Here is a 56,639-nt window from a genome sequence, read left to right on the forward strand (position 1 = left end):
GCACCACCGTCGTCGTCGCCCCGCCCCGGCCGACCGCCCGGCCCGTGACCTGGGCCCGCGAGGACCCGCCCGGCGGCGGCCCCCTCGCCGCGCTCGACGCCGGCCTCCGGCGCACCACGGCCGAACACGTTCTGCTGCTCTCCGCGGACCTGCCGTTCCTTCAGGAGCGGACCGTCGACCGGCTGCTGGACACCCTGCGGCACAGCGGCGCTGACGGGGTTCTGCTGACCGACCCCGACGGCCGTGACCAGCCGCTCGTCGCCGCGTACAGCGCGTCGCGGCTGCGCTCGACGCTCGCCGTCCTCGCCGGCCGCCACAGCTCTCTCACCGGTCTCCCGCTGCGGCGCCTCGTCGCCGAGCTCACTCTCACCCGAATCTCCGACCCCGTCGCATCCTTCGACTGCGACACCTGGGGCGACATCGCCACCGCCAGGGCACGTATCAGGGAGCATGGGCACGTGTTGGATGAATGGATTTCCGCCGTCAAGGACGAACTGGGGATCGACCTCGATGTCGACACCCGCGGCCTGCTCGACCTCGCCCGCGACGCCGCCCACGGGGTGGCCAGGCCCGCGGCGCCGCTGACCACCTTCCTCGTCGGCTACGCCGCCGCGCGGGCCGGTGGCGGCCCCGAGGCGGTCGCCGAGGCCTCCCGCAGAGCCGCGGCCCTCGCCACCCGCTGGGCGGCGGAGACCGCCTCCGACGGCCAGGGGGACGTCGCCCCCGACGCCACCCCCGACACCCGCCCGGACGCCGGATGACCCCGCACGGCGCCCGCGCCGGTGAGGAGGACCTCGACGTCGAGGAGGTGCTCGCCCTCGTGAGGAACAGCAACGGCAACCAGCCGTCCGAACCCGCCGGACGAGGCGAGGCGGACAGCACCCGCCCACCCCACAGGCCGGATCCCCGCCACCACGCCACCGCATGGCCGCAGGCCCGGGCCATCGCGGAGCGCACCGCCCGGAGCACCGCCCGGGCCGCCCGCCGCGCCCCCGTCTCCGCGCCGCTCGAAGCCGCCCTCGGCCTCACCCTGGCCACCCCTCTCGACGCCCTCACCGACCTCCCCTCCTTCGACACCTCAGCGATGGACGGCTGGGCGGTCGCCGGCCCCGCCCCCTGGGACGTGCGGGACGAGGGCGTCCTGGCCGGACACTCCACACCGGCGCCGCTGACCGACGGCGGGGCCGTCCGGATCGCCACCGGCGCCCGCATCCCCCCGGACACCACCGCCGTCCTGCGCAGCGAGCACGGCCGCACCGACGCCACGGGCCGCCTGTACGCGACAAGGGACATCGCCCCCGGCCAGGACATCCGCCCGCGCGGCCAGGAATGCCGCAGCGGTGACCAGTTGCTCCCGGTCGGCACGCTCGTCACGCCGGCCGTCCTGGGGCTCGCCGCGGCCGCCGGATACGACACGGTCGAAGCCGTCCCGCGCCCCCGGGCCGAGGTGCTGGTCCTCGGGGACGAGTTGCTCAGTGAGGGACTGCCGCACGACGGCCTGATCCGGGACGCACTCGGCCCGATGCTGCCGCCCTGGCTGCGGGCGCTCGGCGCCGAGGTCATCGCCGTACGACGCGTCCGCGACGACGCCGGCGTCCTGCGCCGGGCGATCACCTCGTCAGACGCCGATGTCATCGTCACGACCGGCGGCACCGCCGCGGGCCCCGTCGACCACGTGCACCCCACCCTGAGCCGTATCGGCGCCGAGCTCCTCGTGGACGGCGTCCAGGTGCGCCCCGGCCACCCCATGCTGCTGGCGCGCACCACCGAGACCCAGCACCTCGTCGGTCTGCCGGGCAACCCGCTCGCCGCCGTCTCCGCGCTGCTGACCCTCGCCGAGCCGCTGCTGCGGACCCTCGCGGCACGCCCGGCCCCGGAGCCGTACACCTGGCCGCTCAGGGACGCCGTACAGGGGCACCCGCACGACACCCGGCTCGTCCCCGTGGTCCTGCGGGGCGACGAGGCCATCCCGCTGCACTACAACGGCCCGGCCATGCTGCGCGGCATCGCGGCGGCCGACGCGCTGGCCGTCGTGCCGCCGGGCGGTACCCGCCCGGGTCAGGAGGCGGAACTGCTCGACCTGCCCTGGGCGTCCGCAGGAATCGGGGTGTGTTTCACGTGAAACTTCCGGGCCAGGACGCGATCGCCCGCCCCGCGGTCTCGATCGCCAGGCCGGACGTCTGCGTGCTCATGCTTCGGGGCCTTCCATGCATGTGGGTCACGCATGGGGGCCGGACCACCACGCGGGCGCGGTGGTCCCCCGGGACGGAGCGGACTCGGTCCGGGGACCCGGGGGTACGGTCCCTTCATGCATGCGATCACGATTCCCGAACCCGGTGGGCCCGAGGCGCTGGTCTGGGACGAGGTCCCGGATCCCGAGCCCGGCGAGGGTGAGGTCCTGGTCGAGGTGGCGGCCGGTGCCGTCAACCGGGCCGACCTCCTGCAACGGCAGGGCTTCTACGACCCGCCGCCCGGCACCTCCCCCTACCCCGGCCTGGAGTGCTCCGGGCGGATCGCCCAGGTCGGCCCCAAGGTCTCCGGCTGGAGTGTCGGCGACGAGGTGTGCGCGCTGCTCTCCGGCGGCGGTTACGCCGAGAAGGTGGCCGTCCCGGCCGGGCAGCTGCTGCCCGTGCCGAAGGGCGTCGAGCTGAGGCAGGCCGCGGCGCTGCCCGAGGTGGCCTGCACCGTCTGGTCGAACGTGTTCATGATCGCCCACCTGCGCCCCGGCGAGACCCTGCTGGTGCACGGCGGCTCCAGTGGCATCGGCACCATGGCCATCCAGCTCGGCAAGGCGGTGGGGGCCCGGGTGGCCGTCACCGCGGGCACCAAGGAGAAGCTGGACCGGTGCGCCGAACTGGGCGCCGACATCCTGATCAACTACCGCGAGCAGGACTTCGTCGAGGAGGTCAGGAAGGCCACCGACGGCGCCGGTGCCGACGTCATCCTCGACAACATGGGCGCCAAGTATCTGGAGCGCAACGTCAGGGCCCTCGCCGTCAACGGCCGGCTGGCGATCATCGGCATGCAGGGCGGTGTCAAGGGCGAGCTGAACATCGGCGCCCTGCTCGCCAAGCGCGCCGCCATCAGCGCGACGTCCCTGCGGGGGCGTCCGCCGGCGGAGAAGGCGGCCATCGTCGCGGCGGTGCGCGAGCACGTCTGGCCGCTGTTCGCCGGTGGCCGTCTGCGCCCCGTCGTCGACCGCGAGCTCCCCATGCCGGACGCGGCCGCCGCCCACCGGGTGGTGGAGGAGAGCAGCCACGTCGGCAAGGTGCTGCTGATCGCCCCGGGGGAGGCCTGAGAAGCCGGGGCCGCCCCGGGCACCAGATCCGGGGCCCGTCCTAGACCCGCCGCAACCGCAGCGCGAAGAACGCGAGCCCCAGGCCGAGGCCGATCAGGACCAGGCCGCTGCCCAGCGGCAGGATCCGCAGCACCGGGCCGACGGGACGGTCGGCACGCGCGGGGGTGTCCCGGACGGGCTCCTCGGGCGCGGAGGGCACGGGGGCGGCTTCCTCGGGTTCCTCGGTGACAGCGGTGGCGTCACCGGTGTCCGGCTCGGCCTCCTCCGGCAGCCCCGGCAGCCCCGGCCGCCCCGGCCGCTCCCGCCCCTCACCGGCCCGGGTCCCCGCGCGCGAGGGCTTGCCGGGGGCGGACGGGGTCGCGAGGGCGAAGTCCCGGGCTGCGTCATCGCCGGCCAGGGCGTCGTGGGCACGGACGCCATACGCGGGGACGGGCCCCGGGGCTTCGACCGCCCGGACAGACGGGACGGCTCCGGACGAGACGCCGGCCCCGTACGGTGAGACGACCGCACCCGCCCCCAGGGCGGCCACCAGTCCCGCCGCCCGCAGTGCGCGCTGCCATGGAGTCACGTGGGTGACCCCCTCCCGCCGTGCCCGTCAGGGCAAGATCGGCAAGTTCGGTCATGTCACGGCAATCAGCCTCACACCGGTGACCGCGTACGGCATTTCGGGTACGGCCGTTGGGTGGACCGCTGAGGGTTCAGCCGTTCGGGAGGAACCCGGCGCCCGGCCAACTCGTCTTCTCCAACACGGTGGATCAGCCTCCCGTAGGGGCACCACAGAAATGACGTGCAGGCGTGCGAGAGAATGGCGGCATGGAGATGCCGAGAAACGAACGGTCGCCCGAGAACCCGCAGATCCTGGTCGTGGGCCAGGACGGCATGGCACTCGGCGGCGGCGGTGGAGACGACGACTCCCGCGAGACCCCGGTCACGGAACAGGTGGAGCAGCCCGCCAAGGTCATGCGGATCGGCAGCATGATCAAGCAGCTTCTCGAGGAAGTGCGGGTGGCTCCCCTGGACGAGGCCAGCCGGGCCCGGCTCAAGGAGATCCACGCCAGCTCGGTGAAGGAGCTGGAGGACGGTCTGGCGCCCGAGCTGGTCGAGGAGCTGGAGCGGCTCTCCCTGCCGTTCACGGACGAGGTGACGCCCAGTGACGCGGAGCTGCGCATCGCGCAGGCCCAGCTGGTCGGCTGGCTGGAGGGGCTCTTCCACGGGATCCAGACGACACTGTTCGCCCAGCAGATGGCGGCCCGCGCCCAGCTGGAGCAGATGCGCCGCGCCCTGCCGCCGGGCGTCGGCCACGACGGCCACGAGGACCACCAGCCGGGCATCCGCTCCGGCGGTCCCTACCTGTAACGCGCCCGCACAGGCACGAACCGGAGCGAGGGGCCCGGCGGCCGAAGCCGCCGGTCCTCCCGATCGCACCGGTGGTCAGGACGGCGGGTTGCCCGTGGAGACGCTGAGCTCGATCTCGGGCATGTCCTCCGGATCGACGTCGGCGCTCTTGGACGGGGACTGCTGAATGACGGTGCCCTCGCCGTAGGTGTTCTCGTCCAGGTCGATGATCTTCGACTCCCAGCCGGCCGCCTCCAGGCACGCCTTGACCGAGGTGATGTCCTTGAACCTGAAGTCCGGGATCCGGATCTTCTCGGGGTCGCTGTACGACTCCCGCGGCTCCGTGCACTCATCGGTTTCGATCACCCGAGACGTGTCAGGGCCGCGGTAACCGGGCTTCTCGGCAGCCGCCGAGGCCGTCGGACCCGGGCCGCTGCCCCCGCCACCCTGGTCGTCCTCGCCCCCACCGCCGGTCACCAGCAGGGCCGTGATCAGTCCGCCGACCACGACGACGGACACGACGACCGAGCCGATGGCCAGCCCTTTGCCGCCCTTGCCGCTCCCGGAGGGGGCGGGCGCGCCCTGGGGCGTGAGGGTGTACGGCGGCGGAGTCGACGGGCCGGTCTGCGGGGCGTACGCGGCCGGGGACGGCGTCGGATAGCCGCCCTGCTGCGGATAGCCGTACGCCGGGGCCGGCGCGGCCGGGCCGTACGGGTTGGGCTGCGGGGCCGGCTGGTACGGCGTCAGGACCTGGCCCGCGGGCGGCGGGGCCGCCTGGTCGACCGACGGGAACACGGCCGAGGCGACGCCCGCGCCGCTCGGGGTCCGCGCGCCCGGGACGATGCTCGGCGGCGTGGCGTGGAAGGAGGCCGCCACCCGCAGGCACTCTTCGCGCATCGCCTCGGCGCTCGGGAAGCGCTCGTTCGGATTCTTCTTCAGGGCACGGGCGATCAGCGCGTCCACGGCCGGGGGCAGCGCGCGGTTGACCGAGGACGCGGCCGGCGGCTCCTCCTGGACGTGCGCGTACGCGATGGCCAGCGGCGAGTCCGCCTCGAACGGCAGCCTCCCGGTGACCAGTTGGAACAGCATGATGCCGACCGAGTACAGGTCGGAGCGGGCGTCCACACCGCGTCCGAGGGCTTGTTCCGGCGAGAGGTACTGCGGGGTGCCGACGACCATGCCGGTCTGCGTCATCGACGTCACACCGGACTGCATGGCGCGGGCGATGCCGAAGTCCATGACCTTGACCACGCCGCGCTTGGTCATCATCACGTTGCCCGGCTTGATGTCCCGGTGGACCAGCCCCATTTCGTGGCTGATCTCCAGCGCGGCCAGTACGTCCGCGGTGATCCTCAGTGCCTTGTCGGCGGGCATCGCGCCCTGCTGCCGCACGTCCTCGTCGAGGACCGAGCCGAGCGGGCTGCCCTCGACGTACTCCATGACGATGTAGGGGACCGGCACGCCGTCGACGCTGTCCTCGCCGGTGTCGAAGACCGCGACGATGTTGGTGTGCGTGAGCTTGGCCACGGCCTGGGCCTCACGGCGGAACCGTTCACGGAAGGCTTGTTCCCGACCGAGATCGGTGTGAAGTGTCTTGATCGCGACCTGCCGGTCGAGCACGCTGTCGTACGCGAGGTGCACCGAGGCCATGCCCCCCTGGCCGAGGAGATCACGCAGCTGGTAGCGGTTGCCCGCGAGCGCGCGCCCCGCGTACCGGCCCTGTGCGCCGTCCTGGCTCATGACCCGTTTCCCCCGTAGCCCTTGATGGCGCCGCCGACTTGTGCCGATCCGTCGTTGATCCAAACCGCCATTCCCGGCCAAGTCTGCCCCAGGGCAGTGACACGTCAAGCGCGGTGCCCGTTCCGTGACCGTACGCGAAAGAAGCGCTGCGGAAGCGTTACAGGGGAGGTGCGGCCGGTGCACAGAATTTGCACGAGAGTACGGAGTAAAGGTTTCATGGCGCGTCCGTCCCGTGCCGGTCCTGGCATCCCGTCTCGGACCGGAGGCTTGCGCGGAGGCTGTAGCGTGGCCGACGGAGACCGTAACAACACCGCGCGCACCGCGGGCAGAAACGACGGCGAGGACTGATGGCACAGCAGCAGCGCGCTCAGGGCCCGTCCGACCCCGAGGCGAGTGGCGGCGGGATGTCGGAGGCGCCGGAGTCCTGGGGTAACGGCGGGCTGGTCGGGGACGGCCGGTACCGGCTGACCGGGAGACTCGGCCGGGGCGGCATGGCCGAGGTGTTCGCCGCCGAGGACGTCCGTCTCGGGCGCACCGTCGCCGTCAAGCTGCTCCGTTCCGACCTCGCCGAGGACCCGGTGTCCAAGGCGCGCTTCACGCGTGAGGCGCAGTCGGTCGCCGGCCTCAACCACCACGCGATCGTCGCCGTTTACGACTCCGGCGAGGACTTCGTCGGCGGCCAGTCCGTGCCCTACATCGTCATGGAGCTGGTCGAGGGCCGCACCATCCGCGACCTGCTGCTCAACGCGGAGGCGCCGGGCCCCGAGCAGGCGCTGATCATCGTCTCCGGTGTCCTTGAGGCGCTGGCCTATTCGCACCAGCACGGCATCGTGCACCGCGACATCAAGCCCGCCAACGTCATCATCACGCACAACGGCGCGGTGAAGGTGATGGACTTCGGCATCGCCCGCGCCCTGCACGGCGCGTCCACCACGATGACGCAGACCGGCATGGTCATGGGCACCCCGCAGTACCTGTCCCCCGAGCAGGCGCTCGGCAAGGCCGTCGACCACCGCTCCGACCTGTACGCGACGGGCTGCCTGCTCTACGAACTCCTCGCGCTGCGGCCCCCCTTCACCGGTGAGACGCCGCTGTCGGTGGTCTACCAGCACGTCCAGGACATCCCGACGCCCCCGTCCGAGGTCTCCGACGCCTGCCCGCCGGAGCTGGACGGCCTGGTCATGCGCTCCCTCGCCAAGGAGCCCGACGACCGTTTCCAGACGGCCGAGGAGATGCGCGGGCTGGTCCAGTACGGGCTCCAGATGCTCTACGACCAGGGCGGCCACACCGGCACCTGGAACACCGGCCCGGTCACCACGCCCGACGGCCGGCGGACCCCGTCGGGCGGCTTCGCCCAGACGGCAGTGATGGGCTCCGCAGGGGACGCCTCCGGCACCGCGCAGATCCCCTCGCCGATCCTGCCGTCCGGCTACGGCGGCGGGGACGAGGGCGGCTTCGAGGGCCATGGCAACAAGGGCAGTGGCCGCGGCAAGCTGTGGATCCTCGCCGTCCTCGCGGTGATCGCCGTCGCCGCGGGTGTCGCCCTGGCGCTGCAGAACACGGGCGGCGGCAAGGACACTCCGGAGAAGAAGCCGTCGCCGACCGCCTCGAAGACGGCCGAGAAGGAGAAGCCCAGCGAGACGCCGAGCAGCGAGGAGACCAGCGGGCCCACCGACACGTCCACGGACGACGGCGGGGGCACCGGCACGGGCGGCGGCAGCGGGCAGTGGCCGCCGACGTACTCCCCGTCCTACTCGCCGTCGCAGAGCGCGCCCGAGACGCCCCCGGACCAGCCGACGGACCAGCCGACCTCCGCCGCGCCGACCGGTGAGCCGACCGGTGAGGAGCCCACGGACCCGGAGACGCCGCCGGACGACACGGGCGGCACCGACGCGGGCGGCGCGACCGGCGTCGTCGGCGGCGCGGGCGACGGCGAAGGCTGACCCGGCGGCAGCGGGAAACGGACGATCCACGCGCGCGTGGGGCCCGGAAAACGGGCTCCACGCGCGCGTGCGTTTCGGCGCGCCGGAAAGTGGACTCTTCCCGTGACCTGGGTCACCGGGTTAACGTGCGGTTGCTCCGGCCTCCTGCAAGGCTGTGACCAGGGCCCTTCCCAGCCTTCCCGATTTACTTGGAAATCCAAGCAAAATCGCAGGTCAGGTGGGGTTTCACAGACATGTGGCGCACTGGGTAACGTGCTTTTTGCAGGGCGCTCGCCGGGGCACCTGTCACGCCTGTTCCCGGCCGAGTGACACCCACCCCGTGTCCCGGTGGCCGAGAACAGGTGAGCCGCACTGGCCTGCCGGCAACCCCGGGGGCCGGACCGACGGAGGAGCACACGTGACCGTGGAGAGCACTGCCGCTCGCACACCGCGACGCAGCGCCGGAAGCAAGGCCGGCACCACCGGCACCAAGCGCACCACCCGCACCACCGCCAAGAAGGACGCCGGCACGCAGAAGGGCACCGAGCCCCAGCTCGTGCAGCTGCTGACGCCCGAAGGCAAGCGCGTCAAGAACGCCGAGTACGACAAGTACGTCGCCGGTGTCACCCCGGAAGAGCTCCGCGGCCTCTACCGCGACATGGTTCTCACCCGCCGCTTCGACGCCGAGGCCACCTCCCTGCAGCGCCAGGGCGAGCTGGGACTGTGGGCCTCCCTGCTCGGTCAGGAGGCCGCCCAGATCGGCTCCGGGCGGGCCCTGCGCGACGACGACTACGTCTTCCCCACCTACCGCGAGCACGGCGTCGCCTGGTGCCGCGGGGTGGACCCGACCAACCTGCTCGGCATGTTCCGCGGCGTGAACAACGGCGGCTGGGACCCCAATGGCAACAACTTCCACCTGTACACGATCGTCATCGGCTCCCAGACCCTGCACGCCACCGGCTACGCCATGGGCGTCGCCAAGGACGGCACGGACAGCGCGGTGATCGCCTACTTCGGCGACGGCGCCTCAAGCCAGGGCGACGTGGCCGAGTCGTTCACCTTCTCCGCGGTCTACAACGCCCCGGTCGTGTTCTTCTGCCAGAACAACCAGTGGGCCATCTCCGAGCCCACCGAGAAGCAGTCCCGCGTCCCCATCTACCAGCGTGCCCAGGGCTTCGGCTTCCCGGGCGTCCGGGTCGACGGCAACGACGTGCTCGGCTGCCTCGCGGTCACCCGCTGGGCCCTGGAGCGGGCCCGCGCCGGCGAGGGCCCGACCCTCGTCGAGGCGTTCACCTACCGCATGGGTGCCCACACCACCTCCGACGATCCCACCCGCTACCGGGGCGACGAGGAGCGCCAGGCCTGGGAGGCCAAGGACCCGATCCTGCGCCTGCGCCGCTATCTGGAGGACTCAAACCACGCGGACGAGGGATTCTTCGCGGAACTGGAGGACGAGTCCGAGGCGTTGGGCAAACGAGTGCGCGAGGCGGTCCGTGCCATGCCGGACCCGGACCACTTCGCCATCTTCGAGAACGTCTACGCGGACGGACACGCGCTGGTCGACGAGGAGCGCGCCCAGTTCGCCGCGTACCAGGCGTCGTTCGCCGACGAGGGGGGCAACTGAAATGGCTGAGAAGCTGGCTTTGGCCAAGGCGATCAACGAGTCGCTGCGCCGCGCCCTGGAGTCCGACGACAAGGTCCTGATCATGGGCGAGGACGTCGGCAAGCTCGGCGGTGTCTTCCGCGTGACGGACGGCCTGCAGAAGGACTTCGGGGAGAGCCGCGTCATCGACACGCCGCTCGCCGAGTCGGGCATCGTCGGCACGGCGATCGGGCTGGCCCTGCGCGGCTACCGCCCGGTGGTGGAGATCCAGTTCGACGGCTTCGTCTTCCCGGCCTACGACCAGATCGTCACGCAGCTCGCGAAGATGCACGCCCGCTCGCTGGGCAAGGTCAAGATGCCGGTCGTCGTCCGCATCCCGTACGGCGGTGGCATCGGGGCGGTGGAGCACCACTCGGAGTCCCCCGAGTCCCTGTTCGCGCACGTGGCGGGCCTGAAGATCGTCAGCCCGTCGAACGCGTCGGACGCGTACTGGATGATGCAGCAGGCCATCCAGAGCGACGACCCGGTGATCTTCTTCGAGCCCAAGCGCCGCTACTGGGACAAGGCCGAGGTCAACACGGAGGCGATCCCGGGCCCGCTGCACAAGGCGGCCGTGGTGCGCCCCGGCACGGACCTGACCCTCGCCGCCTACGGCCCGATGGTCAAGCTCTGCCAGGAGGTCGCGGACGCGGCCGCCGAGGAGGGCAAGAGCCTGGAGGTCCTGGACCTGCGCTCGGTCTCCCCGATCGACTTCGACTCGATCCAGGCGTCGGTGGAGAAGACGCGCCGCCTGGTCGTCGTGCACGAGGCCCCGGTGTTCTTCGGCTCCGGCGCGGAGATCGCCGCCAGGATCACGGAGCGCTGCTTCTACCACCTGGAGGCCCCGGTACTCCGGGTCGGCGGCTACCACGCGCCGTATCCGCCGGCCCGCCTGGAGGAGGAGTACCTGCCGAACCTGGACCGGGTACTGGATGCCGTCGACCGCTCGCTGGCGTACTGAGGAGAGGGTCGTGACGACGATGACGGAAGCGTCCGTGCGCGAGTTCAAGATGCCCGACGTGGGCGAGGGACTCACCGAGGCGGAGATCCTCAAGTGGTACGTCCAGCCCGGTGACAAGGTCACCGACGGCCAGGCGGTGTGCGAGGTCGAGACGGCGAAGGCGGCCGTCGAGCTGCCCATCCCGTACGACGGAGTGGTCCGGGAGCTGCACTTCCCGGAGGGCTCCACGGTCGACGTGGGCACGGCGATCATCGCGGTGGAGGTGGGCGGAGGGGCCGGACCCGCGCCCGCCGCCGAGCAGCGGCCCGAGACCCCGAAGGCCGCCGAGGAGCCCAAGCCCGAGGGCTCCGGCCGCCAGCCGGTCCTGGTGGGGTACGGCGTGGCGGCCTCGTCCACCCGCCGTCGCCCCCGCAAGGGCCCGGAGGTCCCGGTCCAGCAGGCCTCGACACCGCTCCAGACGGAGCTGAACGGCCACGCGCCGACGGCCCCGGCCGCACCGGCCCCTGCCCCGGCCGCGCCCGCCGCGGCAGGCGCGGACCGCCCGCTGGCCAAGCCCCCCGTCCGCAAGCTGGCCAAGGACCTGGGCGTCGATCTGACGGTGGTCGTCCCGAGCGGCCCGGACGGCATCATCACGCGGGAGGACGTGCACGCGGCGGTGGCCGCCGCCGCGCCGAAGGCCGCGGAGCAGCCGGTGGAGCCCGCGCCCGCCTCCGCCGCCCCCGCACCGGCGTCGTACGACACGGCGCGCGAGACCCGGGTCCCGGTCAAGGGTGTCCGCAAGGCGACGGCGGCGGCGATGGTCGGCTCGGCGTTCACCGCGCCGCATGTCACGGAGTTCGTGACGGTCGACGTGACGCGCACGCTGAAGCTGGTCGAGGAGCTGAAGGAGGACAAGGAGTTCGCGAACCTGCGCGTGAACCCGCTCCTGCTGATCGCCAAGGCGCTGCTCGTCGCGATCAGGCGCAACCCGGAGATCAACGCGTCCTGGGACGAGGCGGCCCAGGAGATCGTGGTCAAGCACTACGTGAACCTCGGCATCGCGGCGGCGACCCCGCGCGGCCTGATCGTCCCGAACATCAAGGACGCGCACGCCAAGACGCTGCCGCAGCTGGCCGAGTCGCTGGGCGAGCTGGTGTCGACGGCGCGGGAGGGCAAGACGTCCCCGGCGGCCATGCAGGGCGGCACGGTGACGATCACCAACGTCGGCGTCTTCGGCGTCGACACGGGCACCCCGATCCTCAACCCGGGTGAGTCCGCGATCCTCGCGGTCGGCGCGATCAAGCCGCAGCCATGGGTCCACAAGGGCAAGGTGAAGCCCCGTCAGGTCACCACCCTGGCCCTCTCCTTCGACCACCGCCTGGTCGACGGCGAACTGGGCTCGAAGGTCCTGGCCGACGTGGCGGCGATCCTGGAACAGCCGAAGCGGCTGATCACCTGGGCGTGAGGTGACGGCGACGGCCCCCTGCCCCACCCGTATGCTGTTGGCGAATTCGTGCAGCGAGCGGTAAGTGTCCGCTCAGTCTCAGCGACACGCCGTACACCCAGCGTGTCGCTGAGACTCAAACGACAGCCGTGGTCCCGACCGGATTTGCCAACAGCATCCGACCGGGGCGGGGCCGTCGGCGTCTGCCCTGGGGGTGAACCAGCGGTTTCCTCCTTCCCCCGGTGGGGCTTGGCGTCACACCGTAGGTTGACCCCATGATCAAGGGGGCGAAGACCACGACGGAAGCCGTGGCACCGGCGGGCGCGGGCGGGACGAAGGACGGCGTGGGGCGGTCCTCGCTGCTCATGGCGCTGGGCACGATGGTGTCCCGGGCGACCGGGCTGATACGGCAGGTGTTACAAGGTGCGGCGCTCGGCACGGGGCTGCTCGCGAGTACGTACAACACGGCGAACACGGTGCCGACGAGTCTGTACACGCTGCTGATCGGCGGCGCGCTCAACGCCGTGCTGGTGCCGCAGCTGGTGCGGGCCCGGGTTACGCAGCCCGACGGCGGGCGGGACTACGAGCAGCGGCTGGTGACCCTCGTCGTCACCGTTCTGGCCATCGGCGCCGCCCTGGCCGTGTGGGCCGCTCCGGGGATCGTCGGGCTGTACATGCGGGACACTCCGGAGAGCCACGAGGCGTTCGAGCTGACCGTCGTCTTCGCCCGGTTCCTGCTACCGCAGATCTTTTTCTACGGCCTCTTCGGCATGCTGGGTCAAGTCCTCAACGCGCGGGAGAAGTTCGGCGCGATGATGTGGACGCCGGTGCTCAACAACGTCGTGCTCATCGGCATGTTCGGGCTGTATCTGGGACTCATGACCGTGCCCGAGCGGGTGGAGGACATCACCGCGGCACAGGTGCGGCTGCTCGGGATCGGCACCACGGCCGGGATCGCCGTTCAGGCCCTGGCGCTCCTCCCCTTTGTACGGGCAGCGGGCTTCCGGTTCCGGCCACGGTTCGACTGGCGTGGGGCCGGGCTGGGGGCGGGCGTCCACGCGGCCAAGTGGACGCTGCTGTTCGTGCTGGCCAACCAGGTCGCCCTGACGGTCGTCACGAACTACGCCAACGCCGCCGACCAGGAACTGCCGGAGGCCGGAGCGGGCTACACCGCGTACACCTATGCGCAGACCATCTGGATGCTGCCGCAGTCCGTCGTCACCGTCTCCCTGGTGACGGCCCTGCTTCCCCGTATGAGCAAGGCCGCGGCCGAGGGCCGGGTCGCGGACCTGCGCGCGGACCTGTCCCGCGCCCTGCGCGTCACTGGCGTCGTCATCGTGCCCGCCGGATTCCTCTTCCTCGCCCTCGGCCCGCAGATCTCCGCCCTGCTGTTCGCTCATGGGGCCGCCGATGCCGCCTCCGCCCAGCCGCTCGGTCAGATGCTGCAGGCCTTCGGGCTCGGGCTGATCCCGTTCTCCGCCCAGTACCTGTTGCTGCGTGGGTTCTACGCCTTCGAGGACACCAGGACACCGTTCTTCATGGCCGTGTGGATCGGGGCGGTGAACATCGCCTTGGCCACCGCCTGCCATCTACTCCTGCCTGCCCGCTGGGCCGTGACCGGCATGGCCGGCGCCTACACCTTGTCGTACGCCGTCGGACTCGTCATGACCGCACGGCTGCTGCGCCGGAAGACCGGCGGCCGGCTCGACGACGGAGCCCTGCGCCGTACCTACGCCAAGCTGCTGTGCGCCGCCGGCGTCGCCGCCGCGGTGGGCTGGACGGTCGCGCGCGCCTGCGCCGCCGTCATGGGTGACGGCATTGGGCCCACCGCGCTCACCACGGTCGGGGCGACGTTGGCGCTCGCCCTCACGTATCTCGCCCTCGCCCGGCTGCTGAAGGTCGGTGAGTTGCGGCGGGCGCGGCGTTGAACGTCCGTTCGCCGAGAGTCGCAGGTGGGCGAGGCCGACGAGAGCAGTCCCGCGGACACAGGCGAAGGGGGGCTCGCCGCCGGCTGCGGCGAGCCCCCCTTTCGTTGTGCTGTCCTGCGTTCCTACCTGGCGAAGCCGTAGTTGAGCAGCTTCGTCGCGTCCGCCTTGCGCGTGGGCCCGTCGGTCGAGGCGAGAACCGTGCCGATGACCGTCTTGCCGTTCCGCGTGGCGGCGAAGACCAGGCAGTACCCGGCCTCCGGGCCGGAACCGGTCTTCACGCCGATCGCGCCGCTGTAGCTGCCGAGCAGCGGGTTGGTGTTCTCCCACGGGGCCATCGTCCGCGTGCCGCCGGACTTCGTGGTCGTCGTCGCCGTGTACTTCTTCGTCTTGACGACCGTGCGGAACGTGGAGTTCTTCATGGCCGCGCTGGCGAGCTTGGTCAGGTCGCGCGGCGTGGAGTAGTTGCTGCCCTTGCCGATGCCGTCGAACGAGTCGAAGTGGGTGTTCTTCAGGCCCAGTTCCTTGGCGGTGGTGTTCATCTTGCCGATGAACGACTCCACGCGCTTGGCCCGCGTCGAGCCCGCGCCGAACTTGTCGGCGAGGGCGTACGCCGCGTCGCAGCCGGACGGCAGCATCAGCCCGTACAGCAGCTGGCGGACGGTGACCTTGTCGCCGACGATCAGCTTGGCGTTGGACGCCCAGTTGTTCTCGACGATGTAGTCGCTGTACGCCTTCTGGACCGTGACCTTGCTGTCCAGGTTGAGGTTCGACTGCTTCAGCACCACCAGAGCGGTCATGATCTTGGTGGTCGAGCCGGTCGAGCGGCGCGTGTCGGCCGCCTTGGTGTAAAGCGACGTGCCGGTCGCGTTGTTCATCGCATAGCCGCCCTTGGCGGCGATGGTGGGCGCCGAGGGCGCGGCCTGCGCCGGCGCGACGGTGAGGGCTCCGGTCGTGAGCATGGCGCCGGTGGTCACGGCGACGGCCGCAGCTCTGCGGAGACGGTTGCCCTTAATGCCGGTTATCAAAGGAAGTACCCCGATTGTCTTGAATGCCCCTACGGTGCGGCCGGATTGAGGACGAGGGGAAAGGGGCCGCACGTGTCTGTCTCGTAACTAGCACAGATGGTTGTGCCTTGGTCGGACAGGGCCCCGACTTTGCCGCAGATGTGTGACATTCACGTCCGGATCGTGGACGGATCGGGGCATGCGTACCTGTTGTATCTATGCTGTCGGCATGACCCTGTCCGTGAAGCAGCCCCCCGCCGCCGACCGCGTCTACAGCCACGTCAAGCAGGGCGTGCTGGAGCGGCGTTACGAGGGCGGGTCGCTCCTGACCGAGGGTGAACTCGCCGAGGCCGTCGGGGTGTCGCGCACGCCGGTGCGCGAGGCGCTGCTGCGGCTGGAGGCCGAAGGTCTGATCAGGCTCTACCCGAAGAAGGGCGCCCTGGTCCTGCCCGTCTCCGCCCAGGAGATCGCCGACGTGGTGGAGACGCGGCTGCTCGTCGAGGAACACGCGGCCCGCAAGGCCGTACCCGCGCCCGCGGGGCTCATCGAGCGCCTCGAGGAGCTGCTGGCCCGGCAGAAGCGGCAGGCCGCCGCCGGAGACCTGGCCGCCGCCGCCGTCACCGACCGCTGCTTCCACGCCGAGATCGTCCGCAGCGGCGGCAACGAGATCCTCTCCCGCCTCTACGACCAGCTGCGGGACCGTCAACTGCGCATGGGCGTCGCCGTGATGCACTCCCACCCCGACCGGATCGCCAAGACCCTCGCCGAGCACGAGGAGATGCTCCACGCGCTGCGCGCCGGGGACGCCGAGGCGGCCGTCGCGCTCGTCCGGCGGCACGTCGGCTGGTTCTCCCACCTGGCCCGGGGGGAGGTCCGATGAGCTCGACGACGCTGCCGGGCGACCCCCCGGGCGGCCGACGGGCCCTGGCCGTCTGGGGCATCGGCGTCTCGGTCTACTTCGTCGCGGTCATCTTCCGCACGTCCCTCGGCGTCGCCGGCCTCGACGCGGCCGACCGCTTCCACGTGGGCGCCTCCGCCCTCTCCACCTTCTCCATCCTCCAACTGCTGGTCTACGCGGGCATGCAGATACCCGTCGGCCTGCTCGTCGACCGGCTCGGCACCAAGAAGGTGCTGGGGCTCGGCGCGGTGCTGTTCACGGCCGGGCAACTGGGCTTCGCGTTCTCCCCCACGTACGGCATGGCGCTCGCCTCCCGGGCGCTGCTCGGCTGCGGTGACGCGCTGACGTTCATCAGCGTGCTGCGGCTGGGCACCCGGTGGTTCCCGGCCCGGCGCGGGCCGCTCGTCGCCCAGTTCGCCGGCCTGGCCGGCATGGCGGGCAACCTGGTGTCCACGCTCGTCCTGGCACGGCTGCTGCACGGCATCGGCTGGACGCCCGCGTTCGCGGGCAGCGCGGCCGCCGGGGCCGTGGTGTTCGTGCTGGTCCTGCTGTTCCTGAAGGACCACCCGGAGGGCCACGAGCCGGAGCCGCTGCCGCACCAGGGCGCGGCGTACGTACGGCGCCAGATCGCCGCCTCCTGGCGGGAGCCCGGCACGCGGCTCGGCCTGTGGGTGCACTTCACGACCCAGTTCCCGGCAATGGTGTTCCTGCTGCTGTGGGGCCTGCCCTTCCTGGTCGAGGCGCAGGGGCTGTCCCGGGCCGCGGCCGGTGAACTCCTCACCCTCGTCGTGCTGTCCAACATGCTCGTCGGCCTGGTCTACGGCCAGATCGTCGCCCGGCACCACGAGGCGCGGCTGCCGCTCGCGCTCGGCACGGTCGGCACCACGGCGGCCCTGTGGGCGGCGACGCTGGCCTACCCGGGCGCGCACGCCCCGATGTGGCTGCTGGTCGTGCTGTGCACGGTGCTCGGGGCTTGCGGGCCCGCGTCGATGATCGGTTTCGACTTCGCCCGCCCGGCGAACCCGCCCGAGCGGCAGGGCACGGCCTCCGGCATCACCAACATGGGCGGCTTCATCGCCTCCATGACGACCCTGTTCGCCGTCGGGGTGCTGCTGGACGCCACCGGCGACGACTACACCGTGGCCTTCTCGGCGGTGTTCGTGCTCCAGGCGCTCGGGGTCACACAGATCCTGCGACTGCGCAAGCGGGCGGCGCGCAGGGAGCGCGAGCGGTTGGTGGCGAGCCGGGTGGAGACGGTGCACGTGCCGGCGTAGGTCATCGGGCCGCCCTCACCGGCACGAGGGTGAGATAGGCGAGTCCGAGGACGCCCCGGTAGGTCAGCCAGGCGGCCCGGTGACGGTCGAGGCGCTCCCGGGTCCCGGCGGCCAGCGGGTGGCCGGGGTGCTCGGCGAGCCAGACCTCGGCGTCCGCCTGGTACGCCGACTCGAACGCCTCCCATTCGTCGAGGCTCGCCGTCTCCGTCCACTCCGGCCTGAAGCCCGCGTCGATCGCCAGGTCCGTGAGGGTGGCGAGGTCGTGGTGGTCGGTGACGGCGGCGCCCGGCCACATGCGGGACAGTTCATCTTCGGTCGGGGTGCGCTGCCAGAAGCCCTCGCCGAGCAGGACGCGGCCGCGGTCGGTGACGAGGCGGCGGAGTCCGGCGAGGGCTTCGGGGAGGCGGTCGCCGAGGGCCTGGCTCGCGCCGACGCACAGGACGAGGTCGGCGGGGCCGCGGGTGGTGCCGGTGGCGGACTCCTCGACGAAACGGGCCCGTTCCGTGAGGCCGCGCGACGCGGCGCTCTCCCGGCCGCGGGCCAGGTCGCCGGCGTCGAGGTCGACACCGAGGCCGGTCGCCTGCGGGGCGGCTTCCAGGAGGCGCAGCATCAGCTCGCCCCGGCCGCAGCCGATGTCCAGGACGGTCTTCGGGGTGTTGCGGGCGAGGCGAGCCACGAGCTGGTCGGCCCGGGCCTCTGAGAGGGGGCCGTGGAAGGTGAGCCGGGTGCGGTGGGGTATGCCGGTGCCGGATGTGGTCATGGCAGGAACGCTACGGGCGCCGGCGGGCGGTCGGCACGGGCTTTTCGGTGCCCGGGCCGGGTGGGTGCGCAGCTCGGCGCGACGAGGTGCCGCTGCGCACCCGCCCCCGAGATCTCGGCTCCTCCCCCAAGTTCTCGGTTTCGCTCGAACAGGGAGGACCCCCATGAGCGAGGGGGACCCCATCGCCCCAGCGGCACGTATGCCCGCAGCTGAGACGCGGTGCCTTACTTCGTCACCGTGAGGTTCCTCAGGATGGCCGCCGTCAGCTCCGGGTCGCCCTCCGTCTTCACACGGTCCGCCACCGTCTCCGGTGTCACACGGCCGCAGGCCAGACGGACGTACGTCTCCCAGTCGAGGGTGAGGGTCGCGGCGGGGCCGAGCGCGGGGGCCGTTTCGAGGGTGCCGCGGCCCTGGATGTCGACGCGGATCGTGCGCAGGAACTCGACGGGGCCGTGGACGTCGAACACGACGGCCGAGCTGCGCGGGGCCTGGGCGTCCTCGGCGACCACGCGGGGCAGTTCGGCGAGCAGCACGTCGCGGGCGATGTGCGCGCCGGGGGAGTCGAGGTTGCCGGGCCGGCCCAGAGCCGTGCGCAGGTCCTGTTCGTGCACCCACACGTCGAAGGCGTGGCGGCGCATGGACTCCTCCAGGGTGAGCTCGGCCCCGAGCGGGCCGCGCACCTTCGTGCCCGGGTCACGCGCGTCGTTGCGCAGCTGGCGGTTGCGGCGGATGATCACGTACTCCAGCTCGGAGGTCATCTCCGGCGCCGTGTGGTGGCGGCGGACGTCGACCTGCATCTCCATGTAGCGCTGGTGGTCGTTGGTGACGTGGAACAGGTCGCGCGGCAGCGAGTGGATGGGCCGTGGGTCGCCGAGCATCTCGCAGTCCAGCCCGATGACATGGGAGACCACGTCCCGCACCGACCATCCGGGGCACGGCGTCCGCCGGTTCCAATCGGCCTCCGCGAGCGGCTGGACCAGCTGGGATATCGCTTCGATGGAGTGGGTCCAGGCGTCGGCGTAGGGCTGGAGGGTGGGATGCAGACTCACGGAACGGGACCCCTCGGCGGTCGGTGCACGGGCAGGTGGTGGCGGCGTTGCCAGTGGGAGGTGGCGGCTGTCGGCGGGCGTCTTGCGAGCTAAGTTACGCTGCTGTGAGGCACCCCGGCAGTGCTTTCGTGTGACGATCGTAGGCCTGTGGGCAAGCCCCTGTGGACGGTCCCGAATGCCAGGACGGTGGTAGTGTGCGCGCCTCTGTGATCCAGATCTCCGTAGACGAGGGCGAATCGGTCGAATCGCGCCGTCGGCGGGCGGCCGGGCTCGTCCGGGAGCAGGCCGGAGCCGACCTCGTCGTCCTCCCGGAACTGTGGACCACGGGTGCCTTCGCCTATGACGACTTCGGCCGGGAGGCCGAGCCGCTCGAAGGGCCCACGTACGAGGCGATGGCGAAGGCCGCGAGCGACGCGGGCGTGTGGCTGCACGCCGGTTCGATTGTCGAGCGAGACCCGGACGGCCCCCTGTACAACACCTCCCTCGTCTTCTCCCCGTCCGGCGACCTCGCCGCCGCCTACCGCAAGATCCACCGCTTCGGCTTCGACAAGGGCGAGGCCGTGCTGATGGGCGCGGGCGCCGAGCTGGTGACGGTTCGTCTGCCGCAGACCACCCTGGGGCTCAGCACCTGTTACGACCTGCGCTTCCCCGAACTCTTCCGCGGTCTCGTCGACGCCGGCGCCGAGACCCTCGTGGTGTCGGCGGGCTGGCCGGAGCGCCGCCGGGCCCACTGGACGCTGCTGGCCCGGGCACGGGCGGTCGAGAACCAGTCGTTCGTCGTCGCGTGCGGAACGGCCGGCACGCACGCCGGGGTTCCTCAGGCCGGTCACTCGATCGTGATCGACCCGTGGGGCGAGGTGCTCGCCGAGGCGGGGGCCGGCGAGGAGGTCCTGACGGTCGAGTTCGACCCGGACAAGGTCGCGGCGACACGGGAGCAGTTCCCGGCGCTTAAGGACCGGATGCTGGGACTCCAGCCGCCGCTCAGGCCCTGACGGCGACGCGCTCAGTCCTCCCGCTCCTTCTCCGCCAGGTGGATCACGCACACCGCCACCGCGATCAGCAGCGCCGGATCCGCGTCCTCCCGGACGACGTCCACGCCGTAGGTGTCCCTGACGGTCAGCCACCGCCGGGAGATCACCGCCAGCAGCTCACCCTCGTACTCGACGGCGAACTCCCGGTCGAGGATCTTGCCGCTGACGTCGAGTTCGTTGCCGTCGGCCAGCGACACCCGGTAGTGGTTGCGCAGCAGGGACAGCCGCTTCCTGCGGATCGTCGCCAGCGGCTCCCCGCCCCGCTGGAGCACCATCGTGTCGCGCAGGGCGAGCATCTTCTGGTGGATGTCGACGAGGACGCGCCCCTGGAGGTCCTTCAGCTCCCAGGTGTCCCGCAGCCGCAGGGCCTTGCCGTCGACGAGGAACACCTTGGTGCCGCGCTCGTCCTCGATCCAGTAGTCGTCGCCGATGCCGAGGAGCCGGTCGTACACGAGGAATCTCATGGAACCAGGGCTTCCCCGCCGCCCGCTCCGAAACGCCGCCTGTAGGCCGACGGGCTGAGCCCGGTCGCCCGCCGCAGCCGCGCCCTCAGGTTGGCGGCCGTACCGAGCCCGCTCCTGGCCGCCACCACGTCCAGCCGCTCCTCGCCCCGCTCGATCAGCCGGCAGGCCAGCGCCACCCTCTCCCCGGTCAGCCAGGCGAGCGGCGTCGTACCGAGCTGGGCGCGGAAGCGCCGGTGGAGCGTCGCGGGGCTGACCCGTGCGCGGGCGGCCAGGTCCCCCACCGTCAGCGGCTCGCCCAGCCGCTCCTGCGCCCACGCCAGAAGGGGACCCAGGGACTCGTCCCGCACGTCCGGCACCGGCCGCTCCACGAACTGCCGCTGCCCGCCGTCCCGGTGCGCGGCGAAGACCAGCCGCCGGGAGACGTGGTTGGCGATCTCGGCGCCGTGGTCGCGCCGCCAGATGTACAGCCCCAGATCGAGCGCGGCCGCACTGCCCGCGGCGGTGAGGATGTCGCCCTCGTCCACGAACAGCACGTCCGGCTCCAGCAGCACCTTCGGATGCAGCCGGCGGAAGGAGTCCGCCCACCGCCAGTGGGTCGCCGCACGCCGCCCGTCCAGCAGCCCGGCCTCGGCGAGTGCGAAGGTGCCGGTGCAGAAGCTGAGGATCCGGGCGCCACGCGCGTGCGCCCGCCGGACGGCGTCGAGCACGGCGGGGGCACGCGGTACGACGTTGTCCGGCCGGCCGGGCACGACCAGCGTGTCCGCCCGGTCCACGGCGTCCAGGCCCGGGACACCGGTGAGCGTGAAGAAGCCGTGGTTCATCCGGATCTCCGGCGCGGGCGTGCACAGCGTCACCTCGTACAACGGCCCCGGCAGCCCCAGCTCGGGCCGCGGCAGCCCGAACAACTCGGTGGCGACACCGACCTCGAAGGGGTTGGTGCCCTCGTCGACGATCACGGCGACCCGGTGCGGGTGGTGCGAGGATCCTTGCGGCATGTGCGATTCCTAGCACTCGTGCGAGGCGTACGGCAGCCCGGAAGATCGCCTCATGACTCAGGAACCCGTCTCGCTCGCCCACGCCCTGGCCTCCTTCTCCGACCAGTGGAGCCCGCGCATCGTCACCGCCGTCAACAACTACGACGTCCGCATCGCCAAGGTGGAGGGCGAACACGTCTGGCACGTCCACGACCACACCGACGAGTTCTTCCTCGTCCTCGACGGCGAACTGCACATCGGCCTGCGCGAGCCGGCCGGCGAACGCACGGTCGTCCTGCCCCGGGGCAGCGTCTTCACGGTCCCCCGCGGCACCGAGCACAAGCCGTACGCCCCCGTCCCGACGGCGATCCTGCTCTTCGAACCCACCGGCACCCTCACGGTCGGCGACCGCCACGACGAGGTGCCCGGCCACGTGGACGCCACGACGGGGCATGCGCTGGGCGGACTGCCGGTGCCGGATGACACCCTGGACACATGAACCACTCCGCACCCCGACGCGCCCGCGTCCGCGCCCCCGAGCTGACCGGCAAGGGCGGCTGGCTGAACACGGGCGGGCAGCAGTACACCCTCGCCGACCTGCGGGGACGCATCGTGATCCTCGACTTCTGGACGTTCTGCTGCATCAACTGCCTGCACGTCCTCGACGAGCTGCGCGAGCTGGAGGAGAAGCACCGGGACACGGTCGTGGTCATCGGGGTGCACTCGCCGAAGTTCGTGCACGAGGCCGAACACCAGGCGGTCGTCGACGCCGTGGAGCGGTACGGCGTGGAGCACCCGGTGCTCGACGATCCGGAGCTCGCGACGTGGAAGCAGTACGCCGTGCGGGCCTGGCCGACGCTCGTCGTGATCGACCCCGAGGGGTACGTGGTGGCGCAGCACGCCGGTGAGGGGCATGTGCACGCCATCGAGCGGCTGGTCGAGGAGCTGGAGGGCGAGCACGCGGCGAAGGGCACGCTGCGGCGCGGGGACGGGCCGTACGTGGCGCCGGAGCCGGAGCCGACGGTGTTGCGGTTCCCGGGCAAGGCGCTGTTGCTGCCGGGCGGGAACTTCCTGGTGAGTGACACGACCCGGCATCAGCTGGTGGAGCTGGCTGAGGACGGGGAGAGCGTCGTCCGGCGGATCGGGTCCGGTGCGCGTGCGTTCGCCGACGGGTCGGCCGACGAGGCCGGCTTCAACGAGCCGCAGGGACTCGCCCTGCTCGACGACGGGTCGGTGGTCGTCGCCGACACCGTCAATCACGCGCTGCGGCGGCTGGATCCGGTCACCGGAGAGGTCACCACCCTGGCCGGTACGGGCCGGCAGTGGTGGCAGGGTTCACCCACCTCGGGGCCGGCCCGCGAGATCGACCTGTCCTCCCCCTGGGACGTCGCCCACTGGCAGGGCAAGGTCTGGATCGCCATGGCCGGTGTCCACCAGCTGTGGACGTACGACCCGGAGGACGGGACGGTCGCGGTCGCGGCCGGGACCACCAACGAGGGGCTCGTGGACGGGCCGGGGGCCGAGGCCTGGTTCGCGCAGCCGTCCGGGCTGGCCGCCACGACCGGGCGGCTGTGGCTCGCGGACTCCGAGACGTCGGCCCTGCGCTGGGTGGAGCCGGACGGCTCCGTGCACACCGCCGTCGGCACCGGCCTGTTCGACTTCGGTCACCGGGACGGGGCCGCCGAGCAGGCGCTGCTGCAGCACCCGTTGGGTGTCACCGCGCTGCCGGACGGATCCGTCGCCGTCGCCGACACCTACAACCACGCCCTGCGCCGCTACGACCCGGCGACCGGTGAGGTGACCACGCTGGCCACGGACCTGCGCGAGCCCAGTGACGCGGTGCTCGCCGGCGACGACATCGTGGTCGTGGAGTCCGCCCGGCACCGGCTGACCCGGCTGCGGTTGCCGGAGGAGGCGGTGAAGGTGCCCGAGGTCGCCCACCGCACGCGGCGGGAGGCCACCGAAGTCGCCCCCGGGCGGCTCCGGCTGGACGTGATCTTCCAGGCCCCGGCGGGCCAGAAGCTGGACACCCGCTACGGCCCCTCCACCCGCCTGCTGGTCTCGTCCACCCCGCCGGAGCTGCTGCGCAGCGGCGAGGGCGCGGGGACGGACCTCTCCCGCGCCCTCGAACTCGACCCGTCCGTACCGGAGGGCGTCCTGCACGTCTCCGCGATGGCCGCCTCCTGCGACGACGACCCGGAGAACGAGTACCCCGCCTGTCACGTCCACCAGCAGGACTGGGGCGTCCCCGTCCGCCTCACGGAGACGGGGACGGACCGGCTGCCCCTGGTGCTGGCGGGGATGGACGCCTGAGCGGACGGCCCGTCAGACCCCGTACCCGTCGCTGTAGCCGTCGCGGCGGTGGTGGGGCGCCGCCGGGTCGTCGACGACGCCCGTCGGCGGTGGCACCACCACGCGCCTGCGCCGGTAGATGCTGCTGAACGTAGTGACGCCGATCAGTCCCACGATCATGAAGATGATGCCGACCAGGTCGAGGTTGACTCCTTGCATGTCCCAGTCGGTCGCAAACGTGAGGATGGCTCCCACGGCGATGAGGATGATGCATCCGCCGAGGCCCATGAGTGTTCGCCTCCCTGTACGGTCCGGTCGTTCCGGTCCGCACTCCGGGTACCCCGGAGGGGAACACCCATGCGGTGGCGGCCCGTTCTACCGCTCCAGGAACGCGGCCAACGCGCCCGCCAGCAGGAACGGGTCGTCGGCGCCGCACAGTTCGCGGGCGCTGTGCATCGACAGGATGGCCACGCCGATGTCCACCGTCCTGATGCCGTGCCGGGCTGCCGTGATCGGGCCGATGGTGGTGCCGCAGGGCATGGAGTTGTTGGAGACGAAGGACTGGAAGGGCACGCCGGCCGCCTCGCAGGCCGCCGTGAAGTCCGCGCGGCCCGCACCGTCCGTGGCGTAGCGGTTGTTGACGTTGACCTTGAGGATCGGGCCGCCGTTGACACGCGGGTGGTGCGTCGGGTCGTGCCGCTCCGCGTAGTTGGGGTGGACGGCGTGGCCGGTGTCGGAGGACAGGCAGACCGTGCCGGCGAAGGCGCGGGCCCGGTCCTCGTACGTGCCGCCGCGCGCGAACACCGAGCGCTCCAGCACGTTGCCGAGCAGCGGTCCGTCCGCGCCGGTGTCCGACTGGGAGCCGTTCTCCTCGTGGTCGAAGGCGGCCAGGACCGGGATGGACGCCGGTGTGGACGCGCCGGAGGCGACGGCTGCCAGGGCCGCCGTGCCGGCGTGCACGGACAGGAGGTTGTCCATGCGGGGGCCGGCCAGCAGGTCACCGTCGCGGCCCAGGTAGGCGGGGGGTTCCACGGAGTGCGTCATCAGGTCCCAGCCGGTGACCTCGCCCGCCGGGAGGCCGGCCGCCTCCTCCAGGAAGGCGATCAGGTCGCCGCCCTGGACGTCGTCGCCGAGGCCCCAGACCGGCTGCATGTGACGCTGCTTGTCGAGCTTGAGGCCGTCGGCCGTCACCGTGCGGTCCAGGTGGATGGCGAGTTGCGGGACGCGCAGCAGCGGCCGGTCGATGTTGACCAGCCGCGTCGAGCCGTCGCGCAGGGTGAGGCGCCCCGCGAGGCCCAGGTCGCGGTCCAGCCACGAGTTGAGCAGTGGTCCGCCGTAGATCTCCACGGCCACCTGGCGCCAGCCGTGCGCCCCGCTGTCGGGCAGCGGCTTGACGCGCAGGTTGGGGGAGTCGGTGTGGGCGCCGACGATCCGGAAGGGCGTGTGGGGGGCGGCGCCCTCCGGCACGTACCAGGCGACGATCGCCCCGCCGCGCAGCACGTACTTGCCGCCGCTCGTCCCCTCCCAGGCGTCCTTCTCCGCGACCTGCCTGAAGCCGGCCTTCTCCAGCCGCTCGGCTGCGTTGGCCACGGCGTGGTACGGCGAGGGGCTCGCCGCCAGGAAGGTCATCAGGTCGTCGGTGTGGCCGCGGTCGAAGCGGGCTGGTTCGGTCATGCATTCACCTTAACGACGGACGAGGGCCTGTTCCCCTAGAAGGGAACAGGCCCTCGAACAGAGGACGTGAGGGGGACTAGAACGCGGCCTCGTCCAGCTCCATCAGGTCCAGCTCGACGCCCTCGGCGACCTTGCGGGCCAGGGTGACGCCCGGCAGGACGTTGGCGGCGAAGAACTTCGCGGCGGCGATCTTGCCGGTGTAGAAGGCCTTGTCCTTGGCGGAGGCGGTCTCCAGCTTCTCGGCGGCGATCGCGGCGCCCTTGAGCAGCAGGTATCCGACGACGACGTCACCGGAGGCCATCAGCAGGCGGGTGGTGTTCAGGCCCACCTTGTAGATGTTCTTGACGTCCTGCTCGGTGGCGGCGAGGTCGGTGAGCATCAGGCCGACGATGGCCTCCAGCTCGACGGCCGCCTTGGCGAGGTGCTCGCGGGCGCCGGCCAGCTCCTCGCCGCCGGTGCCGAGGGCGAGGAACTTCTTGATGTCCTCGGCGAGGGAGTTCAGCGCGGCGCCCTGGTTGCGGACGATCTTCCGGAAGAAGAAGTCCTGGCCCTGGATGGCCGTGGTGCCCTCGTAGAGGGTGTCGATCTTGGAGTCCCGGATGTACTGCTCGATCGGGTACTCCTGCAGGAAGCCGGAGCCGCCGAAGGTCTGCAGCGACTGGGCGAGCTGCTCGTAGCCCTTCTCGGAGCCGTAGCCCTTGACGATGGGCAGGAGCAGGTCGTTCAGCGCGTGGTCGGCGGAGGCGTCCTCGCCGGCGGCCTCCTTGATCTGGATGGCGTCCTGGATCGAGGCGGTGTACATCACCAGGGCGCGCATGCCCTCGGCGTACGCCTTCTGCGTCATGAGCGAGCGGCGCACGTCGGGGTGGTGGGTGACGGTGACCTTGGGCGCGGTCTTGTCCATGAAGTTCGCCAGGTCCGGGCCCTGGACGCGCTCCTTGGCGTACTCCAGCGCGTTGAGGTAGCCCGTGGACAGCGTGGAGATCGCCTTCGTGCCGACCATCATGCGGGCGAACTCGATGATGCGGAACATCTGGCGGATGCCGTCGTGCTTGTCGCCGATGAGCCAGCCCTTGGCGGGGTGCTTGTCGCCGAAGGTCATCTCGCAGGTGTTGGAGGCCTTCAGGCCCATCTTGTGCTCGACGTTGGTGGCGTAGACGCCGTTGCGCTCGCCCAGCTCGCCGGTCTCGAAGTCGAAGAGGTACTTCGGGACGAGGAAGAGGGACAGGCCCTTGGTGCCGGGGCCGGCGCCCTCGGGGCGGGCCAGGACGTAGTGGAGGATGTTCTCCGACATGTCGTGCTCACCGGAGGTGATGAAGCGCTTCACGCCCTCGATGTGCCAGGAGCCGTCCTCCTGCTGCACGGCCTTGGTGCGGCCGGCGCCCACGTCGGAACCCGCGTCGGGCTCGGTGAGGACCATGGTGGAGCCCCACTGCTTCTCCACGGCGACCTTGGCTATGTGCTTCTGGACGTCGTTGCCCTCCTCGAAGAGGATGCCGGCGAACGCGGGGCCCGAGGAGTACATCCAGACGGCCGGGTTGGCGCCCAGGATCAGCTCGGCGTAGGCCCAGATCAGGGAGCGGGGCGAGGTGGTGCCGCCGATCTCCTCGGGCAGGCCCAGGCGCCAGTACTCGGAGTCCATGAAGGCCTGGTAGCTCTTCTTGAAGGACGCGGGGACCGGCGCCGTGTTGGTCTCCGGGTCGAAGACCGGCGGGTTGCGGTCGGCGTCGGCGAAGGACTCGGCCAGCTCGTTCTCCGAGAGGCGGGTCAGCTCCTCCAGGATGCTCTTCGCGGTCTCGACGTCCATCTCCTCGAACGGGCCGGTGCCGTACACCTTGTCGCGCCCGAGTACTTCGAAGAGGTTGAACTCGATGTCGCGGAGATTCGACTTGTAGTGCCCCATGGTGACGGCTCCCGGCTCCGTAGAGAGATCGGCGAGGCACTGGATCCTCGCGCTAGTTCACGTACCAACAAGTAGCAAGTGGTTCCGATGATGCTACCCGTCGGTAATAAGAAGCAACCCCGATCCCCCGATCTGTGACAGGTCACACCGGAACGGTCAGTGCTCGGTACTCTTGCGCCCATGTACGGCTACGACCAGACAGCGGGCCCGCAAGCGCAGTACGCCCCTCCGCAGCAGCCGATGTCCGGCGGATACGGCCAGCAGCCGCCTCTGTACCCCGAGCCGTCCCCGCCCTCCCTCACCGACGCGGTCCGCGCGTTCACGACCGGGCAGATGGCCGCCGAGGACTTCCAGCAGGTCTTCGCCACGTCGAAGGTCTACTGCCCGCGCGGCGACAACCCCGGCTTCCTGGCCCTGCACAACACCCAGCAGCCGGTGATCCCGATGTTCAGCACGCTCAAGGAGCTGCGCCGGTACGCGGGCAAGGAGTCCAAGTACTTCGTGATCACCGGCGCCGAGGTGCTGGACCTGCTGCCGACCGGCTACGGCTTCGTCCTCGACATGGAGGGCGAACACCGGATGGTGTTCGACGCGAAGGCCGTGGAGCAGATGGTCGAGTTCGCGATGCGCCGGATGTACGGCGGCTGAGACCCGCCTCCCCTCTTATTTCGGCAGCCGCAGCGCCAGGCCGTCCAGGACGACCTCCAGGCCGTAGGCGAACTTCATGTCGCGCAGGGCGACGGGGTCGGTGGTCGCTTCCTCGACCTCCGAGTGCGGAATGGCCAGGTGGGAGTGGTCGGCCGCGGCCCGCTGCGCCGCGGGCATCAGGCGGGCGATGAAGTCGGCCTCGGTCTCGCCGGACCGGGCGACCGTGGTGAGCCAGGCGGCCTCCGCGTTGCTCATGCCCATGACGTACGAGAAGACCGTCTCGATCGCGCGGCTCGGCTCGGCGAACCCCGCCGCGGTGAACAGGGCCGCGAGCCGCTCGGAGAAGTCCATGTAGTTGGGCCCCAGGTAGGCGAGCCCCGCCTGCCCCAGCACCAGGGTCAGCCAGGGATGCCGTAGCGCCGTCGTACGGAAGGATTCCGCCGCCTCGGTCACCGCCGCGCGCCAGTCGGGGCTGTCGGCCGGCGGGACATGGATCTCGGCGGCGACCTCGTCCACCGCGAGTTCCATCAGCTCGTCCTTGGTGGCGACGTGCCGGTACAGCGAGGTCGCCCCGGCGTTCAGGCGGGCGCCGAGCTTGCGCATGCTGAGCGCCTCGATGCCCTCGGCGTCGAGCATCGCGATCGCCTCGCGGACGATCGCGTCCCGGCTGAGCGCGGGCTGGTCGGTGCGGCGCTGCTCACGGGCCCACACCGACGGGATCGGGTTCTTGTCCTTCGTCCTGCTGCTGCTCATCGGCGCGCCCCTCCAGGCCTCGGTGCGAACGGTGTGCGCAATCAGCGTACAGAAATCAAGGTTTGCGTACACCGTTCCGCTCTGCGTACAGTGTTCGCATCGAAGGAACGGTGTTCGCAGGAGGGGAAGAGGAATGGACGCTCGCAATCCACGCCGCTGGTGGATCCTGATCGTGCTGTGCCTGAGCACACTCGTGCTGGTCGTCGACAACATGGCGCTGACGGTCGCGGTGCCCTCGCTGACCGAGGACCTCGGGGCGAGCGCCCAGGACATGCAGTGGATCCTCGACTCCTACACCCTGGTCTTCGCGGGGCTGCTGCTGACCTCCGGAAGCCTCGGGGACCGGTTCGGGCGCCGCAGGGTGATGCTGATCGGGCTGCTGCTCTTCGGGGCCGCCTCGCTGGGGGCGGTCTTCTGCTCCACTCCGGGTGAACTGATCGCGGTGCGGATCGCGATGGGCGTCGGCGGCGCGCTGATCATGCCGTCCACGCTGTCCATCCTGATCACGGTCTTCGACGAGGACGAGCGGCCCAAGGCGATGGCCGCGTGGGGCTCGGTCTCGATGCTGGGGCTGGTCGGCAGCCCGGTCCTCGGCGGGGTCCTGATCGACCACTTCGCCTGGCAGGCGATCTTCCTGATCAACGTGCCGATCGTCGGTCTCGCGCTGCTCGCCGGTGTGCTGCTGATGCCGGAGTCGAAGGCGCCGTGGCAGAAGCCGGACCCGCTGGGCGCGGTGCTGTCCGCGGTGGGCATGACGGCCCTGGTGTGGTGGATCATCGAGATCCCGCAGCACGGCGCCTTCGAAGGCCGCTCCCTCCTCGTCCTGGCCGTCGCGGTGGCCGCCCTGGCCGGCTTCGTGATCTGGCAGAACGTCACCCCCGCCCCGATGGTCCCGCTGGTCCTCTTCAAGCACCGCAACTTCAGCGGCGGCTCGCTCTCCCTGGCCCTCGTCCAGATCGGCAACGCCGGCCTGCTGCTGGTCCTGACCCAGTACCTGCAGTTCGTGCTCGGCTGGTCGGCCGTCAAGGCGGGCCTGGCCTTCCTGCCGCTGGCCGTGGCCGCGCTGGCGGGCAACGCGGCGGGGGCGCAGCTCGCCGTGAAGGCCGGCAACCGGTTCGTCATCCTCGCCGGGATGCTGCTGATGGCCGCCTCGTTCGGGCTGCTGACCACGCTCACCGCCGGCAGTGGCTTCACCGTCCCGGCCGTGGCGCTGGGGATCCTGGGTCTGGGCGCCGGTCTGGCGATGCCTGCCGCGGTGGCCGCGCTGATGGGCACCATCCCCGAGGAGAAGGCCGGCGTCGGCTCCGCCCTCAACGACACCATCCAGCAGTCCGGCACCGCCCTCGGCATAGCGATCCTCGGCTCCCTGCTCTCCAGTGGCTACGCCGACGAGATGCCGGCCGGCGCCCCCGGGCAGGCCAAGGAGTCCCTCGGCGGCGCCCTGGCCGTCGCCGGCGGTGACACGGGCCTGGTGCGGGCCGCCCGCGAGGCCTTCACCGCCTCGATGTCGACGACCTTCACGATCAGCGCGATCGGTGTCCTGGCCGCGGCGGTCGTCGCCACGCTGGTGATGCGGGACCGCGAGCCGGAGCCCGTCGAGGCCGGGGCCGGGACCGGGGCCGAGGAGCGTGAACTGGTCGCCTGACACGCACGTACGAAGGCCGGTACCCCGAAGGGGGTGCCGGCCTTCCGCTGTGCCGGTGCCTCCGGGGTTGGGTCCGTCACCCGTTGGGAATGTCCTCCCGGTTTTCACTGTTGGGAGTGGCAGAAAGTTCAACGCTCAACTAAACTGGGCGTACACGAGGAGGAACCACGTACATCATCGACGGGATCTTCGACCACCAGGACAGCCAGGGTGGCGGTGGCACCATCACCAACGGCGACACCCAGTGGATGACGGCGGGCTCGGGCCTGCTGCACATCGAGGCGCCACCGGAGCATCTGGTCATGTCCGGAGGGCTCTTCCACGGGCTCCAGCTGTGGGTGAACCTCCCGGCCAAGGACAAGATGATGGCCCCGCGCTACCAGGACATCCGCGGCGGCAACGTCCAGCTGCTCACCACGCCCGACGGTGGCGCGCTGCTGCGGGTCATCGCGGGTGAGCTGGACGGTCACGCCGGTCCCGGTATCACGCACACGCCGATCACGATGATCCACGCGACGCTGGCGCCGGGCGCGGAGCTGACCCTGCCGTGGCGCGAGGACTTCAACGGCCTGGCGTACGTGCTGGCGGGCAAGGGCTCGGTCGGTGCCGAGCGCCGTCCGGTCCACATGGGCCAGACCGCCGTGTTCGGCGCGGGCTCGTCGCTGACCGTCCGCGCGGACGAGAGGCAGGATTCGCGTACACCGGACCTGGAGGTCGTCCTGCTCGGCGGGCAGCCGATCCGTGAGCCCATGGCCCACTACGGCCCGTTCGTGATGAACACCCGTGAGGAACTCCAGCAGGCGTTCGATGACTTCCAGAAGGGACGGCTGGGAACCATCCCGGCCGTGCATGGAATGTCCGAGGGCGGCTTGTAGAGCCGCTGAGACGGGTACGGTACGACACGGCCCGAAGCCGCAAATTCCAGTTGCGACTTCGGGCCTGACTTGTCGGTGCCGTTAAGGCAGCACGTAGAACGGGGCGCCGTTCGGAGCGCGTCCCACCTGACGTACGCAATCCTGCTCGGACAGCAGTTCAAGGCTGTCGTGGACGCGGTCTGTCGACAGCCCGGTGCAGACGGAGATCTCCTCCACGCTGTAGCCGGCGCCGCCGTGCAGCAGGGCCGGCGCCAAGTGGGCGGCCACCGCGTGGACGTCCTCGGTGACGACGAGGTTCCTGGCCTTCCAGTTGGCCAGAAGCTGCTGGGGCGTCAACTCCGGGGCCTGGACGGGGCGCGTGCGGTCGTCGGAGCGGCGCAGCGTCCTCGTGATGTCGCGGAGCATCTCGACGATCGTGTTCTGCTTGTCGTCGATCTGCCGTAGCGCCGCGTCCGTCCGGGTGCCGCGCTCTTCGAGCCGGACGAGGGCGTCGGCGAGCTGCGGCGGTACGGCGTAGGCGGTGGGGGCTGCGGGTTGTTGTACGGGGGCCGGTTCCAGGGAGTAGGAGCCGTCGCGCTGGATGGTGGCGATGACTTCGGAGACCCAGGCCTTGAAGGGCTGGGCCGAGGGTTTGGTGCAGCCGTTGACCAACCGGATCAGGCCCTGGAGATTCACGAGATTCATGTCTCGTCGCCACTCTCGACCTGCGGGAACGTCGAGAGCGTGCCTCTGAAGCACACTCTCAACACTGGAAAAGTTGGCTGTGTCGGCGACGTTCCGCAGTGTCGATCCGACGTGTGTGTAGCCCAGGTGCCGACACACGTCGACGGCCGGGAACCAATACGTCCCGTCCGGCAGGGTCAGCCTTCGGACCCGTGCGCCTGTCGCGGCGAACACGAAGTCACTGATCTCGATCGCGTCTTTGTGTGTGTTGTTCTGCTCGTTCATCGAGCATCACCTCCCGCGTCGGAACGTAGGCCCACGGAGGTGCAACTCGCGTCGATAGCAAGGACGTTCACCCGAAGGTGGACAGAAACATCGATTCTGTCGACCGCGTCAGCCCTTCACGTCCTCGACGAACGCCGACCACGCGGCGGCGCCGAAGAGCAGCGCCGGGCCGGTGGGGTTCTTGCTGTCGCGGACGGGGGTGAGGCCCGGGTAGCCGTCGGCCACTTCCAGGCAGTCGCCGTTGTCGGGGCCGCTGTGGCTGGACTTGCGCCAGGCGATGAGGGCCGACGCGTCAGGAATGTGGTGGGCGCTCATGGTTGTCGTAGTCCTTCGCCACCGATGCGATCAGGTCGAGGGACGCCTCCGGCGGCAGCGCGGCGGCCCTAGCCAGATCGTAAGCGTCGCGGTACCGCCGGACCAGTGACGGATCGTCGGTCAGGGAACCGGTGTGCAGTGCTTCCACGTACGCCATGTCAGGCGCGTCGGTAAAGCGCATCAGCTTCATCATGCTGCTCATGGCCGCGTGGGCTCCCGCGCTGAACGGGACCACCTGCACCATGATCCTTCCCGCGCGCGCCAACCCCACGATGTGCCGCAACTGTTCGGCCATGATGGCCGGGTCGCCGACCACGGTCCGGATCGCGCTCTCGCTCAGGATCATCCAGACCGTCGGGGACGCCGGGTTGTCCAGAATGTGGGCCCGCTCAACGCGGTTGACGACCTTCTCGTCAAGCTCGGCCGCCGTGTTGTTGGGCTTGGCTGCCTTGAGCACGGCTCGCGCGTACGCCTTCGTCTGCAACAGCCCCGGCACCAGCGAAACAGCGAACTCCTCGATGAACACGGCAAGTCGCTCCGCCTCCGCCGCCTCCTGGAAGTGTTCCGCGAAACGGGCCTTGGCCAGTGTGTCCCGCCAGCGTTCGAAGAAGCCGTCCGTGCCGAGCACCTGGTCCAGACGCTTCGCGTCCGCCGGGTTGGGTGTGCGGCGGCCCGCCTCGTAGTGGGCGATGAGGGACGGCGAGCACACGACCATCTCGGCCAGTTCCCCCTGGGTCAGGCCCACAGTCTCCCGTCTGCGGCGCAGCTCGTCACCGTAGCGCTGCTCGCTGGACTGCCTGCCCTGGGGCCCCGTTCGACCTGTCATTCCATCGACGGTAGCCGCGCACAGTCACACCTTGGATGCGAACAGTGAGATTGGTGGGCTGCGTGCTGGCGGGAGCGTCCGCGCGGACGAGAAGCAGGACTCGCGTACACCGGACCTGGAGGTCGTCCTGCTCGGCGGGCAGCCGATCCGTGAGCCCATGGCCCACTACAGCCCGTTCGTGATGAACACCAAGGATGAGCTCATGCAGGCCCTCGAGGCGCGCGTCACTGCGCCTCGGGCTTCTCCCAGGTGGTGACGTCCATGGTGACGGAGGACAGGCCGATGTCGTCCTTCTGCCAGCCGAGGACGGTGATGGCCGCGGCCCGGTTCTCGTCGGTGAGCACGCAGGCGGTGAGCCCCTTGGTGATGTTCTTCTGATCGATGATGAAGCCGAAGTCGGTGGCCGCGGCGCAGCTCTCAGCGGTCGCCGGGCCATCGACGGTGGCGAGGTCGCCTCTGTCACCGGCGATGGTCCAGCCGTTGCCGTTCGACGCCAGGGAATAGGTGATGTCGCGGCCTCCCTGGGTAAAGTCCAGATCCACGCTGCCCGTGCGTTGCAGCACCACCTTGCGGTGTTCCCGCACCGCCGCCTCCGTGAGCTCCGTGTTGCCGGCGGCCGCCGGAGCCGCGCTGCCGGGCGGGGACGCGGGCGGGCCGGACGTGGCCGGAGCCGGTGCCGTCGTGGCGCCCGTTCCCGTGTCTGGGGCCGCAGTCGCGGTGTTCGTGCCCGATGGCGCGTCGGCACCTGACGTGACCCGCGTGCCCGGCCCGGTCCCCGTGCCGCCGGCGTTGCCCTGACCGTCGAGCCACTGGTAGGCGAGCACGCCGACCGTGGCCACCGCGGCGACGGCCACCATGGCGGTGGCGGGACCCTTGTACGAGAGGCGTCCCAGTTTGACCTGGGTGGAGGGGTCGCGTTGGCCGCCGCCTTCGTACGACACCGAGAACGAGGACCTCTTGCCCCGGTCCTCCCGGGATGCGGACTTGCCCATGCGACTTCCTTGCCTGCGGTCGGGATTCGGCCAGGGCACTCATCGTGCAGGCGGTGCGGCGGGCGTCGCCGTCACTCACCCGGCGGTCACACGAAAGGGTGCATTGGTGTCAGTGGGTTGACGATGGTGTCCGTGACGGCGCCGCTACGGCGTCCAGGAGCCGTCGCCGGGGCCGTCCATGGACTCGTGGAGCTCGAACCAGATGCTCTTGCCCACGCCGCGCGGGTCGACGCCCCAGGCGTGCGCGAGCAGTTCGATCAGCAGCAGGCCGCGGCCGGAGGACGCCAGCTCCCCGGGCCGGCGCTTGTGGGGCAGGTCGTCGCCCGCGTCGGTGACCTCGATCCGCAGCCGCCGCTCACCCACCCCGCCGGTGATCTCCGCGACGAGCAGCGCGTCGGAGTCGGTGTGCACGAGGACGTTCGTCAGCAGCTCCGACAGCAGCAGCACCGCCGAGTCGCACTGGTCCGGCGAGGACCAGTCGTGCAGCAGCTCGCGCAGTTGGTGCCGGGCCACCGAGATCCGCTCGGACTCGGCCTGCGCGACCGTCAGCACCGTGCGCCGCACCGGCGGCCGGACGGTCATGGTGTCGCCGCAGCCACAGCCCTCGCCCTCCCGGCAGAGCAGCAGCATGGCGATGTCGTCCTCGCGGCGGTCGGTCAGCGGGCCGGTGGTGTGGTGCGAGGACGGACCGTGCACGGCCTGCACCAGGGTGTCGGCGAGTTCCTCGAGATCGCCCTTGTGGTCCTCCAGGATCGCCCGCAGCCGCCGCCAGCCGGTGTCCAGGTCGTGCCCGCCGGTCTCGATCAGGCCGTCCGTGCAGATCAGCATGGTTTCGCCGGGCTCCAGGGCGAGCCGGGTCGTGGGGTAGTCGGCGTCCGGGTCGATGCCCAGCGGCAGGCCGCCCGACGTCGGCCGCGTCAGCACCGTGCCGTCGGACATCCGGAACGCCGGGTCCGGATGCCCGGCACGGGCGATGTCCAGCACCCCGCTCGCCGGGTCGACCTCGACGTAGACGCAGGTCGCGAAGCGTGGGTCGGCCGGGTCCTCGTCGCTGATGCCGTGCAGGAAGCGGGAGGCGCGGGAGAGGACGGCGTCGGGGCGGTGGCCCTCGGAGGCGTAGGCCCGCAGGGCGATGCGAAGCTGACCCATCAGTCCGGCCGCCCGTACGTCATGGCCCTGGACGTCACCGATGACCAGCGCGAACCGTTCGCCCGGCAGCGGGATCACGTCGTACCAGTCGCCGCCGACCTGGAGTCCGCCGCCGGTCGGCACATAGCGGGCGGCGACGCTCATGCCGGGGATGCGCTGCGGTCCGAGCCTCGGCAGCATCGTGCGCTGCAGCCCGTCGGTCAGCGCCCGCTCGCTCTCCGCGAGTCCCGCCCGGGTCAGGGCCTGTGCCAGCATCCGCGCCACGGTCGCCAGCACGGACCGCTCGTCCGGCGTGAACGCCACCGGGTAGGCGAACGCGGCCATCCACGCGCCCATCGTGCGGCCCGCCACCGTCAGCGGCAGGAACGCCCAGGAATGGCGGCCGAAGCGCTCGGCGAGCGGCCAGGTCAGCGGGTAGCGGGCCTTGTACTGCTCGGGGGAGGACAGGTACACCGCCCGGCCGGTCCGCACCACCTCGGCGGCCGGATAGTCGGTGTCCAGCGGCATGTCCGAGAACGGGCTCTCGTCGCTCTGCTGCTGTCCGTGATGGCCGATGAGCGTCAGGCGGTCACCCGAGACGCCGAAGACCGCCAGGCCGTCCGGCGAGAAGCCGGGCATCGACAGATTGGCCGTGACCCGGAGGACCTCCTGGGTGGAGCGTGCCTCGGCCAGCGCCCGGCCCGCGTCCAGCAGGAACGCCTCCCGTGAGCGCCGCCAGTCGCCGGTGACCGCCCTGCGTCCGGCCGGGGTGCCCGGCGTCGGCTCGGTGACCTCCTGAATGATGCCGATCAGCCGGTACGCCTTGTGGACCCGGTCGAAAGACGGCTTGGAGCGGCTGCGGACCACCCGGACGACCCGGCCCTGTTCGTCCATGACCCGGACCCGTACCTCGGCGAGGGTCCCCTCGGCGACGGCGAGCTGGACCACGCCGGTGATCTCGTTCCAGTCGACCGGGTGCAGCCGGGCCCGGGCCTGGGCCTCCGTGAGGCTGACCTCCTCGGCGGGCAGCCCGAGCAGCCGTGCCGCCTCGGCGTCTACCGTGACCAGCTCTGTTGCGGTGTCCCAATGCCAGAGGCCGGTCGCGAGGGCGGCAAGAGCCTCCCCCACGGCGGGCAACGGCTCGCCAGTGCGCATTGCCCTACTTTAGGAAGACGCGCTCGAACACTGCCACCGAAGGGCGACACGTACCCGATCGGGGGTGTGATGTGCTCGATCGCCGCCCGTGGAGAACTCAGGAGAGTCGATCTTCGCCTGCCCGGTACGCTGGGGACCAGTTTCACGTGAAACACAGACCCCGATCAGCGAAGACTGGATGAACGACGATGCATCGGTACAGGTCCCACACCTGCGGCGAGCTCCGCGCCTCTGACGTCGGCACCGACGTCCGGCTGAGTGGCTGGCTGCACAATCGGCGCGACCTGGGCGGCATCCTCTTCATCGATCTGCGCGATCACTACGGCATCACGCAGCTCGTGGCCCGTCCCGGCACCCCCGCCTACGAGGCCCTGGACAAGCTGTCCAAGGAGTCGACCGTCCGCGTCGACGGCAAGGTCGTCTCCCGGGGCGCCGAGAACATCAACCCCGAGCTGCCCACCGGCGAGGTGGAGGTCGAGGTCGGCGAGGTCGAACTGCTCGGCGCCGCCGCCCCGCTGCCGTTCACGATCAACGCCGAGGACGGTGTCAACGAGGAACGGCGCCTGGAGTACCGCTTCCTTGACCTGCGCCGCGAGCGCATGCACCGCAACATCATGCTGCGCACGGCGGTCATCTCGGCGATCCGGCACAAGATGACGGCGCTGGGCTTCAACGAGATGGCGACGCCGATCCTGTCCGCGACCTCCCCCGAGGGCGCCCGCGACTTCGTCGTCCCCTCCCGCCTGCACCCGGGCAAGTTCTACGCCCTGCCGCAGGCGCCCCAGCAGTTCAAGCAGCTGCTGATGATCTCCGGCTTCGACCGCTACTTCCAGATCGCGCCCTGCTTCCGTGACGAGGACGCGCGTGCGGACCGCTCACCGGGCGAGTTCTACCAGCTCGACATCGAGATGAGCTTCGTCGAGCAGGAGGACGTCTTCCAGCCCGTCGAGAAGCTGATGACCGAGCTGTTCGAGGAGTTCGGCAACGGGCGCCACGTCACCTCGCCGTTCCCGCGGATCCCGTTCCGCGAGGCGATGCTCAAGTACGGCTCGGACAAGCCCGACCTGCGCGCTCAGCTCGAACTCGTCGACATCACCGACATCTTCGAGGGCTCGGAGTTCAAGGCGTTCGCCGGCAAGCACGTCCGCGCCCTGCCGGTGCCGGACGTCTCCGCGCAGCCCCGCAAGTTCTTCGACCAGCTCGGCGACTACGCCGTCTCGCAGGGCGCCAAGGGCCTCGCCTGGGTCCGTGTCGCCGAGGACGGTTCGCTGTCCGGCCCGATCGCGAAGTTCCTCACCGAGGAGAACGTCGCCGAGCTGACCAAGCGCCTGTCGCTCGCGGCCGGCCACGCCGTGTTCTTCGGCGCGGGCGAGTTCGACGAGGTCTCCAAGATCATGGGCGCGGTGCGGGTGGAAGCCGCCAAGCGTGCCGGGCACTTCGAGGAGAACGTCTTCCGGTTCTGCTGGATCGTCGACTTCCCGATGTACGAGAAGGACGAGGAGACCGGCGCGATCGACTTCTCGCACAACCCCTTCTCCATGCCGCAGGGCGGTCTCGAGGCGCTGGAGACCCAGGACCCGCTGGACATCCTCGGCTGGCAGTACGACATCGTCTGCAACGGCGTCGAGCTGTCCTCCGGCGCGATCCGGAACCACGAGCCGGAGATCATGCTCAAGGCCTTCGAGATCGCCGGGTACGACCGCGACACGGTCGAGGAGAAGTTCGCCGGCATGCTGCGCGCCTTCCGCTTCGGCGCCCCGCCGCACGGCGGCATCGCCCCCGGCGTCGACCGCATCGTCATGCTCCTCGCCGACGAGCCGAACATCCGCGAGACCATCGCCTTCCCGCTCAACGGCAACGCCCAGGACCTGATGATGGGCGCGCCGACCGAGCTGGAGGAGGCGCGGCTGAAGGAGCTGCACCTGTCGGTGCGCAAGCCGCAGCCGAAGTAGGCGTTTTTCGGGAAGTGGCTCGGAACCGGCCCCGGTTCCGAGCCACTGCCGTATGCAGGGCTCCCACCCAGCTCTCACCCAGGCTCCTGACAGACGCGGTCCCTAACTTCCCTTCCCATGACGGGACAGGAAACGGCCCGAGGGCCGAAACACAAGCAGGACCTGACACGCCGCAAGGTCGTCGCCGCGGGCGCCGGCGCGGTGGTGGCGGCGGGCGTCGGCGGTACGTTCGCGGCCGGCGCGTTCGCCGGCGAGGAGACGGCAGCCGCCGAGGCGAAGTCCGCCGCCAAGGGGAAAGCCACCGGAACCTCGGGCGAGGCCTGCTACAAGCTGACCTCCGAGACCACTGAGGGCCCCTACTACATCGACGCGGACAAGCTCCGCAGGGACGTCACCGAGGACCAGGAGGGCATCCCGCTCACCCTGCGCCTCAAGGTGATCGACTCCGGGAGCTGCAAGCCGCTCGCGAACGCCGCCGTGGACATCTGGCACTGCAACGCGCTGGGCGTGTACTCCGGGTACGAGGCGATGGGCAGTGGGGGCGGTGGAGGAGGCGGCGGGGGCGGCACGCCACCCTCCGGTACGCCGACCGGGTCCCCGTCGGGTCCGCCGCCGGGCGGCGGCGGTGGGGGCCACGAGGAGCCCACCGACGACGAGCGCTACCTGCGCGGCACGTGGCGCACGGACAAGAAGGGCGAGGTCGAGTTCCGCACGGTCTTCCCCGGCTGGTACCAGGGCCGTTGCGTGCACATCCACACCAAGGTGCACGTGAACGGCACGTGGACCGACGCGGGCTACGAGGGCGGCACGACCTGCCACACCGGCCAGCTCTTCTTCGACGAGGAGTCCGTGCTGGCCTCCGCCGAGGTCGAGCCCTACTCCACCAACACCACGGCCCGCACCACCCTCGACGAGGACACCATCTACCCGGGCAACGGCACCGAGGGCGGGCTGCTCAAGCTCAAGTACAAGAAGAACGCCATCGCCAGGGGCGTCGTCGCCACCCTCACGATGGGCGTCGACCCTGCGGGCTGACGGTCCTGAATGAGGGCTGCCATGCCGCGGTTGGTGCAGGGCAGCCCTCGCCAGGCGTCAGCCGGCCAGCTTGACGACGCGGGAGGCCCTGAGGACCTTTCCGGCCGCGTCCAGCGCCTTCACCTGGAAGTACGGTCCCGGGTTGCCTGTTCTGACCGCCGTCTCGAACCCGGACCGCTTGGCGCGTTTCACGACCACTGACAGGGAGTGGGCGTTCGGTCCGGCGAGTACCTGCCACGCTCGGGTCTGCGTCGATCCGTTCCAGGACGCGTAGACGACGCTGCCCCGGCCGTCGGCCCGTGCCGCGGCGCGCGGTGGGTAGTACGGAGTGCCGACCCATTGGTTCCGAAATGCCCGGTATGAGATGTTGTTGCCGGGCAGCTCCGCGTCGTAGAGCAGGTTCTGTGAGCCGTTGCCCTCCGTGTTGCCCGCACCCGCGTACTCCGAGTAGTACGGGCTCTGACCCCACCCGATGAACTGGTTGCCGTTGGGGAGGGCCTGGGTGTTCCCCTGGGTCGGCGAGTACAGCGGCGGCTCGTGGTAGTAGGTCTTCGCCACGGTCGCCCTGCGGCTGGGGAGGAAATCGAGGTTGAGGATCAGTCCGTGTGACTGCTGTTCGGGCTCGCCGTCGGGCAGTTCGCAGCAGCCGTCGTCGAACATGCTGATCCGGTTTCCCGGCCGGAACCGGGCGTCGTGCTGCCAGTAGAAGTCCGCGTTCGGACCGAAGGTGAAGTCGCTCTTCTTCCCCCCGAGTTGCCAGCGGACCTTCCCGGATCGCTTCGAGACGTTGTAGATGGCCCACATGTTCCGGAAGGAGATCAGCAGTTGGCCGTCGGGGCCCTCGTCGATCGAGTTCACGTGGAAGGCATCCCACACCCCGTCGGAGGACGACGCGTTGGACGCCGGCTCCTCGGAGTCCGCGGGGTCGATGTGGTCCAGCGCGTTCCACGAGTAGAGGAGCTTCCCCGTGGCGAGGTCGACCTCCTGGACCTCGCTGTTCAGGATGGCTCCGTCCGCCGGGCCCCCGTAGGGCGTGAGGTCCATGGGCACCGGCTTGGACGCGAGGAACAGTGCGGTGCCTCTGCGCGTCAGGGTGAACTCGTGCTCGTCCGGGTAGTAGCCGTGATGCGCGAAGACCGTCTTGAGCAGGCGGTAGTGGGTGTCGTAGATGTAGTAGCACCCACCTGGTTCCGGCGCGCCGGCCGGCAGGTTCGTATAGGCGGGGGGAAGGGCGAGGCTCCCCTGCCACCAGGTCAGCACCGGCTGCCCCTTGCGCCGGCGCTTGTCGTAGTACGTCTGGACCTTGAAGTCGGCGTTCTGGAGGTTGGTGGAGGGCAGGGGGCGGAACCAGACCGGATTGCCGGCGTTGTCGTTGATCAGCGCGCCCGTCTGGCCGACCATCTGCTCCGCGCTGAACGGGGCGACGAAGATGTTCCCGCGCGCCGTCCCGGGTTTGTTCGCCGTCACGTTCACCCGCATGGGGTGCAGGCCCGGCTCGGAGACGAAACTCCACACGTCGCTGCCCGACAGGATCGGGGGCGGAGTGCTTTCCGACGGAGGGTAGGGCGTCGTCGCGCACGGGCGGGGCGTGTCCTTGGGGGAGCTCGCCGCGGCCGACGGCACGCAGCTTGCGACGACACACCCCACAGTGAGCGTGCAGGCCCCGACGGTACGACGGATCCGTCTCCCCGTCCGGCGTTCTTGTAGCACCATGTCCTGCCTGCCTTCCCGGCACCCGGCCCGATCAGGGGTTTTCCTCTGGTGACGGTAGGCAGCGTGGGGAGGCCGCGCCTGCTGAAGCCCCCTCGCGTGGGCCATGTGGCGGCTTCATCGGCCCCTGTGTCAACCGGACGGCTCAACGATCCGGCCCTCAGCAGGCACAGATCACCCTGCCTGCCTACGTTCAGTGGCTATGACCCACTCAGGCAACCGGAGGGTGCTCCTTCACAAGGGGAGAGCATGCGCGTTCGTCCTGCTGGCCGCGCTCCTCGTCGGTGGATTCATCGCCCCCGTGGGCGGCCCGGACGGCTCCTCCCGTGCGCAGGACGACGGGGACGTAGTGGGTGACCCCGCCCCCTTGCGCAACGTGCCGCAGGAGATATCCAGCGTGGCCACCGGCGAACTCCTCGTCTACCGCATGCCGGGTATGCGAGGGGAACAGGTCAATGCGACGGCCATGCTGTTCCTCCCCCGGAAGGCACCTCCCGCGGGCGGCTGGCCGCTCTTCGTCTGGGGGCACGGAACCCTCGGATGGGCACCCCACTGCGCACCCAGTGTCCAACTGCAGGAAAAGAACGAATGGGCTGACGGCCCGAACGCCGCCTTGCTGGCGGCGGTCCTGAAGATGGGCATCGCCGTCGTCGCGCCCGACTACGAGGGACTGGGACCGAGGTCCGCCGGCGTCCCGACGGGGCACGGCTACTACGACCTGCCCAGCGAGGGCAACTCCATGATCTTCGCCGCGGTCGCCGCGCAGCGGTACCTCGGCGACAGACTGTCCGGGCAGTGGGCCCCGGGAGGATGGTCGGAAGGCGGTTTCGCGGCGCTTGCCGCCGCCTATTACTCCCCCTTGGCCACGAAGGCGGAGCCCGCCCTCGACTACCAGGGCACCATCACCCTTGCCCCGGTACCGGACGTTCCCGCCATGAACCGGCTCCTGTGGCAGGACATCGACAACGCCTCCCGGTCCGGGCTCCCCCCGACGGCTCACCAGATCGACCAGCTGGTCTTCGCCAACGCGGAAACCATCTACTTCACGAAGACGCAACGCTATGCGGGCTACGACGTCGACCCGAGACAGGTCTACGGCCCGAACATGCTCAGGTTCTACCGTCAGGACTGGCAGACCTGCCTCGACGATCTGAACGACGCCGTCCGGCAGGACATCGTGAGCTACCTCAGCGCCTCTCCCTCCCACCGGCTGAACACCTACCCAGGTGTCCGCGGAGACAGCCCCAACGCGCTTCCGGAGAACAGGCGGTTCTTCGAACAGAACCAGGGCAAGCTGGAAAGGTCCACCCTGCCGGGCTCCATCCTGTGGCTGTACGGAACGGACGACATCACCAGCCCGAACTCCGTCACCTACAACGTCGTCAACAAGATGGTCGCCAACGGCAACGACATCAACCTCTCGGTCCTGGAAGGTGCGGGCCACTACGACGTCCCGGTCGTCGGCCTGCCGCTGATCCAGGCCCGCCTCGGTCAGCTCTTCGCGGTGGAGTGACCTCTCCAGGGCACCCGGCTCTCACTTTTCACCGCGCTGCCTCCGGAGGCCGACCCATGTGCCGGGTCGGCCTCTTCGCCACGGGACTACTCGTCCGCAAAGACGTCCTCGGCCGTCGGGGCGGTGACGGCCCGCCGGTGCCAGTGGCGCAGGATCTCCGGGTCGCCGCAGCTGGTGATGCGTTCCCGGACCGCGTCGGAGACAGAAGAGCGCCGCTCTCCGGCGGGCGGTGGGTCCTGGCCCGCTCGTCAGGAACGTCGAAGGACCCCGTCTGGCGATCACGCCCGGCGCGTGGGCGGACTTCATGCCCATGTTTCGGGACGCTGACGCCTGACGAGGGCCGACGCTACGCGGGCCCGTTCCCTCTTCGCCGGGCGAGCCCTGGACTTTTGGGACCGCTCACTCCTCGACGAACAGGTCCTCCGCCATGGTGGCCGTCAGGGAGCGGTCGAACCAGAGGGTGAGGGTGTCGAGGTCGGTGCAGGTGGTGATGCGGTCGCGGGTGGCTTCGGGGACGGGTACGGCGCGCTTTTCCAGTACCTGGAGAATGGCTTCGGCTTTGCCTTCAGCTTTGCCTTCGGCTTTTCCCTCGAGGTACGTCTCTTCGAAGAGGGTTCCCCTGCCCGGGAAGTATGTGGCGACCATCTTCTCCAACTCTCTCCATGTCTCCCGGACCGGAGTGTTCTCCAGCCCGACTTCAAGCCATTCGCACCAGTATTTCGCTGTTGCCGCGTCCAATGCCCGCATGCCGCGGGCCACCATGCTCAGTATGGCGGGGGCATGCGGGCTGTTGCTATGCACGATCGCCGAGAACGTGGCCAGGGCCGGCTCCCGGGCAACGGCGGACTCGTCGGTGATCTCCGGAACGTTGGCGGGGCTCAGTACGAAAGGGCGGGTGCTCTGTGTCGCCCATGGGCCGACGCGGCACTCGAAGGGGCCCGCCGCCCAGGACGCGGTCGGCCGGTCCCTGCATACCGTGACGAGCAGCACCGGCATGCCGAACTTGGCGTGCAGGTATGCCACGTAGTAGGACCAGCTCGTCCCCTTGCCAGAGGCCCGAGTGGTCTGGGTCTCGAGCGCGATGAGAAAGCCGTCTCCCTCGGACGGCTCGACCCTGAGCACCGTGTCCACCCGGCGCTCCAGCGGCTTGATCTCCGTGGCGTCGGGTGTGATCGCTTCGATGATCGCCTTCGCGGGTGGTGGTAAGCCCAGCGCCTCGAAGACTGGGGTGAGAACCTCCGGGTGATCCTGGAAGATCCGGTGTGAGGCCTCATGAGTTGATGTGACCATGTGCGCAAGCTAGGTCCATTGACCATGGCATATGCAGTAAATGGAACTGTGTTCACTCTTTCGAGCGCGGGAAAGGCGTTCCGGGGCTACCTCGCCACGAACTGGGTCAGGATCGCCTGGACCTCGTAGATGTCGACGCCCTTGGTGAAGGTCTTCTCGATGGGCGTCGGCGTGCCGGAGATCCAGATCTTCAGTTCGGCGTCCAGGTCGAACGTGCCGGCCGTTTCCACCGCGAAGTGGGTGATGCTGCGGTAGGGGACGGAGTGGTACTCGGTCTTCTTGCCGGTGATGCCCTGCTTGTCGATGAGGATCAGGCGGCGGTCGGTGAAGAGGATGGTGTCGCGGATCAGCAGGAACGCTGCGTGGACCTGTTCGCCGTGGCCGAGGAGGCGGGCGTAGTCCTGCTGGGCCGACGCCGGGTCGACGGTGTGGGCGTTGCCGAAGAGCGCCATGGTGATCCCCCCTGTGGTTGGCCAGGTGCCTCCGTCATCCTACGGACAGAGGCTCCTGGCCGGGCGGGCCCGCGAGGCGTTGTTACGCGGACTCGCCGCCGAAGCGCTCCTTGTACGACTCCAGGTCCTCGTCCGTCAGCTTGGCGAACAGGACAGGCGGGATGGTGAACGGGGTGCCGGCGGGGACGGCGGCCAGGGACTTCGCTTCGTCCTGGTTGACCCAGGTCGCGGTGTCGTTCTCCAGGGAGAACGCCTGGCGCATCGTCTTCGCCGACGTCGGGATGAACGGCTCGGAGACCACGGCGTAGAGGTGGATGAGGTTCATCGCCGTGCGGAGGGTGAGAGCGGCGCCCTCCGGGTTGGTCTTGATCTCCAGCCAGGGGGCCTTCTCCTCCAGGTAGGAGTTGCCCGCCGACCACAGGGCGCGCAGCGCGGCCGCCGCCTTGCGGAACTGGATGGCCTCCATCTGGGACTCGTACTCCGCGAGCAGACGGGCGATCTCCGCACCCAGCTTCGCCTCCGCCTCGCCCGGCTCGGCGCCCGCGGGGACCTCGTCGCCGAAGCGCTTACGGGAGAAGGACAGGACGCGGTTGACGAAGTTGCCGAGGGTGTCGGCCAGGTCCTTGTTCACCGTGGCGGTGAAGTGCTCCCAGGTGAAGGACGAGTCGTCCGACTCCGGGGCGTTCGCCATCATGAAGTAGCGCCAGTAGTCGGCGGGGAGGATGTCGAGGGCGTCGTGGGTGAAGACGCCGCGGCGCTGCGAGGTGGAGAACTTGCCGCCGTAGTAGTTCAGCCAGTTGAAGGCCTTGATGACGTCGACCTTCTTCCACGGGGCGCGGGTGCCCAGCAAGGTCGCCGGGAACATCACGCTGTGGAAGGGGACGTTGTCCTTGCCCATGAACTGCGTGTAGTGGACGTTCGCGTCCGACTCCCACCACCAGGAGCGCCAGTCGCGGCGCTCCGGGTCCTGGTCCGCCCACTCCTTGGTCGCGCCGATGTACTCGATCGGGGCGTCGAACCAGACGTAGAAGACCTTGCCTTCCGCCGCCAGCTCCGGCCAGGTGTCCGCGGGGACGGGAACCCCCCAGTCCAGGTCGCGGGTGATCGCCCGGTCGTGCAAACCCTCGGTGAGCCACTTGCGGGCGATGGAGGAGGCCAGCACCGGCCAGTTGTCGGCGCGCTCGTCGACCCAGGCCTCGACCTCGCCGGCCAGCGCCGACTGGAGGAGGAAGAGGTGCTTGGTCTCGCGGATCTCCAGGTCGCTGCTGCCGCTGATCGCGGAGCGGGCGTCGATCAGGTCGGTCGGGTCGAGGACCCGGGTGCAGTTCTCGCACTGGTCGCCGCGGGCCTTGTCGTAGCCGCAGTGCGGGCAGGTGCCGATGATGTAGCGGTCGGGCAGGAAGCGGCCGTCGGCGTTCGAGTACACCTGGCGGATCGAGCGCTCCTCGATGAACCCGTTGGCCTTGAGCTCACGCGCGATCTCCTGCGTGATCTCGTGGTTCTGCGGGGAGGAGCTGCGGCCGAAGTAGTCGAAGGCCAGGTTGAAGCCGTCGTAGATCGCCTTCTGCTGGTCGTGGGCCTGGGCGCAGAACTCGTCGACCGGGATGCCCTGCTCCTTCGCCGCGAGCTCGGCGGGGGTGCCGTGCTCGTCCGTCGCGCAGATGTAGAGGACCTCGTGGCCGCGCTGGCGCAGGTAGCGGGAGTAGACGTCGGCCGGGAGCATGGACCCCACCATGTTGCCCAGGTGCTTGATCCCGTTGATGTACGGAAGGGCGCTGGTGATGAGGTGTCGAGCCATCGCGGGCTGCTCCCAAGTCGCTACGCGGGGTGACGATCTCGTGGTCTCGGTCGTCTACGGAACCTTGAAATCGTAGCTGACATGGGTGCGCCGCCCGCCTCCCCTTTTGCTGGGTGGGACGCGGGCGGCGCGGGTGGCGTCGTGGGGGCTACGGGCGCCAGTTCGCCAGTACGCCCTCGTAGAGCTGCTTGTCCGTGAGCTCGCGGGGGGTTTCGCCGGCGAGGAAGTGGGACGTGTTGGGGGTCTTGAGCTTGCGGAGGTAGTCGAAGGCCTTGTTCTCCGGGTCGCCGAAGGCGACGAAGGAGAAGAAGACGGCGGGGTGGGTCTTGGCGGCCTCGGTGAGGGACTGGGTGGCGGGGGTCTTGGCGTCGGGGGCGCCGTCGGTCTGGAAGATCACCAGGGCGGGGGTGCCGGTTGCTTCCTTGCTGTGGTGGGCGAGGACTGCTTCCACCGCTGCGTGGTAGCTGGTGCGGCCCATGCGGCCGAGGCCGGCGTGGAGATCGTCGATCTTGTTCTCGTGCTCGGTGAGGGTGATCTCGCCGGTGCCGTCGAGTTCGGTGGAGAAGAAGACGACCGGGACGGTGGCCTCGGGGTCGAGGTGGGCCGCGAGGGCGAGGGTCTGCTCGGCGAGGGCCTGGGCGGAGCCGTCCTTGTAGTACGGGCGCATGGAGGCGGAGCGGTCGAGGACGAGGTAGACCTTGGCTCGGGTGCCGGTGAGGTTGTGCTTCTTGAGGGCGGTGCCGGCGGCCTTGTACGCGGTGGCGAGGCCGGGGGCGTGCTTCTTGAGGGCGGCGGCGGTGAGGGCGGGCTCGGCCTCGCCTTCGGCTTCGGCCGTGTCGTTCCCACCCGCACCACCCGTGCGGCTTTCGTTGCCGGGTGCGGGTGGCCCCTGTGGGGCCTTGGCGCCGTCGGCGTCCGCGGCTGCGGGGACCGCTTTCGCCTCGCCCTTCGGCTCCGCCTTGGCCTTCGGCTTGTCTTCGGGCTTCGCTTCCGCGTCGGCGTCGGCGTCGGCGTCGGCGTCGGCTTCGGGCTTCGCGTCGGCTTCGGGCTTCGTCTCTGCCTTGGGCGTCGGCTCGGGCTTGGGCGTTTCTTCGGCCTGCGGCTTCGGCTGGGGCTCGGACTCTGCTTCTTCGGCGGCGGGCTCCGCGTCGGCCGTCGGCTCGGACTCCGGCTTCGTCGCCTCCGGCGCCTCCTGCTGTGCAGGCGTCGGCTCTGGCTGGGTTTCCGCCGGGGCCTCGGGCTCGGCGGTGGGCTGCCCCTCCGTCTCTGCGGTGGGCTCGGGCTTCGGCGTCTCGGTCTCCGGGCCACCTTCCGGCGCCGTCGATGCCTCGGCGATCGGCTTCTCAGCGATCGGCTTCTCCGCTGCCTTCGGCTCCGGCTCCTCGGCCACCGGGCTCTCCGCCGTCTTCGGCTCCGGCTCCTCGGCCACGGGGCTCTCCGCCGTCTTCGGCTCCGGCTCCTCGGCCACGGGGCTCTCCGCCGTCTTCGGCTCCTCGTCAGCCTCCGGCTCCTCGTCAGCCTCCGGCTTCTCCTCAGCCGCGGGCTTCTCCTCAGCCGCTGCCTTCTCCTCAGCCGTCGGCTTCTCCTCCGCCGGCTCCCCCTCCGTCTCCGTCGACCGTGTCGGCCCCGGGACCGTCACCTGGTCGAAGGCGGCCGACACGAGGTCGTGTTGGTCGCGGGGCTCGGGGACGTTCGCCGTCGGCCCCGGTTCCGGTTCCGGGGAGGGGGACGGGACCTTCGGGGAGGTCGAGGGCGTCGAGGGGCTGGCGGGTGCCGAGGGTGTTTCCTGGGAGGTCGGTTCCGTCGCCGTGGTCTGCGGCGCACCCTCCGCCTCGGGGGTCTGTGACTTGCGGGACCGTCCGAACGCGTTCCGCAACCGAGTGAGAATGCCCATGTGCGCGCAACCCTTCGCGTGAGGTGAAGCCGTCAATCCCTGGCCAGGACGGACACGTAAGGTTAGCGGCCCTCCTGGGTGATCTTGGGCAGGGGCGGATGTGGGCGGCCCGGGCTGTCAAGGGCGACATCCGGCCTGTGCGGGTGTCGCCGTGCTGAACGGCGGCAACCCCCGTACAGCCGACGGGGGTTCACCCGGTGTTCACCGGGGCGCCCGGCTCTCGCGCATATGTGCCCCTACGGTCACGCTGAAACCAAGGGCATCCAAGGAGAGCAAAGTGCGCAAGCTGCTGCCGTTGATCGGAACGCCGTCCGGTTCGCATCCCGGCGGCCGGTCCGCCATGACCTGTCGTTTCCGGTGTGGTGACGCCTGCTTCCACGAGGTGCCCAACACCAGCTCCAACGAGTACGTCGGTGACGTGATCGCCGGTGCGCTCAGCCGCCGGTCGATGATGCGCGCCGCGGCCGTGGTGACCGTGGCCGCCGCTGGTGCGGGCGCTGTCGGCGTCGGGCAGGCGCCGTCCGCGGACGCCGCCCCGGCCGGTGGCGCCGCCACCGACGCCGCCGGTGGCGTCGAGCACAAGGGTGCTCGCGGGCTGCGCTTCGCGCCCGTCGCGCCCAACACCGCCGACGCCGTGACCGTGCCGGACGGGTACCGGCAGAACGTCGTCATCCGCTGGGGCGAGCCCATCCTGCGCGGGGCGCCGGCCTTCGACCCGGAGAAGCAGACCGCCAAGGCGCAGGCCGGGCAGTTCGGGTACAACTGTGACTTCCTCGCGCTGCTGCCACTGCCGGGGGAGCCCGGACGGCAGCTGCTCGTCGCCAATCACGAGTACACCGACGAGATCCTGATGTTCCGCGGGTACGACCCCGCCAACCCGAGCCGTGAGCAGGTCGAGGTCGCCTGGGCGGCGCACGGGCTGTCCGCCGTGGTGGTGGAGGGGGACGGGAAGAGCGGGAGGCTCACCGCCGTTCCGCGGCACCGGCTCAACCGGCGCGTCACCGCCACCACCGAGTTCCGGCTGACCGGGCCCGTCGCGGGGTCCGACCTCGTCAGGACCTCCGCCGACCCGACCGGCACCAAGGTGCTCGGCACCCTCAACAACTGCTCGGGCGGTGTCACGCCGTGGGGCACGACCCTGCACGGCGAGGAGAACTTCAACCAGTACTTCGCCAACAGCAGCCGGGCGACGGACAAGCGGTACGGGATCGGGACCGGGGCCAGCGAGCGGAAGTGGGAGAGGTTCGACAAGCGGTTCGACGTCGCCCAGGAGCCGAACGAGGTGCACCGGTTCGGGTACGTCGTCGAGTTCGATCCGTACGACCCGGAGTCGACGCCGCGCAAGCACACCGCCCTCGGGCGGTTCAAGCACGAGGCCGCGAACATCCGGCTCACCTCGGACGGCCGGCCCGTCGTGTACACCGGTGACGACGAGCGCTTCGACTACTTCTACAAGTTCGTCAGCAGCAAGAGGATGAAGCAGGGCACCTCCCGGGCCGTCCGCGAGCACAACCTCTCCCTGCTCGACGAGGGCACGCTCTACGTCGCCAAGGTCACCGGCGACTCCCCGGCCATCGAGATCGACGGTACGGGCAAGCTGCCGTCCGACGGCGAGTTCGACGGAAGTGGTGAGTGGATTCCGCTGGCCACCGCGACCGCGAAGGGCGCGGTCTCGCACGTGGACGGGATGACGGCCGAGGAGGTGTTCGTCTTCACCCGGCTCGCCGGTGACAAGGTGGGCGCGACGAAGATGGACCGGCCCGAGGACATCGAGCCGAACCCGGTGACCGGCAAGGTGTACGTCGCCCTCACCAACAACTCCAACCGGGGTGTCGGCTCCAACGCCAAGGCGGACGAGGCCAACCCGCGCAACGCCAACAAGCACGGGCACGTGCTGGAGCTGACCGAGCGGTGGAACCGGCCCGAGAGCACCCGGTTCGCCTGGTCGCTGTTCCTCGTGGCCGGTGACCCGGAGGACCCGGCGACCTACTTCGCCGGCTTCCCGAAGGACGGGGTCAGCCCCATCTCCTGCCCGGACAACGTCGCCTTCGACCCGTACGGCAACCTGTGGATTGCCACCGACGGCTCCCAGCTCGGCTCGCACGACGGTCTGTTCGGCGTGGCCACCCGGGGTGAGCGCCGGGGTGAGCTGAAGCAGTTCCTGACCGTGCCGAAGGGCGCCGAGACCTGCGGTCCCATCATCCAGGAGCGGCGCGTCCTGGTCGCCGTGCAGCACCCGGGCGAGATCGACGGCGCGTCCGTGGAGAAGCCGGCCAGCACCTGGCCGGACGGGCCCGGGACGTACGTCCGGCCCGCGGTCGTGGCCGTGTGGCGGGCCGACGGGCGCGACATCGGCGTCTGAGCGGAGCGGTAGCAGCGGTAGCAAGGGGGCGTCCGTGCGGCGCCCCCTTTTCGCTGCGCACGGCCTCCCTGTGCATGGCTTTTGCCTGTGCGCGGCCTCCTGTGTACGGCCGGCTAGGAACGGCCCTCGTGCAGGGTCAGGTCCGTGAGCACGGCCCGGTGGTCCGTGGCGGACAGGTTCAGGATGCGGGTGCGGTCCGCGGCGAAGTCCTTCGACACCAGTACGTGGTCGATCTGCGCGCCGAACGTCGGGGCCGTCCGGGCCGGCCAGGTGGCCGTGCGGTCGGCGTCGTTCAGGCGGGCGGCGTCGTACAGGCCGGTGTCGAGGATGCGGCGGAAGACGGCGTGGTCCTGGGAGGCGTTGAAGTCGCCGGCCAGGACGAGGGGGGTGCCGCCGTCGGCGGCGGCCGCGTCGCGCAGGGCGGTCAGCTCGCGCTTCCAGAGGCCGACCTGGGCGGGCAGCGGGGGCATGGGGTGGGCGAGCTGGAGGCGGACGGCGTGCCCGTCCACGTCGGCGATCGCCCCGGGCATGCCCATCGTGCCGGGGACGCCGGGTGTGGGGCGCAGGGGGAAGCGGCTGAGGATGACGGAGCCCTCGGAGCCGCCGCCCTCGACGGCTCGGCGGTGCGGGTAGTCCCGCGAGAGGTCGTCCTTCAGCTTCGCGTCGCACCCGTAGTCGCATTCCTGTACGAAGACGACGTCCGGTTTCTCGCGGCGGACGGCGGCGACCAGGCCGCCGGTGGCCTGCCCGAACTCGACGTTCGAGGTCAGCACGCGCAGTTCCGCGACCGGTCGGCCCACGGGGTCGCCGGTCTTGCCGTACGGCTCGATGAACCAGGCCAGCAGGCCGAGCAGCACCACGCCCCAGGTCAGTCCGGGCCACCAGCGGGACCGCAGCGAGAGCAGCAGCGCCAGCGCGGTGGGTGCGAGCAGCCAGGGGAGGAAGGCGAGGAGCTGCGGGACGGGTGTCATGCCGTCGCTGTCGGCGATCCGGTAGGCGAGGACCGCGCTCACCGCGGCGAGCAGCAGCACGGCGCACCAGGTGGCGAGCCGCCGCCGGGGCGGACGGTGCTCGGGCATGTCGTCGGTGGCGGTCCACTCGGCAGCCGCTGTGTCCAAAGGCCCGGCCTTCCGCTCGCGGGGTGGGATGCCCGCATCCTCTCTCAGAGACGGGGCGCGGTGCCGGATGGTTCAGCCGCGTCGACGCGGGCCAGGAATTCCCGCAGTGCCCTGTCGAACTCGTCGGGGCGTTCCAGGTTGGGCATGTGGGCGGCGCCCTCGATCACGCGCAGTGCCGAGTCCGGGAGGGCCGCGTGCATGGCCCGGGCGTCGGAGACGGGGGTGTAGGTGTCGTCGGCGCCCACGACGACCAGGGCCGGGACCGGTACCCGGGTCAGCAGGCTCTGGTAGTCGGGGCGCCGGGCGCGGGCGCGCAGCGCGGCGGCGGCGCCCTCGGGGGAGGTGGCCGTCATCATGCGGTGGACGTGGGCCTTGACCTCGGCGGGGGCGTGCGGGGCGACCATCCGTTCCAGGACCTCGTCGGCGTAACCGCGCATGCCGTCGCGCAGGAGGCGGTCCGCCATGGCGTCCCGGGCGCGGACGCCCTCCGGGGTCTCCGCCGCCGGGAAGGTGTCCGCGAGGACCAGGCCGCGGACGCGGCCGGGGAACAGGCGGTAGCAGTCCATGACGATCTGGCCGCCCATCGACAGGCCCGCCAGGACGAAGGACGGCACCTCCAGTTCGTCGAGGAGGGCCTCGATGTCCCGGGCGAATCCGGAGAAGTCCGTGAGGGCCGGCATCGTGGGGGAGGCGCCGTAGCCGCGCAGGTCGGGAGCGATGACGCGGCGGGCCGTGGAGAAGGTGTCCAGCTGCGGGGCCCACATCGTGCGGTCGAAGGGGTGGCCGTGGACGAGGACCAGGGGGACTCGACGAGTGCCGGGGTCTTTGTCCTCGTATGCGAGGAAGGGTGCCATGGAGACGACCCTAGGCCGCTCAACTACTCGGTGCAATAAGATCTTTGCTCTCGGTGCAATCCGGGTGGCACAGTCCGCGGCGCAGTCCAGGGGGAGACCGATCGATGGGGGACTACCGGCGCATCGCCGACCTGATCGCCGACGACATCACCACGGGGCGGCTCAAGCCCGGCCAACGGCTGCCGCCGCAGCGGGCGTTCGCGCGGCGCCGCGGAATCGCACCGTCCACGGCCGGGCGGGTCTACGGCGAACTCGTCCGGCGCGGGCTGGTCGTCGGCGAGGTCGGGCGCGGCACCTTCGTGCGGGCCGCGCCGGCGGAGTCCGCGGGGCGTGCGCTCGCCGAGCCGGGCCCGGCCGACGCTCCCGTCAACATGCAGCTCAACTACCCCAGCGCGCCCGGCCAGGAGGAGCTGCTGGCGCCTGTTCTGGCGCCGCTGCTGCGTCCCGACGTGCTGGCCGAGGCGCTGCTGCCGGCCGCCGCCACCGGTACCGCGGCCGCCCGGGAGGCCGCGGCCGCTCTCCTCGCCACACCCGGCTGGCGCCCCGACCCTGATCGGCTGCTGTTCACCGGCAACGCCCGTCAGGCCATCGCCGCCGTCCTGGCCTCCCTGGTCCGGCCGGGCGGCCGGGTCGGCGTGGAGCAGCTGACGTATCCGCTGGTGAAGGAGATCGCGGCGCGGCTGGCCATCACGCTGGTGCCGTTGGCCGGTGACCGGGCCGGGCTGCTCCCGGAGGCCGTCGCCGCCGCGCACCGTACGGCCCCCTTGTCCGCTCTCTACCTGCAGCCGGCGCTGCACAATCCGACGTCCCTGCGGACGAGCGGGCCACGCCTGCTGCAACTCGCGCAGCTGGCACACGACTTGAACCTGCCCGTCGTGGAGGACCGCATCTGGTCCTTCCTGGTCGGGCCGGACGACCGGCACGGGCGTGGGGAGTGCCTCGGCCCGGTCGACCCCCTCGCCGCGCACGCCCCCGCCCTCACTCATGTCGTCGACGGCCTCTCCAAGCGGGTCGCGCCGGGGCTCACCGTCGGTTTTCTCGTCGTGCCGCCGCACCGGGTCGGTGCGGTGGCCGGTGCGGTGCGGTCGGGTGGGTGGAGCGCGGGGCGGTTCGCGCTGGAGGCGGCCGTGCGGTGGGCCGGGGAGGGGATCGTGGCGCGGCTGACCGAGGCCAAGCGGGCGGACGCGACGCGCAGGCAGCGCATCCTCGCCCAGGAACTCGACGGCTTCGCCGTCCGGTCCGCCCCGCGCGCCTACTTCGCCTGGTGGGAGCTGCCGGCCCCGTGGCGCGCGGACACCTTCACGGCTGCCGCCGCCGCGCACGGCATCGCCCTCACACCCGGCCCCGCCTTCGCCGTCACCCCGGGGCACACGCCCGACGCCGTCCGGCTGGGTCTCGCTTCGGCCGGGGAGCGAGACCTGCGGCGGGCGCTGCGGACGCTGGCGCATATCGCCGCGCGGCGGGGCGGGGGCCGTGCCGGGCTGTGAGGACAAGGGGGCGAGCGCCAGTCGTGCCGGGGGCGCCGCCGGGCGCGGCCGGGGGCTGCGCTTCGGCTGCGGAGTGGGGGCGGCGGCGGGCGCCGGGTCCGGTCGGGATCAGTCCGGTCCCGGCTGCGGAGCGGGCGCCGCGGGTGCGGGATCGGGTCGGCGCGTGGCGCGGCGGGGGCCGTAGCGGCCCGTGAGCCAGGAGGTGAGCGCCACCGTCAGGCCGAGGCCGATGAGCAGCCAGGACACCGTGCGCAGGGTTTCCGTAAGGGCGTCGTAGACCGCGCCCGCGGCCGGGCGGTGGAGCGGGTCGGGCAGGTCGGCGAGGGTGAGGCGGCGGCCGATCGCGACGGCGAGGAAGAGGAGCCCGCCGCCCAGCGCCGTGCCGAGGCCGAGGGCGGTGACCGCGCGGCGACGGCACGCGGCGACGGCGATCCCGGCGACGGCGAACACGGCGGCGGTGAGCGGCAGCCACAAGGCGGCGGTGTCCAGCACCCGGTACCCCTTGCGCAGTCGGTCCACGTCCGCGGCCGGGAGCACCCGGACGCGGGTGTGCGTGACCGGGATGTGCTGGGCGAACGGCGCGTGTTCTTCGATGAGTCGGCGTTTGACCCGGGCGGCGACCGGAGCGAGGTCGACGGTGACCGCCGTCGCGTGCGCCCGGTCGTCGCGCAGGGCGTGCACCACGGCGGTGTGGACGGTCCGGTTCGCCGTCTCCCAGGCCGTGCGGAACGCCTCGGTCCGGGTGAACGAGCGCACCGCGTCGTGCACGAAGGGCCCGGCCGCGCCGCGCAGCGGACCGCTGCCGAGCTCATGCCCGGCCCTGCGCATGATGCCGTCCCCGATGGCGTCCGCGGCCGCGCGCCGCACGTCCGGGTCGGCGGCGAGCGGCGCCGTCGCACGGACGTAGCGGCCGGTGTCGGTCAGTCCGTGCGCCCAGGACGCGAGCGCGCCGAACGGCAGCAGCAGGCACGCGAGGGCCGGCAGAACGGCCGACAGGGCGTTCCGCAGTCGGGGAGGCGCCCTCTCGGGTACGGGCGTCGGGCCGCGCTCGGTCACCCTTCCAGACAAGGCGCCGCCGGTCCGGCCCGCGAGCGGGCGTGACTGCATTCGGCCCCGTATACGGCTCACCTATCAGCCGATGCGGCGGCCGGCGGCGTCCTCGTGCGTGTAGTAGCGGTAGAACATGATCGCGAGGACGCCCGCCCCGACGGCCAGCCCCAGCCACATGGACCACAGCACGGAAAGGCCGGACTGGCTGATGAGGAAGCCTGCCGCACAGCCCGTGAAGGCGAACCAGAGCGCCGCGTGCAGTTCGCGGGGCAGCCTCGGGCCGAACTGCCACACGGCGGCGAACAGCACGGCGAACACCAGCGCGGTGACGAAGCCGAACAGGAGGTTCCAGCCCGTGACGGGACCTCCGTAGCGACGGTTCGCCGCGGCCCAGTAGCCGTAGATCAGCCCGAGGACGACGGGCACCGCGACCCTGGCCACCGCGTGGGTCCGCGCGCTGAAGACGTCGGGTGTACGGCGCTGCGCGGGACGCTGCGGGAGTTCCCTGGTCACCTTGCGTGAGGCGGGTGCCGCGTGAGCCATGAGAGCTCTCCTCTCTCCCTGCCCCTGGCTACCAGGGCACACCGCCCGGCTGCCGCCGGCAACTCGGCGGGCGAAAACCCCCGAAGGCGGGCGTTTGCGGTCCTGAGGGCCCTCCTTTGCAGCCGCACCGGTTACCGTGCTGCGGTACGTGATCGACCGGGGGAGGGGACGAGATGCCCGGAACAGTGCTGCTGCTGGCGGCCTCGCCGGTGGGCAAGGGGCGTCTGGTGGACGCCGCCTCCGTGCTGCCCGTCCTGGCCGCCGTCCCACCGGCCGTACTGTCCGGAACGGACACCGCGAACGTCGTCGAGCTCGCCGACCCACTGGAGCCGCAGGCCGTCCTGACCCGGCTGCGCGCCGCCGCCGCGGTCCCGGGCCCGCTCACGGTGTTCGTCACGGGTCAGCTCGTGCTCGACCGCCGCCAGCACCTGCCGCATCTCGCACTGGCCCGCACCACCGCCTCCACCGCCCGCTACACGGCGTTCCCCTGGCACTGGTTCCGGGACGAACTGCGGCTGCGGCCGGCCGGGGCCACGACGTTCGTGCTCGACCTGCACGCGGACGCCGAGACCTGGGAGCTGCTGCGCGGCACGCCGCTGGACCTGGGCCGGGGCAACGCCGTCCACGGCCGGATCGCGCCACCGCCGTCCAGACGCACGGTCGCGGCTCCGGCGTACATGAAGGCCGTCGCGACGATCCTGCGCAGCGGGTTCCGGCCGCCGGT

47 protein-coding genes and 2 pseudogenes (1 of these 49 running past the window's edge) are annotated in these 56,639 nt (G+C 70.9%); 24 read left to right on the plus strand and 25 right to left on the minus strand.

The features are described 5' to 3' along the window. The 3 genes from IE212_RS13315 to IE212_RS13325 form a co-directional block, all read left to right on the plus strand. A partial coding sequence (locus tag IE212_RS13315; protein WP_190198015.1) for a DUF6457 domain-containing protein occupies positions 1 to 761 on the plus strand: 761 nt, incomplete at its 5' end. Next, on the plus strand, positions 758 to 2,122 hold the full coding sequence (locus tag IE212_RS13320) for a molybdopterin molybdotransferase MoeA (protein WP_190198016.1): 1,365 nt from the start codon (positions 758 to 760) through the stop codon (positions 2,120 to 2,122). The genes IE212_RS13315 and IE212_RS13320, both read left to right, overlap by 4 nt. 186 nt (positions 2,123 to 2,308) lie before the next feature. Further along, positions 2,309 to 3,298 (plus strand): NAD(P)H-quinone oxidoreductase, encoded by a 990-nt coding sequence (locus IE212_RS13325; RefSeq protein ID WP_190198017.1) that lies wholly within the window; start codon positions 2,309 to 2,311, stop codon positions 3,296 to 3,298. 40 nt (positions 3,299 to 3,338) lie between these two features. Here IE212_RS13325 and IE212_RS13330 read toward each other — a convergent pair whose 3' ends face one another. Beyond that, entirely contained in the window at positions 3,339 to 3,866 is a 528-nt protein-coding gene (locus IE212_RS13330; protein WP_190198347.1) for a hypothetical protein, read from the minus strand. Between the two features lie 245 nt (positions 3,867 to 4,111). Here IE212_RS13330 and IE212_RS13335 point away from each other — a divergent pair, with 245 nt between their 5' ends. Next, positions 4,112 to 4,654, plus strand: a complete 543-nt coding sequence (locus IE212_RS13335; RefSeq protein ID WP_190198018.1) for a bacterial proteasome activator family protein — start codon at positions 4,112 to 4,114, stop codon at positions 4,652 to 4,654. A 75-nt stretch (positions 4,655 to 4,729) separates the two neighbouring features. Here the strand turns inward: IE212_RS13335 and IE212_RS13340 are convergent, their stop codons facing one another. Then, entirely contained in the window at positions 4,730 to 6,373 is a 1,644-nt protein-coding gene (locus tag IE212_RS13340; RefSeq protein ID WP_190198019.1) for a protein kinase domain-containing protein, read from the minus strand. Positions 6,374 to 6,720: 347 nt separating this feature from the next. Here IE212_RS13340 and IE212_RS13345 point away from each other — a divergent pair, with 347 nt between their 5' ends. The 5 genes from IE212_RS13345 (at position 6,721) to murJ (ending at position 14,249) form a co-directional block, all read left to right on the plus strand. Further along, positions 6,721 to 8,316 (plus strand): protein kinase domain-containing protein, encoded by a 1,596-nt coding sequence (locus IE212_RS13345; protein WP_190198020.1) that lies wholly within the window; start codon positions 6,721 to 6,723, stop codon positions 8,314 to 8,316. A 397-nt stretch (positions 8,317 to 8,713) separates the two neighbouring features. Further along, positions 8,714 to 9,919, plus strand: a complete 1,206-nt coding sequence (gene pdhA / locus IE212_RS13350) for a pyruvate dehydrogenase (acetyl-transferring) E1 component subunit alpha (protein WP_190198021.1) — start codon at positions 8,714 to 8,716, stop codon at positions 9,917 to 9,919. 1 nt (position 9,920) lies between these two features. Further along, the gene (locus IE212_RS13355; protein ID WP_190198022.1) at positions 9,921 to 10,898 is read left to right on the plus strand and encodes an alpha-ketoacid dehydrogenase subunit beta; all 978 of its coding nucleotides are present in this window, start codon (positions 9,921 to 9,923) and stop codon (positions 10,896 to 10,898) included. A gap of 10 nt (positions 10,899 to 10,908) precedes the next feature. Beyond that, entirely contained in the window at positions 10,909 to 12,342 is a 1,434-nt protein-coding gene (locus IE212_RS13360; RefSeq protein WP_190198023.1) for a dihydrolipoamide acetyltransferase family protein, read from the plus strand. 254 nt (positions 12,343 to 12,596) lie between these two features. Next, positions 12,597 to 14,249 carry a murein biosynthesis integral membrane protein MurJ gene (gene murJ / locus IE212_RS13365; protein WP_190198024.1) on the plus strand — a complete coding sequence of 551 codons (1,653 nt, stop codon included), beginning with the start codon at positions 12,597 to 12,599 and terminating at the stop codon, positions 14,247 to 14,249. A gap of 122 nt (positions 14,250 to 14,371) precedes the next feature. Here murJ and IE212_RS13370 read toward each other — a convergent pair whose 3' ends face one another. Then, positions 14,372 to 15,274 (minus strand): D-alanyl-D-alanine carboxypeptidase family protein, encoded by a 903-nt coding sequence (locus tag IE212_RS13370; RefSeq protein WP_190198025.1) that lies wholly within the window; start codon positions 15,272 to 15,274, stop codon positions 14,372 to 14,374. 208 nt (positions 15,275 to 15,482) lie between these two features. Between IE212_RS13370 and IE212_RS13375 the strand changes: the two genes are divergently transcribed. Both IE212_RS13375 and IE212_RS13380 read left to right on the plus strand, forming a co-directional pair. Further along, positions 15,483 to 16,133, plus strand: a complete 651-nt coding sequence (locus IE212_RS13375) for a GntR family transcriptional regulator (RefSeq protein WP_190198026.1) — start codon at positions 15,483 to 15,485, stop codon at positions 16,131 to 16,133. Beyond that, the gene (locus tag IE212_RS13380) at positions 16,130 to 17,425 is read left to right on the plus strand and encodes an MFS transporter (protein ID WP_190198027.1); all 1,296 of its coding nucleotides are present in this window, start codon (positions 16,130 to 16,132) and stop codon (positions 17,423 to 17,425) included. Before IE212_RS13375 ends, IE212_RS13380 begins: the two co-directional genes overlap by 4 nt. Position 17,426: 1 nt before the next feature. Here IE212_RS13380 and IE212_RS13385 read toward each other — a convergent pair whose 3' ends face one another. Then, on the minus strand, positions 17,427 to 18,185 hold the full coding sequence (locus tag IE212_RS13385; RefSeq protein ID WP_190198028.1) for an SAM-dependent methyltransferase: 759 nt from the start codon (positions 18,183 to 18,185) through the stop codon (positions 17,427 to 17,429). Between the two features lie 224 nt (positions 18,186 to 18,409). Beyond that, the gene (locus IE212_RS13390; RefSeq protein WP_190198029.1) at positions 18,410 to 19,234 is read right to left on the minus strand and encodes a maleylpyruvate isomerase family mycothiol-dependent enzyme; all 825 of its coding nucleotides are present in this window, start codon (positions 19,232 to 19,234) and stop codon (positions 18,410 to 18,412) included. A gap of 194 nt (positions 19,235 to 19,428) precedes the next feature. On the opposite strand from IE212_RS13390, the gene IE212_RS13395 reads away from it, so the two are divergent. Further along, on the plus strand, positions 19,429 to 20,226 hold the full coding sequence (locus IE212_RS13395) for a carbon-nitrogen family hydrolase (RefSeq protein WP_190198030.1): 798 nt from the start codon (positions 19,429 to 19,431) through the stop codon (positions 20,224 to 20,226). Positions 20,227 to 20,237: 11 nt separating this feature from the next. Here IE212_RS13395 and IE212_RS13400 read toward each other — a convergent pair whose 3' ends face one another. Together IE212_RS13400 and IE212_RS13405 are read right to left on the minus strand one after the other, a co-directional pair. Further along, entirely contained in the window at positions 20,238 to 20,729 is a 492-nt protein-coding gene (locus IE212_RS13400; protein WP_190198031.1) for an LURP-one-related/scramblase family protein, read from the minus strand. Then, complete coding sequence (locus IE212_RS13405; RefSeq protein ID WP_190198032.1) at positions 20,726 to 21,724, minus strand: GlxA family transcriptional regulator; 999 nt, start codon at positions 21,722 to 21,724, stop codon at positions 20,726 to 20,728. The genes IE212_RS13400 and IE212_RS13405 overlap by 4 nt, the downstream gene beginning before the upstream one ends. A gap of 52 nt (positions 21,725 to 21,776) precedes the next feature. On the opposite strand from IE212_RS13405, the gene IE212_RS13410 reads away from it, so the two are divergent. Next, a complete protein-coding gene (locus IE212_RS13410; protein ID WP_190198033.1) occupies positions 21,777 to 22,202 on the plus strand; it encodes a cupin domain-containing protein in 426 nt (141 codons plus the stop codon). Beyond that, positions 22,199 to 24,016 carry a thioredoxin-like domain-containing protein gene (locus tag IE212_RS13415; RefSeq protein WP_190198034.1) on the plus strand — a complete coding sequence of 606 codons (1,818 nt, stop codon included), beginning with the start codon at positions 22,199 to 22,201 and terminating at the stop codon, positions 24,014 to 24,016. The genes IE212_RS13410 and IE212_RS13415 overlap by 4 nt, the downstream gene beginning before the upstream one ends. Before the next feature lie 12 nt (positions 24,017 to 24,028). Here IE212_RS13415 and IE212_RS13420 read toward each other — a convergent pair whose 3' ends face one another. The 3 genes from IE212_RS13420 to IE212_RS13430 form a co-directional block, all read right to left on the minus strand. Next, positions 24,029 to 24,283 (minus strand): DUF6458 family protein, encoded by a 255-nt coding sequence (locus IE212_RS13420; protein ID WP_190198035.1) that lies wholly within the window; start codon positions 24,281 to 24,283, stop codon positions 24,029 to 24,031. A gap of 87 nt (positions 24,284 to 24,370) precedes the next feature. Then, positions 24,371 to 25,669, minus strand: a complete 1,299-nt coding sequence (locus tag IE212_RS13425) for a M18 family aminopeptidase (protein WP_190198036.1) — start codon at positions 25,667 to 25,669, stop codon at positions 24,371 to 24,373. Positions 25,670 to 25,745: 76 nt separating this feature from the next. Next, the gene (locus IE212_RS13430; RefSeq protein ID WP_190198037.1) at positions 25,746 to 27,572 is read right to left on the minus strand and encodes an acyl-CoA dehydrogenase; all 1,827 of its coding nucleotides are present in this window, start codon (positions 27,570 to 27,572) and stop codon (positions 25,746 to 25,748) included. A gap of 180 nt (positions 27,573 to 27,752) precedes the next feature. Here IE212_RS13430 and IE212_RS13435 point away from each other — a divergent pair, with 180 nt between their 5' ends. Further along, entirely contained in the window at positions 27,753 to 28,220 is a 468-nt protein-coding gene (locus IE212_RS13435; RefSeq protein ID WP_190198038.1) for an SseB family protein, read from the plus strand. A 15-nt stretch (positions 28,221 to 28,235) separates the two neighbouring features. Here IE212_RS13435 and IE212_RS13440 read toward each other — a convergent pair whose 3' ends face one another. Beyond that, a complete protein-coding gene (locus IE212_RS13440; protein ID WP_190198039.1) occupies positions 28,236 to 28,973 on the minus strand; it encodes a TetR/AcrR family transcriptional regulator C-terminal domain-containing protein in 738 nt (245 codons plus the stop codon). Between the two features lie 133 nt (positions 28,974 to 29,106). Between IE212_RS13440 and IE212_RS13445 the strand changes: the two genes are divergently transcribed. Both IE212_RS13445 and IE212_RS13450 read left to right on the plus strand, forming a co-directional pair. After that, positions 29,107 to 30,618 (plus strand): MFS transporter, encoded by a 1,512-nt coding sequence (locus IE212_RS13445; protein ID WP_190198040.1) that lies wholly within the window; start codon positions 29,107 to 29,109, stop codon positions 30,616 to 30,618. Positions 30,619 to 30,785: 167 nt separating this feature from the next. Next, a pseudogene (locus IE212_RS13450) lies at positions 30,786 to 31,493 on the plus strand (pirin family protein); the annotation flags it as partial. Positions 31,494 to 31,574: 81 nt separating this feature from the next. Here the strand turns inward: IE212_RS13450 and IE212_RS13455 are convergent. From IE212_RS13455 to IE212_RS13465, 3 genes are all read right to left on the minus strand, one after another. After that, positions 31,575 to 32,441: a BRO-N domain-containing protein gene (locus IE212_RS13455; protein WP_190198041.1), complete on the minus strand. Its 867-nt coding sequence runs from the start codon at positions 32,439 to 32,441 to the stop codon at positions 31,575 to 31,577. A 108-nt stretch (positions 32,442 to 32,549) separates the two neighbouring features. Then, a complete protein-coding gene (locus IE212_RS13460) occupies positions 32,550 to 32,756 on the minus strand; it encodes a DUF397 domain-containing protein (protein ID WP_190198042.1) in 207 nt (68 codons plus the stop codon). Further along, positions 32,734 to 33,582 carry a helix-turn-helix domain-containing protein gene (locus IE212_RS13465; protein ID WP_190198043.1) on the minus strand — a complete coding sequence of 283 codons (849 nt, stop codon included), beginning with the start codon at positions 33,580 to 33,582 and terminating at the stop codon, positions 32,734 to 32,736. Before IE212_RS13465 ends, IE212_RS13460 begins: the two co-directional genes overlap by 23 nt. Positions 33,583 to 33,646: 64 nt before the next feature. On the opposite strand from IE212_RS13465, the pseudogene IE212_RS13470 reads away from it, so the two are divergent. Further along, positions 33,647 to 33,799 (plus strand): annotated as a pseudogene (locus IE212_RS13470) (pirin-like C-terminal cupin domain-containing protein); the annotation flags it as partial. Between the two features lie 7 nt (positions 33,800 to 33,806). Here the strand turns inward: IE212_RS13470 and IE212_RS13475 are convergent. Both IE212_RS13475 and IE212_RS13480 read right to left on the minus strand, forming a co-directional pair. After that, positions 33,807 to 34,574, minus strand: a complete 768-nt coding sequence (locus IE212_RS13475; RefSeq protein ID WP_190198044.1) for a hypothetical protein — start codon at positions 34,572 to 34,574, stop codon at positions 33,807 to 33,809. A 144-nt stretch (positions 34,575 to 34,718) separates the two neighbouring features. After that, positions 34,719 to 36,857, minus strand: a complete 2,139-nt coding sequence (locus IE212_RS13480; protein ID WP_190198045.1) for an ATP-binding SpoIIE family protein phosphatase — start codon at positions 36,855 to 36,857, stop codon at positions 34,719 to 34,721. 188 nt (positions 36,858 to 37,045) lie between these two features. Between IE212_RS13480 and aspS the strand changes: the two genes are divergently transcribed. Together aspS and IE212_RS13490 are read left to right on the plus strand one after the other, a co-directional pair. Next, positions 37,046 to 38,809: an aspartate--tRNA ligase gene (gene aspS / locus IE212_RS13485; protein ID WP_190198046.1), complete on the plus strand. Its 1,764-nt coding sequence runs from the start codon at positions 37,046 to 37,048 to the stop codon at positions 38,807 to 38,809. A 117-nt stretch (positions 38,810 to 38,926) separates the two neighbouring features. Further along, entirely contained in the window at positions 38,927 to 39,844 is a 918-nt protein-coding gene (locus IE212_RS13490) for an intradiol ring-cleavage dioxygenase (RefSeq protein ID WP_190198047.1), read from the plus strand. 57 nt (positions 39,845 to 39,901) lie between these two features. Here the strand turns inward: IE212_RS13490 and IE212_RS13495 are convergent, their stop codons facing one another. Continuing rightward, positions 39,902 to 41,359, minus strand: coding sequence for an arylsulfotransferase family protein (locus IE212_RS13495; protein WP_229864273.1), 1,458 nt, complete (start codon positions 41,357 to 41,359; stop codon positions 39,902 to 39,904). A 397-nt stretch (positions 41,360 to 41,756) separates the two neighbouring features. On the opposite strand from IE212_RS13495, the gene IE212_RS13500 reads away from it, so the two are divergent. Further along, positions 41,757 to 43,067 (plus strand): alpha/beta hydrolase family protein, encoded by a 1,311-nt coding sequence (locus tag IE212_RS13500; protein WP_190198048.1) that lies wholly within the window; start codon positions 41,757 to 41,759, stop codon positions 43,065 to 43,067. A 399-nt stretch (positions 43,068 to 43,466) separates the two neighbouring features. Here IE212_RS13500 and IE212_RS13505 read toward each other — a convergent pair whose 3' ends face one another. The 4 genes from IE212_RS13505 to IE212_RS13520 form a co-directional block, all read right to left on the minus strand. Next, on the minus strand, positions 43,467 to 44,357 hold the full coding sequence (locus IE212_RS13505; protein WP_190198049.1) for an RpnC/YadD family protein: 891 nt from the start codon (positions 44,355 to 44,357) through the stop codon (positions 43,467 to 43,469). Positions 44,358 to 44,443: 86 nt separating this feature from the next. After that, positions 44,444 to 44,809, minus strand: a complete 366-nt coding sequence (locus IE212_RS13510; RefSeq protein WP_190198050.1) for a PH domain-containing protein — start codon at positions 44,807 to 44,809, stop codon at positions 44,444 to 44,446. Positions 44,810 to 44,891: 82 nt separating this feature from the next. Further along, the gene (metG, locus tag IE212_RS13515) at positions 44,892 to 46,607 is read right to left on the minus strand and encodes a methionine--tRNA ligase (protein WP_190198051.1); all 1,716 of its coding nucleotides are present in this window, start codon (positions 46,605 to 46,607) and stop codon (positions 44,892 to 44,894) included. A gap of 148 nt (positions 46,608 to 46,755) precedes the next feature. Further along, on the minus strand, positions 46,756 to 48,501 hold the full coding sequence (locus IE212_RS13520; RefSeq protein WP_190198052.1) for a VWA domain-containing protein: 1,746 nt from the start codon (positions 48,499 to 48,501) through the stop codon (positions 46,756 to 46,758). Positions 48,502 to 48,778: 277 nt separating this feature from the next. Here IE212_RS13520 and IE212_RS13525 point away from each other — a divergent pair, with 277 nt between their 5' ends. Next, positions 48,779 to 50,863, plus strand: a complete 2,085-nt coding sequence (locus IE212_RS13525) for a PhoX family protein (RefSeq protein ID WP_190198053.1) — start codon at positions 48,779 to 48,781, stop codon at positions 50,861 to 50,863. Positions 50,864 to 50,976: 113 nt separating this feature from the next. Here the strand turns inward: IE212_RS13525 and IE212_RS13530 are convergent, their stop codons facing one another. Together IE212_RS13530 and IE212_RS13535 are read right to left on the minus strand one after the other, a co-directional pair. Next, a complete protein-coding gene (locus tag IE212_RS13530) occupies positions 50,977 to 51,981 on the minus strand; it encodes an endonuclease/exonuclease/phosphatase family protein (RefSeq protein WP_229864275.1) in 1,005 nt (334 codons plus the stop codon). Positions 51,982 to 52,025: 44 nt separating this feature from the next. After that, positions 52,026 to 52,835 carry an alpha/beta fold hydrolase gene (locus IE212_RS13535; protein WP_190198054.1) on the minus strand — a complete coding sequence of 270 codons (810 nt, stop codon included), beginning with the start codon at positions 52,833 to 52,835 and terminating at the stop codon, positions 52,026 to 52,028. 104 nt (positions 52,836 to 52,939) lie between these two features. Here IE212_RS13535 and IE212_RS13540 point away from each other — a divergent pair, with 104 nt between their 5' ends. Next, on the plus strand, positions 52,940 to 54,322 hold the full coding sequence (locus IE212_RS13540; protein WP_190198055.1) for an aminotransferase-like domain-containing protein: 1,383 nt from the start codon (positions 52,940 to 52,942) through the stop codon (positions 54,320 to 54,322). Positions 54,323 to 54,430: 108 nt separating this feature from the next. Here IE212_RS13540 and IE212_RS13545 read toward each other — a convergent pair whose 3' ends face one another. Both IE212_RS13545 and IE212_RS13550 read right to left on the minus strand, forming a co-directional pair. Continuing rightward, positions 54,431 to 55,378: a hypothetical protein gene (locus IE212_RS13545; RefSeq protein ID WP_229864277.1), complete on the minus strand. Its 948-nt coding sequence runs from the start codon at positions 55,376 to 55,378 to the stop codon at positions 54,431 to 54,433. A gap of 75 nt (positions 55,379 to 55,453) precedes the next feature. Beyond that, the gene (locus IE212_RS13550; RefSeq protein WP_190198056.1) at positions 55,454 to 55,915 is read right to left on the minus strand and encodes a hypothetical protein; all 462 of its coding nucleotides are present in this window, start codon (positions 55,913 to 55,915) and stop codon (positions 55,454 to 55,456) included. A 173-nt stretch (positions 55,916 to 56,088) separates the two neighbouring features. On the opposite strand from IE212_RS13550, the gene IE212_RS13555 reads away from it, so the two are divergent. Then, positions 56,089 to 56,639, plus strand: partial view of a hypothetical protein gene (locus IE212_RS13555; protein ID WP_190198057.1) — the 5' portion only. Its footprint extends 511 nt past the window's final position; the window shows 551 of its 1,062 coding nt (coding positions 1–551); the start codon lies at positions 56,089 to 56,091; the stop codon falls past the right edge of the window.

It is taken from the genome of Streptomyces djakartensis, assembly GCF_014651075.1.
Classification (GTDB): Bacteria; Actinomycetota; Actinomycetes; order Streptomycetales; family Streptomycetaceae; genus Streptomyces; species Streptomyces djakartensis.

Bases quoted from the DNA above. Each gene is read 5' to 3' on its own strand.
- IE212_RS13320 (WP_190198016.1), top strand. From the start codon at position 758: ATGACCCCGCACGGCGCCCGCGCCGGTGAGGAGGACCTCGACGTCGAG.
- IE212_RS13325 (WP_190198017.1), top strand. From the start codon at position 2,309: ATGCATGCGATCACGATTCCCGAACCCGGTGGGCCCGAGGCGCTGGTC.
- IE212_RS13335 (WP_190198018.1), top strand. From the start codon at position 4,112: ATGGAGATGCCGAGAAACGAACGGTCGCCCGAGAACCCGCAGATCCTG.
- IE212_RS13340 (WP_190198019.1), bottom strand. From the start codon at position 6,373: ATGAGCCAGGACGGCGCACAGGGCCGGTACGCGGGGCGCGCGCTCGCG.
- IE212_RS13345 (WP_190198020.1), top strand. From the start codon at position 6,721: ATGGCACAGCAGCAGCGCGCTCAGGGCCCGTCCGACCCCGAGGCGAGT.
- IE212_RS13355 (WP_190198022.1), top strand. From the start codon at position 9,921: ATGGCTGAGAAGCTGGCTTTGGCCAAGGCGATCAACGAGTCGCTGCGC.
- murJ (WP_190198024.1), top strand. From the start codon at position 12,597: ATGATCAAGGGGGCGAAGACCACGACGGAAGCCGTGGCACCGGCGGGC.
- IE212_RS13375 (WP_190198026.1), top strand. From the start codon at position 15,483: ATGACCCTGTCCGTGAAGCAGCCCCCCGCCGCCGACCGCGTCTACAGC.
- IE212_RS13380 (WP_190198027.1), top strand. From the start codon at position 16,130: ATGAGCTCGACGACGCTGCCGGGCGACCCCCCGGGCGGCCGACGGGCC.
- IE212_RS13385 (WP_190198028.1), bottom strand. From the start codon at position 18,185: ATGACCACATCCGGCACCGGCATACCCCACCGCACCCGGCTCACCTTC.
- IE212_RS13400 (WP_190198031.1), bottom strand. From the start codon at position 20,729: ATGAGATTCCTCGTGTACGACCGGCTCCTCGGCATCGGCGACGACTAC.
- IE212_RS13405 (WP_190198032.1), bottom strand. From the start codon at position 21,724: ATGCCGCAAGGATCCTCGCACCACCCGCACCGGGTCGCCGTGATCGTC.
- IE212_RS13410 (WP_190198033.1), top strand. From the start codon at position 21,777: ATGACTCAGGAACCCGTCTCGCTCGCCCACGCCCTGGCCTCCTTCTCC.
- IE212_RS13415 (WP_190198034.1), top strand. From the start codon at position 22,199: ATGAACCACTCCGCACCCCGACGCGCCCGCGTCCGCGCCCCCGAGCTG.
- IE212_RS13420 (WP_190198035.1), bottom strand. From the start codon at position 24,283: ATGGGCCTCGGCGGATGCATCATCCTCATCGCCGTGGGAGCCATCCTC.
- IE212_RS13425 (WP_190198036.1), bottom strand. From the start codon at position 25,669: ATGACCGAACCAGCCCGCTTCGACCGCGGCCACACCGACGACCTGATG.
- IE212_RS13430 (WP_190198037.1), bottom strand. From the start codon at position 27,572: ATGGGGCACTACAAGTCGAATCTCCGCGACATCGAGTTCAACCTCTTC.
- IE212_RS13435 (WP_190198038.1), top strand. From the start codon at position 27,753: ATGTACGGCTACGACCAGACAGCGGGCCCGCAAGCGCAGTACGCCCCT.
- IE212_RS13440 (WP_190198039.1), bottom strand. From the start codon at position 28,973: ATGAGCAGCAGCAGGACGAAGGACAAGAACCCGATCCCGTCGGTGTGG.
- IE212_RS13445 (WP_190198040.1), top strand. From the start codon at position 29,107: ATGGACGCTCGCAATCCACGCCGCTGGTGGATCCTGATCGTGCTGTGC.
- IE212_RS13455 (WP_190198041.1), bottom strand. From the start codon at position 32,441: ATGAACGAGCAGAACAACACACACAAAGACGCGATCGAGATCAGTGAC.
- IE212_RS13460 (WP_190198042.1), bottom strand. From the start codon at position 32,756: ATGAGCGCCCACCACATTCCTGACGCGTCGGCCCTCATCGCCTGGCGC.
- IE212_RS13465 (WP_190198043.1), bottom strand. From the start codon at position 33,582: ATGACAGGTCGAACGGGGCCCCAGGGCAGGCAGTCCAGCGAGCAGCGC.
- IE212_RS13475 (WP_190198044.1), bottom strand. From the start codon at position 34,574: ATGGGCAAGTCCGCATCCCGGGAGGACCGGGGCAAGAGGTCCTCGTTC.
- IE212_RS13480 (WP_190198045.1), bottom strand. From the start codon at position 36,857: ATGCGCACTGGCGAGCCGTTGCCCGCCGTGGGGGAGGCTCTTGCCGCC.
- aspS (WP_190198046.1), top strand. From the start codon at position 37,046: ATGCATCGGTACAGGTCCCACACCTGCGGCGAGCTCCGCGCCTCTGAC.
- IE212_RS13490 (WP_190198047.1), top strand. From the start codon at position 38,927: ATGACGGGACAGGAAACGGCCCGAGGGCCGAAACACAAGCAGGACCTG.
- IE212_RS13500 (WP_190198048.1), top strand. From the start codon at position 41,757: ATGACCCACTCAGGCAACCGGAGGGTGCTCCTTCACAAGGGGAGAGCA.
- IE212_RS13505 (WP_190198049.1), bottom strand. From the start codon at position 44,357: ATGGTCACATCAACTCATGAGGCCTCACACCGGATCTTCCAGGATCAC.
- IE212_RS13510 (WP_190198050.1), bottom strand. From the start codon at position 44,809: ATGGCGCTCTTCGGCAACGCCCACACCGTCGACCCGGCGTCGGCCCAG.
- metG (WP_190198051.1), bottom strand. From the start codon at position 46,607: ATGGCTCGACACCTCATCACCAGCGCCCTTCCGTACATCAACGGGATC.
- IE212_RS13520 (WP_190198052.1), bottom strand. From the start codon at position 48,501: ATGGGCATTCTCACTCGGTTGCGGAACGCGTTCGGACGGTCCCGCAAG.
- IE212_RS13535 (WP_190198054.1), bottom strand. From the start codon at position 52,835: ATGGCACCCTTCCTCGCATACGAGGACAAAGACCCCGGCACTCGTCGA.
- IE212_RS13540 (WP_190198055.1), top strand. From the start codon at position 52,940: ATGGGGGACTACCGGCGCATCGCCGACCTGATCGCCGACGACATCACC.
- IE212_RS13550 (WP_190198056.1), bottom strand. From the start codon at position 55,915: ATGGCTCACGCGGCACCCGCCTCACGCAAGGTGACCAGGGAACTCCCG.